Raw genomic sequence first — 57,671 nt, 5'->3', positions numbered from 1 at the left:
CCGGGTGATGCCGCAGGTCGGGCCGGCGATCCCGAATACGGCGTGGAACAGGCACCGGCCGGCGGGGTCGGCGATCGCTGGCCCGAGGCGGAGTTTCGCCTCGGCGACGCGTACGCGCTGCCCTTCGCGGACCGGTCGATGGCCGGGTACCGCGCCGACAAGGTCTTCCACGAGCTGGGACGATCCGGGCCGGGCGTTGGCCGAGGCTAGGCGGATCCTGGCCCCAGGTGGCCGGATCGTCCTGCTGGGCCAGGACTGGGACGCCGTCATGATCGACGCCGCCGACGTCGACCTGACCCGCCGGATCGTGCACGCCCGCGCCAACGCGGCGACCGACCCGTTCGCCGCCCGCCGCTTCCGCGCCGGGCTGCTCGACGACGGAGTGCCGGGACGGTCGACGACGCGGACGCCGAGGCATGGGCACAGGAGATGGCCGACCGCGCCCAATCCGCTCGGCTGTTCCTGGCGCTTCCGGTCATCGTCGCCCACGCCCGCGCATAGCCGGTCTAGAGCAGGGTGCGCCAGTAGTCCCAGAACCGCTCGCGGATCAACACGGTGAAGATCAGCAACCAGGCCAACGGGATAGCGGTGTGGAACCGCGCCGCGGACCGCAGCGACCGGGCCGCGGGCAGGTTTCCACGGTCGAGGTTCTACAACGTCACGTACGAGAAGGCCACGATCGTGATGTGCCTTTCAGTTGTAGTTGGCACTTGCCAGCGACATACGGCACCGCCCCTGCGGGCCGTGAGCAGCGAGCGATGTCACCGACATGCCTGTGGGTCCGGCCTGAGTTCGTCGGCGCGGGCCGGATGGCTATGGCCGCGGTCGTTGACCGTTGACACAGCCGGCCAGCGATCACTTGGCGATCCAGATCGATTCTGGCCAGCGCACCGAGCACCCGGTGTGGCTGGGATACGCACAGCCATGGTGGGGCCGGACGGGTTGACGCACACCAGTGATAGTGATCATGTCCGCCAAATTGGCTTGCTTCGCCACCTTTGACAGCTGTTAGCATCGCCCCCTGCTCACTTGAACGATCCAACCGGTGGTTCGTCCGGAGATTTGATCGTTCAAGTTTGGGGGAGCTCGCAAACTTCCCCCGGCGATGGCGCCGATGCGACTAAGGGAGACCCACCGGATGATCGTCGACTGCCCGACACAGCCGCTGCTGGACGACCTGGTGCCGCCTCGGGCCGCGCCGACCAGCGTGTTGTCCGACCGTGACGGCCAGGTCCGCGCGGCGATCCAGGGCCTGTTCCACGCTGAGGCCGGCCGGAGTGTCCACATCGCACACGTTGACGGCGACGCCGTCCCCGCCAGGCGTCTGCGCCTGGCACACCGACCGGGGCACCTCCTGGTGCCATTACTGCCAAGGGGCTGGCATCGCCGGGCAGCCCGTGGACGTCACCGTCGGATCTGGCGCCAAACCCGCTATTTCGGGACTACCCACCGTGATCTTCGCCTGATGGGAAGGAGTGAGCCGATGATGGTCACCGATGCATCGGTGGCACCCGAGGACGTCCGATTCGCTGTGGACAGCTATAAGCCGCGCATGCTCGTAAGCCCGCATGGGCGCAACGTCGGGCGTCGGCTCGCACGTCGGACTGGTCGGATCGGTGCGGGGAACATCGGTGTCAGTTGCGGGTCCGTCGATTCGGTCGTGCCGTGATCGAGGTGCGTGACTTGGCCAAGCACTTCCCGGTGCATCGGCGTGAGCCGGGGTTGCGCGCCGCGTTGCGTTCCTTCGTGCGACGGGAGTACCACACGGTCCGCGCGGTCGACGAGGTCAGCTTCACGATTCCGGAGGGGGAGGTTGTCGGCTTCCTCGGTCCCAACGGTGCCGGTAAGACGACCACGCTGAAGTGCCTGACCGGTCTGCTTCATCCCACCGCCGGCACCGTCCAGGTGCTCGGGCACGCCCCGCACCGTCGCGAACACGCCTTCCTGCGCCGGATCTCGCTGGTCATGGGTCAGCGCAACGCCCTGTTCTGGGACCTTCCGGCCGCCGACGCCTTCGAGGTCAACCGGGCGATCTACGGCCTCGCCGAGGCGCCCTACCGCTCGGCGCTCGACGAGATGGTCGCACTGCTGAACCTGGAACCGCTGCTGCGCAAGCAGGTGCGGGTTCTTAGCCTCGGCGAGCGGATGCGCTGCGAGCTCGCTGGAGCGTTGCTGCACCGTCCGGATGTGCTTTTCCTCGACGAGCCGACGCTCGGCCTGGACGTCAACGGTCAGGCGGCGGTGCGTACCTTCCTGCGTGACTACAACGGCCGATACGGCGCGACCATCCTGCTGACCAGCCACTACATGGCCGACGTGACCGCGCTGGCCCGCCGGGTGCTGGTCATCGACCACGGCACTCTGCGCTTCGACGGCGACCTCGCCGCACTGGTCGAGGCACATTCGCCGCACCGGCTGGTCCGGGTCACGCTGCGCGAGGCCGTACCGGCGCACACCTGGGCGGGCCTCGGTGAGGTGTCCGCCGTGGACGGCGCGGTGGTCACGCTACTGGTCCCGCGCGCCGAAACGGCCGCGATCGCCGCCCGCCTGCTGACCACCCTGCCGGTCGAGGACGTCGCGATCGAGGACCCGCCGGTGGAGGACATCATCCGGGCGGTGTTCGCCGATGCGTGAGCTGCTCGCCGCGTACCCGCCGCTGGTGCGCAGCGCGACACTGGCGGCCGTCACCTACCGGGGCCGGGCCGTCCTGGGCGTGATCACCGGCTTCTTCCCGCTGCTGACCATGGCGGTGTGGCTCACCGTGGTCGCCGAGGGCGGCCCACCGGCGGGCTGGACCACCGGTGACTTTCTGTCCTACTACGCGGCGGCGACGCTGCTGTGGAACCTTTCCGGCAACCACGTCGTGTGGCAGTGGGACGCGGACATGCGCAGCGGCGACCTGTCCGTGCGGCTGCTGCGCCCCGTGCACCCGTTCCACCAGTACACCAGCAGCGACCTCGGCCATCGGCTGGTGCTCCTGACGATGCTGGCACCGGCCCTGGCGGTCGCCGCGCTGCTGGTACCGGGCTTGGACTACCCGGCCAATCCGGTCCGGCTCGTCGCCGTCGCCGTCGCGCTGGCCCTGGCGTACGGGGTCAGCCTGCTCATGGCCTCGACCTTCGCCCTCATCGGGTTCTGGAGCACACAAACGACCAATATGTGGATGCTGTGGTGGGGCCTCGGCTCGTTCACCTCCGGCTGGGTCGCCCCTCTGGCGTTGATGCCGGACTGGGTGCGCACCGCAGCTTCCGTGTTGCCGTTCCGCACCACGATGGGCTTCCCCATCGAGTTGCTGATGGGCCGCCTCGACGTACGCCAGACCCTGTACGGTTTCGCCGTCGGGCTCGGCTGGCTCGCGGTGTTCGCCCTGCTGTACCGGATCACCTGGCGGCGCGGCGTCCGCCGCTACCAGGCGGTGGCCGGATGACCGGGTGGACCCGCCACGCCCGCATCCTTCTCATCTGCTGGCGGGCGGCCGTGGCCAGCGAGGTGGAATACCGGCTGAACTTCGTCTCCAACGTCGCGCTGAGCATGTTCTGGATGCTGTGGGCGGTCGCCGGGGCGTCGGTCTACTTCCGGTACACCGGCGCCGTGGCCGGCTGGACCAACGCCGAGGTCCTGGTCGTCATCGGCCTGTTCTTCACCCTCAACGGCCTACGCCAGATGCTGCTGCAGCCCAACCTGGAACGCATGACCGACTACGTGCGCCTCGGAACGCTCGACTTCCTGCTCATCAAGCCGTTCGACGCGCAACTCCTGGTCAGCCTGCGCCACCTGAACGTCAACACGCTGCTCGACCCGGTACTCGGCTTGGCCCTGACCACGACCGGGATCGTCCTCGCCGGCCGGGGCACGTCTGTGACCGCGCTCGCGTCGTTCGCCTGGATGTTGGCGTGCGCCGTGCTGCTGATGTACGCCCTGACCGTTTTGATGATGGCGCTAGCCGTGAAGCTGGTAGCGGCCGAGGAACTCGGCCGAGTCGGCTACGCCTTCGTCGAGCTGTCCCGTTTCCCGGTAGACCTGTACCGCAACCCCGTACAGACCATCCTTACCGTCGTACCGATCGCGTTCCTGACCACATACCCCGCCGCTGCGCTGCTCGGCCGCCTCAACCCCTCCATGCTGCTGCTCGCGCCAGCCGCGGCAGCCTGCGCCGTCATCTTCGCAACGCTCGCGTGGCGGCGCTCGCTACGCTCCTACGCCGGCGCCAGCGCCTAACCTCAATACCAGAAAACAGATGATCGGCGTCTGTCCTGGTAGGACGGTGGCTGGGGCGCGTACGTTGCCTGCGGTGTGGGGACGGGGATCGCGGCGTGGACGTCGACTGCCTCGTCGCGCTCGGCGCGACACGTGCTGCCCGGTCGTTGCGCGTCCGACGACGGCATGACCCGCTCACCTTCGGATCTGAGCTCCTCGCCGGGGGGAGCTTGACTTAAACCTTGGTTGATCTACCACCCTCGCCGTATGCGAAGAGCTGTTGGTGTGATTGCGGGATTGTTGCGACGTGTGGGTGCCGCCGGGTGGCAGGACAGTGTCGTTCAGATGGCGGCGGCTGATCCGTCTGTGCCTGCCCTGGCTCGTTTGGAGCTGCTCCGCTCGATTCGGCAGGACGATGCGCCAGTACGATGAGCGACTGCCTGTCGCCCGCGGCGACGAAGGCAGCCGGACGGTGTCGTTCGTCCGCTCAGGCGAGGTTTACGGCTCGGCTACTGCCTTCCAGGCCAGTCGCTCGATCGGGCTGGGCTCATCTTTCGACTGAAAGTCCGGCAGGTAGGCCGGTGAGGCGTGAGCCGGGGGTGACGTTGATCGGGTGGTCGGCGATCCGCAGGCCTCGTGCGGTCACCGGGCCGAACGGCGAGTCGGGCAGCGGGTTTAGCCGGACCCGGCCGTTCGGGACGTCCGGCTCTAGGCCGATTGTGGTCTGCAGGATCAGCACTGCGGCGGCGGCCGACCATGCCTGTGGGCGGCAGGCCGCCGGGTAGGGCATCGGCCGGTTCAGCGCCGAGCGCGGGTGTCCGGCGTGCAGTTCGGGTAGCCGGTAGTCGAAGGTCTCGGCGGCGGTCAGCAGCCCGTCGATGAGCGTGGTCGCCTCGGCGGGGAAACCGGCTTTGGCGAGTCCGGCGGCGACGATGGCGGTGTCGTGGGTCCACACCGAGCCGCAGTGGTAGGACAGCGGCGCGAAGCCGCCGTCGCGGTCGGACATGGTGCGCAGCCCGTAGCCGCCGGACATCGCCTCACTGCCGAGCGCGGTGGCGACCGCTCGCTCTTCCGCGGCGGTGAGCAGGCCGGTGCCGAGTAGGTGGCCGATGTTGCTGGTGAGCGCGTCGACGGGGCGTTTGTCGCGGTCCAGGGCCATGGCCGGGTAGCCGCCGTCAACCCAGAACTTCGCCCGGAACCGGTCGGCGAGGCCGGCGGCGTGCTCGCGCCACCGATCGCCGCCGGGCCGTTCGAAGGCGTCCAGCAGGTCGGCGCCGTCCAGGGCCGCGCGGTAGGCGTACCCCTGTACCTCGGCCAACGCGATTGGTGGCTCGGCGAGCCGGCCGTCGTGGTAGCGGACGGCGTCGCCGGAGTCTTTCCAGCCCTGGTTGGCCAGGCCGCGGCCGCTGGTGTCGAGGTATTCCAGGAATCCGTCGCCGTCCGGGTCGGCGTCGGTGGCCAGCCAGTCGAGCGCGGCCTGCAGATGTGGGAGCAGCTTGCTGACCTCGGCTGAGGCGAGGCCCCAGCGCCAGGCGTCGTGCAGCAGGCTGATCCACAGCGGGGTGGCGTCGATGGTGCCGTAGTAGGCCGCGGGTAGGTGCAGGTTGTGGCTTTCCATGACCATCTCCTGCCGGCGCAACTCGTGCAGGATCTTGCCGGGTGCCTCGCCGGAGTCGGGGTCGAGCTTGGTGCCCTGGCGGCGGGCGAGGACACGCAGCGTTCCGGCGGCGAGGTCGGTGCCCAGCGGCAGCAGCATTCGGGCGGCCCAGATGCTGTCACGGCCGAACAGGGTGAGGAACCACGGCACGCCGGCGCCGAGGAAGACGTCCTCGCCGTCGGTGAGCCGCAGCGACCGGAGGTCGTCGAGGGAACGCGTGACCAGTCGGCCCAGGCGTTGGTCGCCGGTCGTGACCTGGGCGGCACTCCAGTCGTGGGCCCGGGTGGGGGCGTGCACCACGGCGGCCGGGTCGTTCGCCCGGACGGTGAAGGTCACCGTTGTGGTTGTGCCCGGGGCGAGCGTGACCGGCCAGGTCAGCCGGCCGCGGTCATCGGCGCCGGCGTGCTCGGCGGTGGCCGTGACCGTGATGTCGTCGCGCTCCCAGGTCAGAACGCCGTCCGCGTAGCGACGGGCGGCCACCGGCGTCGCCGGGCCGCCGGTCTTGACCACCGCGATGGAGGCCAGGTCGGCCGCCAGGTCGACGGTGACCGTGGTGCTGACCGGCACGGAGGCGTCCGAGACGAGCGTGATGCGCTCGTCGATCCGGCCCGCGGTGACCATGCGGGTCCGTTCGATCCGCACCGTAGGGTCCGGGCCGGGGTCGCCGAGCCAGCGGGCGAGCGAGACGAAGTGGGTGGTGCCGGCGCCGTCGAAGGCGTGGCCGATCGGCTCGGTCTCCCGGTCATCGAGGTGCAGCACCGCCTCGGACAACACTCGCGCGTCGCCGTGGAAGACGCCCTGCACCCCGGCCGCGCGGATCTGCCCGTCCGGGCCGGCCAGCGCGGTGGTGGGCGCGGCGATGGTGGCGACGAGGTCGTGTAGCAGCGGCTGAAGACGGGTCATGGGATCCCCTCAACGGGTCTTGACAGGGTGCGGGGCCGTGAAGCAAAGTACGAAACATTCCAGCAACTTGAACGATCTAATGATGCCGGATGCGAATTCGATCGTTCAAGAGGATATAGGAGTTCAAAAGTTGTCGAAGGTCACGATAGCCACTGTTGCCGAGCGCGCCGGGGTCTCCCGGCAGACGGTCTCCAACGTGCTGAACACCCCCGAGGTGGTGCGCGAGGAGACACGCGAGCGGGTCCTGGAGGCGATCTCGGCCCTCGGCTACCGCGCCAACCAGGCCGCCCGGCAGATGCGTACCGGACGGTCCCGGCTCATCGCGGTGCGCATCGAGCCGTCCCGGGACGGGATCAACGGCTCGGTGCTGGACCGTTTCCTGCACGGGCTCACCGACGCCGCCGCGCCGGCCGGCTACCGGGTGATGCTCTATACCGCCACCGACGACACCGACGAGATCGCCACCTACGAAAGCCTGCTGACCTCCTACGACCTGGACGCCTTCGTCCTGACCAGCACGCACCACGGCGACGTGCGCACGTCCTGGCTGGCCGAGCACGAAGTGCCGTTCGTGACCTTCGGCCGGCCCTGGGGTGCCCCGGACACCCACTCCTGGGTCGACGTCGACAACGCCGCCGGCACCGCGGCGGCGACCCGGCACCTGCTCGACGCCGGCCACCGCCGGATCGGCTTCCTCGGCTGGCCGGCCGGCTCCGGTGTCGGCGACGCCCGCCGCGCCGGCTGGGCCACCACCCTCGCCGACTCCAGCCTGCCGGGCACCGGCCTCGACCGCGCCGTCGCCGACGGCATCGAGTCCGGCGCCGCCGCCGTCGCCGACCTGCTGCCGTCGGTGGACGCCCTGGTCTGCGCCTCCGACTCCCTCGCCCTCGGCGCCCTACGCGCCATCCGCGAGTCCGGCCACACCTGCGCCGTGATCGGCTTCGACGACACCCCGGTCGCCCAAGCGGTCGGGCTCACCAGCGTCAGCCAGCCCCTCACCGAGGCGGCGGCCCGCTGCATCGACCTGCTCGCCGACGTCCTGGACCACTCCGGGACACCTCGTCAACTCCTGCTTGCGCCCTCTCTCGTCCTACGCCAAACAACCCCCCAAGGAGCCACCACATGAGACACAGCAGATTCGCCACCGCGGTCGCGGCCGCGCTCCTGTTGACGACCACCGCCTGCGGCGGTGGCTTCGACGACGACCCGAGCGGCGCCGCCCAGCAGAGCACCGGACCCGCCGACCTGAAGATCCTGATCGCCTCGTCCGGCGAGGCCGAGACCAAGGCCGTCACCGACGCCACCGCCAGCTGGGCCGGCGCCACCGGCAACAAGGCCACGGTCACCCCCGCGCAGGACATCGCCCAACAGCTCGGACAGGCACTGGCCGGCAGCACCCCGCCGGACGTCTTCTACGTCGACGCCGCCCGGTTCGCCGACTACGCCAGCGTCGGAGCCCTCGAACCGTACGCGGACAAGGTCTCCAACGTCGACGACTTCTACCCGAACCTGCGCCAGGCGTTCACCTACGACAGCAAGCTGTACTGCATACCCAAGGACACCTCGACCCTCGCCCTGCAAATCAACGCCGACCTATGGACGAAGGCCGGGCTGACCGACGCGGACATCCCCACGAACTGGGACCAGCTCACCACCGCCGCGCAGAAGATCAAGGCCAAGGGCATCGTCCCGCTCGCGATCGGCGACACCCGCGACCGGATCGGCGCCTTCCTGGTGCAGAACGGCGGCTGGTGGACCAGCGCCGACGGCAAGCAGCCCACGGCCGACACCCCCGCGAACGAGACGGCGCTGGGCTACGTGCAGGGGCTGCTGAAGAACGGGCTGGCGCAGTATCCGAAGCAACTCGACACCGGCTGGGGCGGCGAGGCGTTCGGCAAGGCCAAGGTCGCCATGACGATCGAGGGCAACTGGATCAAGGGCGCGATGAAGGCCGACTTCCCGAACGTCAAGTACACGGTCAAGGAACTGCCCGCCGGCCCGACCGGCACCAAGGGAACCCTGTCGTTCACCCAATGCTGGGGAATCGCGGCCAAGAGCCAGTTCAAAGACCAGGCGATCAAGTTCGTCGAGGCGATGACCACAGCCGACCAGCAGATGCAGTTCGCGACCGCGTTCGGCGTCATGCCCTCGCGGCAGTCCGCCCAGGCGCAGTACACCGCCAAGTTCCCCGAGGACGCCGCGTTCATCGCTGGAGCCGCCTACGGACACGGCCCGGTGAACGCACCCAAGATGGACAGCGTCCTGGCCGACCTGGACACCGCACTGCAAGGCCTGACCACCGGCACCCCCAAGGCAGTACTGCAACGCTTCGACAAGAACGCCAAGACGGCACTCGGCGGCTGACCACCGTGGCCGACTCCAAGCGCGGCGGCATCCGCGGCAACGAACGGATAACCGGCTGGCTCTTCGTCTCCCCCGTGGTACTCCTGCTCGGACTGTTCCTGCTAGTGCCGATCCTCATGGCGCTCTGGGTCAGCTTCACCGACTGGAACGGGCAAGGCAGCCCGTTCCAGTCGGGCGTCCCCCTCGCCGGGCTGGACAACTACACCAACCTGTTCACGCAGGACGGCCTCGCCCGCGAAAACTTCATGACCAGCATCCGCAACAACGCCTACTACGTGCTCGCCGTCGTACCACTACAGACCGGGCTGGCCCTCACCCTCGCCCTCGTCGTCAACAACCGACTACTCAAGGGCAAAAGCTTCTTCCGGACCGCGTTCTACTTCCCATCAGTGACCAGCTCCGTCGCGATCAGCGTGGTCTTCCTGTTCATGTTCGCCAACAGCGGAGCGATCAACGCCATCCTGGGCTTCTTCGGAATCAACGGACCACAATGGTTCGTCGACCCGCGCGGCATCCTGCACCTCCTACTGGACCGCGTCGGACTCGTCGACACCAACGCGCCACCCGCCGCCCTGACCGAGCACGGCGTGCTCGGCCTGACCTGGTGGGACTGGACCTCCGGGCCAAGCGTGGCGATGTGCGCGATCATCGCCCTCGTCGTCTGGACCACCTCGGGCACGTTCATGCTGATGTTCCTGGCCGCCCTGCAGAACATCCCAGGCCAACTGGACGAGGCCGGGCTCATCGACGGCGCGAACCGCTGGCAGCGCCTGCGCTTCATCACCCTGCCACAGCTGCGGCCCACCATGTTCTTGGTGCTCACGTTGGGCCTGATCGGCACCTGGCAGGTCTTCGACCAAATCTACGTGATGAGCCAGGGAAACCCGGCCAAGACGACCCTCACGCCCGCCTACCTCTCCTACCGCACCGCATTCCGCGACTTCGACTACGGCTCCGGCGCGGCCATCTCGTTCGTCCTGTTCCTGATCATCGTGTTGCTCACCCTGCTGCAGCGGCGGGCCCTGCGGGAAAGGCCCTGACATGCGTACGCTCGCCGCCCGGTTCGCCGGCTACGCCATCCTGGTCTTCTTCTCCCTGGTCTTCCTCTACCCGTTCGTCATCCAGATCGCGAATTCGTTCAAAACCGAAGCGGACGCGGCAGCCAACCCACTCTCGCCCCTCGCGGACCCGTTCACCACCGAATCAATGACCCGGATCTTCGACGGCACTGGCTTCCCCACCTGGCTCAGCAACTCCCTGCTGGTCACCGTCATCGTCACGATCACCCGGGTACTACTCAACTCGATGGCCGGCTACGCCCTGTCCCGGCTCCGCTTCCCCGGCCGACGCCCGATCTTCGCCACCATCATCGCGCTCATGGCCGTACCCGGGGTGGTCCTGCTCATCCCCAAATTCCTGGTCCTCAACCAACTCGGCATCTACGACACCTACGCCGCACTGATCGTGCCGCTCATCGCCGACGCGGCCGGCGTCTTCATCATGAAACAATTCTTCGACTCGATACCGGTCAGCATCGAGGAAGCAGCCCGCATCGACGGCGCCAGCATCTTCCGAACCTTCTGGTCAGTCGTACTCCCCACCGCCCGGCCAGCCCTGATCACGCTGACCATCCTGTCCTTCCAAGGCTCCTGGAACGAATTCGGCCACACCCTGGTCGCAGTGCAGAACCCATCCCTGTTCACCCTGCCCCGCGGACTGGCCGACCTCGTCAGCGGCTCACTCGGATCCGGCACCCAGTACCCACTCAAACTCGGCGCCGCACTCCTCGCCACCATCCCAGTAGCGATCATCTTCGTGATATTCCAACGCTACTTCGTCCGCGACGCCAACCAAGGCGCCGAAAAAGGCTAACGTCCCTCCCACCACCTCGTTGACATGGCCCCGGCAACGCCTGGGCCATGTCAACGCTGACGGCGCCCCTCTGACTGACCGAGCCCGGCAACGGCGACCCACAGAAGCGATCACCTTCACGCCAGTTGGCCTCCCGCGCCGGCCCAGCGCGCAGCGCATCGAGCAACCGCCCAGAAAGTGCTAACCATCGGCACCTTGAACTTCATTCGGTACATCCACCAGCACGGCGTGGTCTCCGGTCTGGATGCCGCCTTCGACGCCGAGGTCGTCGTGACTGAGACGACGTTCCGCGCGGCGGACGCACCGGACAGCCAGGACAACGATGCACACCGCGGCAGCCAGCGTTGTAGCGCGGGGGCTGTCTTAGCACACGTAGGAACCGGCTGCATGCGCGATCACCTCGACGACTTTCGTCCAGCTCTGGGAGCGATCACCGCCAGAAGACCGCCACCGCCCCGTTGAGCAGCGTCATCAGCCCGATGCCGAGGAAGTGTCCCTTCGCGACGACTTTCCCGGCCTGCTCACGCGCCACGGCCACGCCGATCGCGGCGCCGATGAGGACCCCGATGCCGAGCTTCACGCCCAGCTTGACGTAGTTGAGGTCGACACCCTCCGGGAACGGGATCGCCAGCAACACCCCGAAAGTCAGCAGCGCGCCGATACCCACGCGCATGACCCAGGTAACCTGATAGCGCCCGCTGAAGTATTGCGTCGCGAAGCCACCGAGCAGCAGCGCGAAGCCGATGAGGTGCAGGTAGCGCAGCAGCAGCCGAAGGATTTCCAGTGCGTCCATCCGGCGATCATGCACCATGATCACCCGGGGGAGGCGAAACTGAGTGACCCTTATCTGGCGTTCCAGGTCCAGCAGCCCGGTGGAAGTCCTCGTCCAGCACGCCCGGGGTGCGTCGGACCAGGATCACCCAGGCCAGGCAGGTGAATAGATCCACCGTCTCGGGAACCTCGGTGCCGTTTCCCGCAACATTTCCCGGCCCGTCAGCACAGCGTGGTCAGCACTGGCACCCGGCCGATGAACCCGAGCCTGCTCCAGGCCGGCGGATCGAGATCGTCGGCCCAGTCGGCGATCACGGCGAACGTGCTCGCCCCGGCCATCACCGCGCACACCGCGACCGCGAACACGCTCGCCAGGGGGTGCGGATCCCTCCCGAGTCACGCGGGTCAGGAACCCGTGCCAGAGCCCTCAACAGGCCATACTCCTCCCGGCCAACGGGCCGGGAGTCGGTCGGGGCGGGGCGTGCTGACGGATCACGTCGATCAGCGATTTTGACATGCGCGGGGTGTGGTCCTTGTCGGTGTCATGTTGTCTCAGCAACTCCATGATTACCGACCGACCGCACCCGTCCTACGTCACCTTCCAAGAAGGCCAGCGACACCGCCCAGGTCAGATACACCCGCAGGCGACTACGCAAAGCCCCTGCCCCTTGACCCCCCAGTAGTCAGGAGGGTCAGCGGCATGCTCACCAACGCGTGCTGTCCACGGACGGCGGCTTACCAGTAGAGGTGAATGTGGCCGCGTTCCCAGGCGGCGTGCCCGGGGGCCTAGTGACGGCCGGGCCAGTGTCGCCGGTCAGGCGTCGGCGGGCTCGTCGTGGATGGTCTCGTGGGTGACTGGCTGGCCGCAGTGGTGGCAGACCAGGTCGACCTGGACCGGCTGGCCGCAGGAGTGCCGGCGGGTGAGGGCCGGGGTGTCCACCGCCCATTTGTCGCCCCATTGGTAGAGGGCGAGCATGACCGGGAACAGCTCCCGGCCGGCCTCGGTGAGGTGGTACTCGTGGCGCGGCGGGCGTTCGCTGTACTGCCGGCGCTCGACGACCCCGGCCGCCTCCAGCTTGCGTAGACGGTCGGCGAGGATGTCGCGGGACGCGCCGGTGTAACCGGCGATGCGGGCGAAGCGGTGCACGCCGTAGCCGATCTCGCGCAGGGCCAGGAGCGACCACCGCTCGCCGAGGACGTCCAGAGCGGCCGCGAGCGAGCAGGGACGGACCTCCAGGGGCAGGTCGGCCAGGCGGATGGCGGCCCGTGGCTCGGGGTCGGTCATCATCCCAGCCTAACCCAGTGTGTTGCCATTTCCAACTCACTCGTCTAGCCTGGTCACAGGTCAGTAGGAAATCACAACACACTCCCTACTCGGGGGATTCGGGAGTCCACTTCATGTCGAGGAGACGAACATGGCGATCATGACCAACACCGAGTCGAGCATCAGAATCCCTGGAACCAGCAGGCACTTCCTCGACCCGGCCGCCGGGTCGCGCGACCAAGGGCAGGGCCGACTGCGATACCTCGCCGGCGGCAGCGGCGCGCCGCTAGTGCTGCTGCACACCGTGCGCACCCAGGCCGAGCATTTCCGCCACCTCATCCCGCTGGTCCAGCAGCGATACACCGTGTACGCGCTCGACCTACCAGGAATGGGCTACTCGCAGATCGTGCCCGGCGCCTCCTACGAGGAGCCCGCCATGCGCGCCGCCGTCAAACGACTCCTCACACAACTCGATCTGCGCGACGTGACCCTGCTCGGCGAGTCGATGGGAGCCACGCTGGCCCTCACCACAGCGGCCGACCTCCCCGACCGCGTCCGACGCGTCGTGGCCGTCAACGCCTACGACTACCCCGGCGGAATCGCCAGGTCCAGCCTGCTGGCCCGACTGATCGTCACCGGCGTCATCGCGCCCGGCGTAGGCCCGATACTCGCCGGGCTGGAACCCAAAACCGTCATGCGCACCATCCTGACCGGCGGCCTCGTCGACCCGGCCGCACTGCGCGAGGACTACCTGGACGAGCTGCTCAACGTCGGCCGCCGCCCGGGCTACCCGACCGTCGCCCGCGCCGTGTACCGCAACCTCCCCAGCCTCGCCGCGGCCCGCGCCCGCTATCCCGAGGTCACCGCGCCGGTCCACCTCGTCTACGGGGAGAAAGACTGGTCCCGACCCTCAGACCGCCAGGCCACCAGGCGACAGCTCCCCCGCGCCGAGTTCACCCAGGTCCCGAACGCCGGCCACTTCATCACCCTGGAACGGCCTGACGTGCCAGCCAGCCTACTGAACGCGGTCGCATGACCTACCACGCCAAGACGGGCGTTGGTTCCCACACGACCGGCTGAGCTGCGGGGCTGACCGCCTGTTAACGGTGCCGTCGAGTATCAGCGACGCCGCCGAAACGGTCCGTGCCTACGTTCACCGGCATGTTGGTCACGACGGGATCCGGGCCGTCTGCCCAAGACGACGAACCATGAAGCCGATCCATCCTTGATCAACATGCCGGGAACCGTATGTGCCGGCGGTTTCCGGCACCGTCGCTGACCGCCGACACTCGTGATAACTGCCCAGCTCAACATGGCCCACACCGCGCCAGACCCGACCCGTCGCGATCCCCAGCCACACATGGGGTGCCCACCTCCTTCACGGCCTACACGGCGACGCCGACCCCCATCCGGGCTCTCGACCTGGCGAACGGCTCGGCCGACCGGAACGTGGCCACCTTTGAGAACATGTCGTAGGTGCCCGGTTCTGTTTGCCGGTGCTGGCCGGACCCCCCTCGTGTGCACGAGTGCCCAGCGGACCGCGCCTGCTATGGCCGGGAGGCCGGCGCAGGGCCGAGCGGCTGGCCACCGGGGCCGTCCTGGTAGGTCAGCCAGGGCACCGACGGCACTCGGTCTGCTCCGGGCTTGCGGTAGTCGCACACTCCGCGCGGGAATGCCTGCCGCAATCTGGTCCACTGCTGTGCGGTGAAGGCGACGTTGTAGTCACGCGGGTTGACGGGTTTGAGCTGGCATTTGAGGACGTCGTTGGACAGCGGTGCACCGGCGGCGATCCGCGGGTCACCGGCGAACGGGAACGTCGCCCGGCAGGTGTTGGGGTCGGTCACCTTGACCCCGTCGACGAAGCAGGCGTCGACCGCCTCGGCTGGTTTGTGCCGGAGGATCTTGGCGCTGCGTGGTGCGTTGCTGCGATCGGCCTCCACGGCGGCCAGCCACCGGTCCATGAGCAGGAACGCCTGGTCCGCGATGGACGCTGGCGGCGCGAGGCCGGGTCCGGGGAACGTCCAGATGATCTGGTTGTTGGCGTGTCCGTTGGCGTTGCGTAGCCGTTCTCGCGTGGCGTGACTGTGGAACGCGGTGTGGATGTCGTTGAGGTTGTTGTTGGCGCGCAGGTCAATGATGGCGACGTTGTCCAGTTGCGCGGCGTCCTGGGTGATGCTGCTACGGTAGGCGGTCTGGACCGCGCCCGGGTCGGCGACGTTGCGGCGTGGCACGAAGTTGTGGTCGATGTCGACGCCGCCGACGTTTTCGTTGAGGTTGACGAACTGCTCCGGGGTGATTGTTCCGGCCTGCAGCGCCCGCAGTCCGTACTGCACGCCGACGTTGTCGAAGGGCAGTTTGGCGAAGCCGAATCCGGCGGCCCGTTCGGCGGGGGTCCACAGTCGTTGCGGTCGTTGGCCGAAGACCGCGACCAGGAAGTCCTGGTAGGTGCTGCGGCAGCCGGCGGGGTTGGTCGCCGGGTGGTAGAGCTGCGCCTGTTGTTCGGGCGTGAGTGGCGTGGGGAAGCAGGATTGCAGGAACGGCGGAAGCGGTACCCCGGGCGGCGGCTGGGTGTAGGCAGGGTCCTGGAAGTTGCCGAAAGACGAGTCCCAGGCTTCGCAGGCTGTCCGGTCGGTCGGGGCGACGGGCACCGCGTTGCCCTGCGCCGCAGCCCGCTGCGCTGGGTCGGTCCATAGGTTGGGTGACACCGTGCTGAAGACCCGGCGCATGAGGTGGCAGTCTTCGACCTCGACCAGGGCGCCGGACCACATGTCCTCGTAGCTGGCGTTCGGCTGGATGCCGTCGAGTAGGCCGGGGTAGGCGTTGGCGATCTCGTGTTGCTGGATCGACCCGCCGGACAGTCCCTGCGCGAACGTGTACCGGATCTCTCCGTAGCGTTCGGTGATGTGTTCCTTGAGCATCATCACCGATTCCGCGGAGACGATTGAGTTGCAGTTGCCGCCGAGGACGTTCAACGACGAGGTCGCCACCATGAAACCGCGTGAGAGCGCCCGGTCGATCTGTACATTCTGCGCGAGGCCTTGGGTGTGGTAGGTGTTGCAGTTGGCGCCGAACGGATAGAACAGCTTATGGTTCCAGCCGTTCTGTGCGTCCCAGGCGGTCCACGGTCGGACGGGGTCGGACAGGACCGCTATCCGGTAGATGCCGCGGTTCTGGGTTCCGGTTTCCTCGCGGAAGACGTACGGGACGGTGACTCCCTGGTCGGTGGTTGTCGTGGCGATGTCGGCCGGTGGTGCGGCCGGGTCGTAGCGGGCGAACTCGCCGCTGGTTCGCCGGTAGAAGAACTGGTGGCTGGGTTGGGCGTTGCATTGTGGGTCCTGCGCGGGCCCGAGGCCGTTGGCCTGTGTAGTGCAGATCCACGGTGCCACCTGCGGGCCGGAGAAGACGGGGCCGCCGTTGGGGTGGTTGGTGATCGTGATCCGGGTGGCGTCGTGGCCGTGCGGCGTGCCGGCGAGGACGGCGATCAGGTGGCTCTGACCGACCGGTAGCCGTTCCAGTAGGCCCAAGACGCGGCCGTTGGCGCGGCGTGCGAACGCCTCGCTCACGTTTCGTAGGCCGTCGTCGGTGGCGAGTAGCACCCGAAGCCGCGACGCGTCCGCACCGGGCGGCAGCTGCGCCTCGACCAGCGCATCGCCGCCAGAGATCAGGTCGGCGCGGTTGGAGAGCACCAGCATTTGGAGGTTGCGGGAACCACCGGCCGACGGGCCGGGTGCGGCCGCGGCGACGGTTGGCGTGAAGGTGATGACCGCGCACGTCGCAGCGGCCATCGCGGCGGTGAGGGGGGACTTCATCGGTTTGTCCTCCTCGAAAATTCAGTACCCGCCCGGGTGGGGTCCAGCGGGGGTTAGGACCAGTCGCGTTGGTCGTGGATCGTCGGGCCGTCCGGCAGGTTCGGCACGCAGACCACGTCCGCTGCCAACCGCAAGTGCGCGCGGATCAGTTCGTGTACGCGCTGTGACAGGTGTGGATCTGCGGTGGGGGCGGCGACGATTTCGCATCGCAGGCTGTCTCGGTGGTCGGCGCGCTCGATGACGAAACGGTGTGCGGTCACACCGGGTTCGCCGGCCAGCGCCGCGGCCGCCTGTCTCGGGTGCAGGAACACGCCGCGCACCTTGACGGCTTCGCCGACCCGGCCGAGGACGCCGGCAAGCCGCAACGAGCCGTCGACGCCGAGCGTCCAGGCGGATAGGTCACCGGTGCCGAAGCGCACAAGTGGTTGATCCGGTCGTAGCAGGGTCACCACGACCTGCCCGATGGTGTCGTCGAAGTAGGGTTGCCCGGTGCCCAGGTCGCAGACCTGGATCAGGACGCCGCCTGGCAGGGCCAGCCCGGAACCGGGCCCGGTTTCGTAGCCGAGCAGGCCTGCCTCGGCGGTCCCGTACGCCTGGTGGACGATGGGAACGTGTTCGGTCAGCCACGATCGCAACGAGTCGGGCAGAGGTTCGGCGGTGACCAGCGCACGGCGTACCGGGAACCGTACGTCGAGCGCTTCGGCGGTGTTCACCAGCGCCTTGAGGTAGGAGGGCAGGCCGACGTAGCCGCGGGCCTGGACCGCGGCGGCGACCTGCACCTGCAGTTCCATGTTGCCGACCCCGGCCGGTACGACCGTGGCTCCGACGGCGAGGGCAGCCTCCTCGAACATCGCGCCCGCGGGCGTCAGGTGGTAGCTGAAGCAGTTGAGCACGGTGTCGCCGTCCCCGATGCCGGCCGCCCGCAACGCGGGTGCCCACCGCCACGGATCGGTACCCGCCAGCTGTGGTTCGTACAGCGGTCCGGGTGAGGCGAACACCTTGCGCACCAGCGTCTGTGGCGCGACGGCACCGCCGAACGGCGGGTTCGCGTCTTGCGCGGCGATCAGGTCGTCCTTGGTCAGGATCGGCACCCGGTTCAGGTCGGCCACCGAGGTCACCGAGGGCACGTGGGCCTTGGCAATCCGCCCGGCCAACGCCGGCACCCGGGCGGCTGCCTGCTCGACCGCCGCGACGACCGCTGCGTCCAGTCCGTGGGTGTAGGCGTGGATCCTGTCGGCCAGCACCGAAACCTCCTATAGCCAGCGCTTGCGGCGCTTGTAGTGCTTGACGTCGCGGTAGCTGCGCCGTCCCCCGGCCTCGCCCAGGCCGAGGTAGAACTCCTTGACGTCGGGGTTGTCGGCGAGTTCGGCGGCGGTTCCGGCCAGGACGATCCGGCCGGATTCCATGACGTAGCCGCGGTGGGCGACGGCCAGGGCGCGCCGGGCGTTCTGCTCGACCAGCAGGGCGGTAAGCCCGAGGTCGGTGTTGAGCCGCCGGACGATGTCGAACATCTCGTCCACCAGCAGTGGGGCCAGGCCCAGCGACGGTTCGTCGAGCAGCAGCAGCCGCGGGTCGGACATGAGTGCCCGGCCGATGGCGAGCATCTGCTGCTCGCCGCCGGACAGGTAGCCAGCCACCCGACCTCGTAGGCCAGCTAGCCGGGGCAGGAACCCGTACACCCGGTCGAAGTCCGCCGCGGCGCCGCGGGTGTATGCACCGGCGACCAGGTTCTCGTGCACGGTGAGATGCTCGAAGACCCGCCGGCCCTCCATCACCAGGGCGATGCCGCGGCGTACCCGCTCGGCCGGCTCGGCCCGGGTGATGTCGGCACCGTCAAAGGTCACGGTGCCTTCGGTGACCGCGCCGTGCTCGGTGGGCAGCAGCCCGGTGATCGCCTTGAGCGTCGTCGACTTGCCCGCGCCGTTGGACCCGAGCAGGGCGACCACTTCACCGCGCGGCACCACGAGCGACATACCGCGCAGCACGAGTATCACCTCGTCGTAGATCACCTCGACGTTGTCGACCGACAGGAGCGTGTCCGCGCCGGCCGCCGGTTGGCGGTCGCGCATCGGCGTGCCCCGGCCGCTCGTCATGCCTTCGGTGCCACGGCCGCGGTCACCTCGGTGAACGTGCCGCCCGAGACCCGGTAGATACTGGATGCGGTGGCGCCGCGGTGGCTGTCGGCGGAGAACTTGATCGGGGCGAGGACGCCGCCGGTGTCCACGGCCGGCATCGTCTCCAACCCGGCGCGGATGTTCGGGCCGGTCAGTTCCTTGCCGTCGGCGAGGGTCTTCTCGATGCCCTTGACCATCGCGTGCATGGTGTACCAGCCCTGGACGAAGTGCAGACCCTTGGCGTCGAGGTCGATGCCCTTGCCCTGGCAGTAGTCGCGGACAGCCTGGTGACCGGGCTTGGCGATGCCGGGCGGCGCGAACGGCTGGATCATCAGGTGCCCCTCCGCGGCCGGACCCGCAACCTTGATGAACAGTTCGTCGGCGCACCAGTTCAGGCAGACGATCTTCATGTCGAGCTTCTGGGCGGCGATGTCCTTGGCCACCACCGCGGCGGGACTGGACACGTTCTGGATCACCACATACTTGGCGCCCTGCGAGTTGGCCTGCTGGAGAATGCCGACGTGGTCGGTGGCGCCGGCCTTCATGGGATACGCCTTGAACCCGAGCCGGTAGCCCTTATCCTTGATCCACTTTTCGGCGTCGGCGAGCGGTGCGGTGCCGAACGGCGAGTCATGGTGCAGTACGGCCAGTTGAGCCGCCGGATCCTGGGCGGCGATGTAGTCAATCGCGACCCGCAACTGGTCGGAGTAGGTCGGCGCCACCACGAAGTTGTACGGTGACTGCTTCGGGTCGGTCAGGACCTCGGCGTACGACGCCGACATGAACGGAAGCTCGTCGTCTTTGACCTTGCTCCGCAGCGCCTCGCTGTCGCCGGTGCCCCAGCCCTGGATGGCCACGGCGCCCTCGGCGACGAACTTCTTGTACTTCTCCTCGGCGGTGGGGACCTTGTACTGGTAGTCCTCGCTGAGTGCCTTGATCTTGTGGCCGTCGACCCCGCCCTTGGCGTTGAGGTTGTCGACATAGGCGAGCATGCCCTCGTTGTAGGGTTTGCCGACGTCTGCGGTGGCACCGGTCAGGTCGGCGATGACGCCGATGACGATGTCTTCCTTGCCTTCGCCGCCACCGTCGTCGGCGGTGGGTCCGCCGCACCCGGCGAGCAGCACGGTAGCCGCCGCGGCAAGCGTGAGTTTGCGCATTGCGGTACTCCTTCGTGGGCTTGTTGGTGGGGCTAGTAGCGGAACGGCCAGAACCGCACGTAGTCCTTGACCCGGCGCCAGATCCGATCCAGACCGCGCGGCTCGAACAGCAGGAACAGAACAATGACCAGACCGAACGCGGCCGCCTGCACGGCGGGCAACTGGTCTGCCAGCAGGGGAACCCGGGTGCGGAGGGCATCGGCGAGCTCGGCGAGCAACGGGGGCAGCAGCATGATGAAGGCCGCCCCGTAGACGGCGCCCGCGACGCTGCCGAGCCCGCCAACGATGATCATGGCGAGGTACTGGATCGAGACGTCGATGGTGAACCGTTCCCAGGTGACGGTCTGGGTGTAGTGGGCGGTGAGGGCACCGGCCAACCCGACGTAGCCGGACGACACGGCGAAGGCCATCAACTTTGTCCGGGTCAGGTCAACGCCGATGGCCGACGCCGCGATGTCGTGGTCGCGCACGGCCATGAACGAGCGACCGAGCGCGGTGCGGAACAGGTTCCGGGCGGTGACGACGGCCAGCACCGCGAGGCCGGCGATGATCCAGTACCAGACGAACTCGAAACTGGTCCGGGGCACCCGCCAACCGAAAAGGGTCAACCGGTCGACGTCGAGAAAGCCCTGCCCGCCGGTGAGCCAGCCCCACCGGCGGACCACGAAGATGATGATTTCCTGGCTGGCGATGGTCGCGATGGCCAGATAGAGGCCCTTGAGGCGCAACGCCGGCAGGCCGAAGAACGCACCAACCGCCGCCGTCACCAGCACGGCGGCGAGCATGGCCAGCGGCACCGGCAGTCCGGCGCGCTGCGCCAGCAGCCCGGAGGTGAACGCGCCGACGGCGAGGAATCCACCCTGGCCCAGCGAGATCTGACCGGTGAACCCGACCAGGATGTTCAGGCCCACGGCGCCGATCGCGGCGATGCCGATGGTGTTGACGATGCCGAGCCAGTAAGGGTCGACCAGCCACGGCAACGTGAGCAGGCCGGCGAAGACGAGCACCAGCCGCAGGCGCTCGGCCGACGTGTGTCGAAGCCGCAGTTCGGAGGCGTAGCTGGTGTGGAACACGCCGGCGGCGGTGGCGGCCATGTCAGACCCTCTCGATGCGTGGCTGGCCGAACAGCCCGTACGGGCGCAGCAGCAGGATGAGCACCAGCACGACGTACGGCGCCACCTGTGAGGCGCCAGCCGACATGCCCTCGGCATACTGGCTGACCAAACCGATGACGGCGCCGCCGATGATGGTGCCCGGCACCGAGTCGAGCCCGCCGAGAATGACCACCGGGAAGACGACCAGGCCGAATGTGCCCAGGTTCTGGCTCAGTTCGGCGATGTCGGCCAGCAGAAGGCCCGCGATCAACGCGCTGACAGCGGCGAACGCCCACGCCAGCGCGAAGATCCTGCGCACCGAGATGCCCTGGACCAGGGCGGCCTGCTGGTCGTCGGCGACCGCACGCATCGCGACGCCGTGCCGCGACCACCGGAAGAACACCGTGAACGCGGCGAGGACGACCACCGCGACCGCGACCGCGACGAGCCGGTCCAGCGGCACCGTGGCCCCCGCGACGGTGGTGGTCCCGGCGGGCAGCACCTTCGGCATCTCGCGTGGGGTGGTGCCGAAGAACATCGTCACCACGGCCTTGAGGACAGCGGCCAGGCCGATCGTCACCATGATCACCGCTATCGGGTCCTCACCGATCAGCGGCCGCAGGATCACGCGTTCAATCCCGACGCCCAGAATGGCCGCCGCTGCCACACCGACGAGCACGGCAACGGCGAACGGCAGTCGCAACAGGACGAACGCGGCGTAGAACAGGTAGGCGCCGACGAGCAGCAGCTCGCCCTGCGCGAAGTTGATGACGCTCGTCGCCTTGTAGATGAGCACGAAGCCGAGCGCCGCCAGCGCCAGCACCGCACCGTTGGCCAGACCGTAGACCGTCAACTGCACAAACTGACTCATGCGATCGCCCCGCTCATGTTCGTCCACTCCAGACCGGGCGTCGCGGCTGGCCGGCAAGCCTCTCGCTGTCGATGGGCTGGTGGATCGTCAGCGTGATGGTCCGTTCGGCGGTGGTGCCGTCCTGATAGGCGACGGTGGTGTCCACGTCGACAGTGGGCTCGTCACCGTCGAGGGCGGCGATGATGTCCGCGTAGCGGGTCGCGATGACGTTGCGGCGGACCTTTCGGGTGCGGGTGATCTCGTCGTCGTCCGGGTCGAGCTGCTTGTGCAGCAGCACGAAGCGCCGGACCCACATCGAGGCCGGCAGGTCGGCGTTGGCGCGGGCGATCTCGGCGGCCAGGAGGTCGGCGACGGCCCGCTGGGTGGCAAGGTCGGTGTAGGTGGTGTAGCCGATCCGGGCCCGCTCGGCCCAGGCTCCGACGGTGGCGGGATCGAGGCAGAGGATGGCGGTGATGCCGTGTCTGCCGAGGAATGCGACGGCCTCTTCGACGTATGGCGAGAACTTCAGCTTGTTTTCGATGAAGGCGTTGGAGAACCGGCTGCCGTCGGCCGGGTGGTGGAGCACGTCGGCCTGCCGGTCGATCACGACGAGATGGCCGTTGTCGAGGTACCCGGCGTCGCCGGTGTGCAGCCAGCCGTCGGGATCGGTGGCGGCGGCGGTGGCCTGTGGGTCGTGCAGGTAGCCGCGGAACACGCTCGGCGAGCGCAGCAGGATCTCGCCGTCGTCGCTGATGCGTAGCTCGGTGCCGGGGATTGCGGCGCCCACGGTGTGGAACCGCAGGTCGCCGTCGTGGTGGGCGACCGCGATGCCGCAGATCTCGGTCTGTCCGTAGATCTGTTTGAGATTGACGCCGAGGGCGTGGAAGAACCGGAACACGTCCGGCGACAGCGGCGCACCCCCGGTGTAGCACCGTTTGATCCGCAGCAGGCCGAGCTGGTCGCGTATCGGGCGTAACCCGATCGCGTCCGCGACCGCGTGGGCCATGCGCAGCAGTACGCCCGCCGCCCGGCCCGTAGTGCGGTGGGTGGCAACCCGGTCGCCCACCTCGTAGGCCCAGCCGAAGACGTGGCGCTTGAGCCATCCCGCCTCGTCGATGCGTACCTGGACGTCGGAGAGCATCGACTCCCAGATCCGGGGTGGACTGAACATCACGTCGGGTGCGATCTCCCGCAGGTCGGTGCGCTGGGTTGCGGCGTCCTCCGGAAACGACAGTGTCAAGCCGTGGCGCAACCCGCACGCGACGGCGAGCATCTGCTCACCGATCCACGCCAGCGGCAGGAACGAGACGTACCGGTATCCGGGCCGCAGCGGGTCGATCTCGACGAGATGCTCGGCCATCGCTATCAGATTGGCGTGCGACAGCTCGGCCAACTTGGGACGCGCGGTGGTGCCCGAGGTGGTACAGATGATCGCCGTGTCGTCCGGGCCGACCATGGCGACGCGTTCGTCGAGCCACGCCGGCTGGGTCTTCGCTTTTTCTGCGCCGGCGGCTTCGATGTCGGTGAACCGCTCCAGGTATGGCTGCGGGTAGCCGGCCATGCCGCGCGGGTCGTAGTAGATGACCGTGGCGAGCTTCGGCAGTTGGTCTTTGAGCCGGATCAGCTTGTCGACCTGCTCCTGATCCTCGGCCACCACGACCCGAACCTCGGCCAGGGAGAGCACATGCAAGATCTCCTCGCCGACACTGGTGGGATAGACACCCACGACCGCGCCGCCCAGGCACTGCACGGCCAACTCCGTGATCAGCCACTCCGGGCGGTTGTCGCCGAGCACGGCGACCACATCACCACGGCTGATCCCGAGCCCAGCCAGGCCGCGGGCGAAATCGCGTACCCGCCGCGCGTACTGCGCCCAGGTCAGCGGCTGCCATACGCCATAACGCTTCTCCTGCGCGGCGATGGCCTGCGGATGCTCGGCGGCCCGCGCGAAGAGCAGCTCGGGAAACGTGCTCATCGGGCCGCTTCACCGAGGTAGGCGTTGATCACCGCGGGGTCGCTGCGGACCTGCTCCGGCGGACCGTCGGCGATCAGCCGGCCGAAGTCGAGCACGGTCACGGCGTGGGAGATGTCCATGACCACGTCCATGTCGTGCTCGATGAGGACCACACTGACCCCGGCGAGCTCGTTGACGTCGAGCACGTAGCGGGCCAGGGACTCCTTCTCCTCGGCGTTCATGCCCGCCATCGGCTCGTCGAGCAGGAGCACGGCCGGCTGCATGCACAGCGCCCGGCCCAGTTCCACCCGCTTGGCGTAGCCGTACGACAGGGCACCGACCGGCTGGTGGCGCACCACCTGGAGCTCCAGCAGGTCGATGACTTCCTCGACCAGCGCCCGGTGCTCTATCTCCTGCCGGCGGGCCGAACCGAACCAGACCAGTGCGGGCAGCAGAGCGTGACTCATCCGGTGGTGCCGGCCGAGCATCAGATTTTCCAGCACCGTCAGGTGCTTGAAGAGCTCGATGTTCTGGAAGGAACGGGCCAGCCCCAGCCGGGCGATCTGATGTGGCCGGCGCCCGACCAGGTCCACCACACCGTCGGCCCGGGACAGCCTGATCGTCCCGCGCTGCGGCCGGTACAGCCCGGACACGCAGTTGAGCAGGCTGGATTTGCCGGCTCCGTTCGGCCCGATCACCGCGTGGATCTGACCCTGCCGCACGGTCAGCCCGACGCCGTCCAGGGCCTGCACGCCGCCGAATCTCAACCCCACGTCGGACACCGTCAAAACCGGTTCACCCGCGGGCACGGTGCTGCTGTTGAGCGGGAACCGGTACTCCCGAGTGATCATGGCGCCTCCAGACGGCCTGTGATGGACGTTACGTTTCCGCTATGTGAAAGTCAATCGCCATATACGGAACCTGTTTCCTGCTGGTATCGTGCGATCGTGACGGAAGCGGAAACGCGGTCGGGGACGCAGACCGACTCACGCGGCACGCTCGGCACGCTGCGAAACGCCGCTCTCCTGCTGGACCTGCTGTCCGACGGCCCAGCACACCAGCAGCTCACCGAGCTTGCTGAGCGGTCCGGCCTCTCGCTGCCCACGGTGCACCGCCTGCTCCGGTCCCTGACCGTCGCCGGCCTGGTCGAGCAGGACCCCCGGTCGGCCCGGTACGGCCTGGGTCCCGAACTGGTGCGGCTGTCCCAGCGATACCTGGCCCGGCTGCCCGTTCTCACCGCGCTATCGCCATATCTGCTGCCGGTACGCGACGCATTGCACACCTCCGTCCACATTGTCCTGTACACCCGCGGATCGGTGGCCTACGTCGACCGCGCGGACGCCGCCGACATCGGGCCCTACCGGGAGCCACACCGGGTCGAACCGGCGCTGCGCACCGCACCCGGCCGCATCCTGGCCGCGCACGCCGACGATCCCGGCTGGGACGCGGCGCTCGCCCTCGTCGACTCGGCCGAGCGGGCGTTGGCCGCTGATGAGCGCAGCCACTGGCGCAGCGCCACCCACCTCACCATCGCCGCGGCCGAACGCGGCGGCACGGAGGTCGCCGTCCCGGTGCCGGACGGATACGGCCACCCAGCGGCCGCCCTCGCCGCGACCGTCGCGGACGGGGCCGTGCCCCAGGCCGCCGCTCACCTGATCCGAGCCGCTCAAGCGGCGAGCAGGACGCTGGGCCATGGCTGAGCCCGACCTGCCGCGCTGGGCGGCCGTCGCGGACCAGCTCACCTGGTCCCGGCACCCGGACGCGATCTTCCAGCCGCACGGCAGGTACGGCAGCTGGTTCCCCGGCGGCACCCTCAACGTCGTCACCAACTGCGTCGACCGGCACCTGCCGGCCAGCGCCGACCAGCCGGCCATCCACTGGGAAGGCGAACCCGGCGACCGCCGAACCATCACCTACCACGACCTCGCCCGCGAGGTCGAAATGATGGCGGCCGCACTACGCGGTCTCGGCGTCGGCGCAGGCGATCGGGTCGCCCTGCACCTGGGCTGGCTACCCGAAGCCGTCGTCGCGATGCTCGCGTGCGCCCGCATCGGGGCCGTGTTCGCCGTACTCCCGGTGCCGCTACCCGTAGAGGCGCTCGCCGAACGCCTCGACGACCTCGCGCCGCGCGTCCTGATCACCCAGGACGGCGCCTGGCGCCACGGCACCATCATCCCGACCAAGGCCCGCGTCGACGACGCCCTGACCGCCGTCGCCGGCGTCGAGCACACCATCGTGATCCGCCGGACCGGCCAGGACGTCGCCTGGTACGAAGGCGACCGCTGGCTGCACCACCTGCTCGACCCGTTCCGCGACACCGCCGGGCCAGCCGACCAAGCCACGCAGGCCGAGCCGCCCAGCGGGATCCGGGGCACCGCACCGGTAGCGGCAGCGCCACCGGCGGCGCTGCCCGCCGAGCATCCACTGCTCATCACCTGGCTGGCCAACCGACGCGGCCGGCCGGTCACCGCAGTCCACGGCACCGCCAACCTGCTCGCCTCCGCGGTGGCCGTCCACCGATACGGGCTCAGCCCCGGCGGTGTCTTCTGGTGCGCCGGCGACCTCGCCTGGATAGCCGCGCCCGTACACGGCGTCCTCGGCCCACTCGCCTGGGGCGACACCACGGTCATGTTCGAAGGAACCCTCGACGTGCCCACCCGGCGCCGGCTCTGGGACATCATCGACCGGTACCGTGTCGCAACCCTGCTCACCGTCCCATCCGTACTCGCCCGGCTACGCGGCTGGCCGGATGCCGCTCCTCCCGAGCCGGACAAACGCACCCTCCGCCGGGTGATCGCCATGGCCGAGCCGTTCCAGCCGGCGCTGCGCACCTGGATAGCCGACCAGTTCACCGGCGACCCCGACGCGGTCGCCGATGCCTGGGGCCAGATCGAGCTCGGCGGCATCGTCACCGTCGACCACCCGGTCCACCCCGGGCGCATGCCGGACACATCGCCAGAGATCATCGACGCCACCGGCCGCAGCGCGCGCCCCGGAACACCCGGCGAACTGGTACTGCGTCGCCCCTGGGCCGGCACACTGCGCGCCCTGCGCGGCGCGGGCGCCGGCGACGCCTACGAACACTGGGGCCACCCCGACCAGCAGTACGCGACCGGGGACCGCGTTGTCCGGCACCGGGACCCGGCCAACCCCGGCGACCGGCTGGAATTCCTCGGCCGCATCGACCCGGTGGTCTCGATCTCCGGGCAACTGGTCTCCCTCGCCGAGGTGCGCGACGTCCTGTTGGACCACCCGTTCCTGGCCGCGGCCGAGGTCGTCACCCGCCCCGACGCCAAACTCGGCCGCCGGCTCGTCGCGTACGTCGTGCCGGCCACCGACACCATCCCCGGCGCGGCGCTGGCCCACGAACTCGTCGAAGCCGTCCAGGAGACCCTTGGCGGGCTCGCCCGCCCCTCCGCGATCCACTTCCTCGACCGCATCGGCGACGACCTCGCCCCCGACGCCCGACGCCGCGCCCTTGAGGTCATCGCCGCGTCGATCACGACGCCAACGCCGGCCCACATCACCTGGGCGCGGGTCCATGCCGCGGCCGAGATCAAATCCGGTCACCTCAACGACGGCTCGAGCGCCTCGTGACCGTGTGGCTCTGCGACGGGTCCGGTCCATCAGGAGGTGATCTCCACCCAGTCGGTGCGGTGGGCGGCGGCGTGTAGCACGAGGTCCACCTCGGGCAGGTGTTCGGCCGCGACGGCAAGCTGTGGGACGACTTCCTGCCCCGCTACCGCCGCCTCCCCGACGCCACGCTGACCAGCCCAGCCAAGCACTGACCAACACGTCACGCGGAGCGAGGGCACCCTCCTCATGCCGGGACGGTGCCCTCGCTTATCCGCCTGGGCTGGGTCGGCGTCCCAGCCCAGGCGCCACTACGGCGTGCGGACGCAGCTGACCGTGGGTGGGTTGTTGGCTCCGTTCCAGTTGCCCAGGAACCCGAAGGTCGCCGTCTGGCCGGGTGACAGGGCGCCGTTCCAGCCCTCGTTGCGCACGGTGTACGGGCTACTGCCGGGGATCGTGGTCCGGGCGCCCCAGATCTGGGACAGGGTCTGGCCGTTGGCGAAGGTCATGGTCACCGTCCAGCCCGTGGTGCCGGTCGTTGCGGTGTTGGCGACCCGGACCTCGCCCTGGAAGCCGCCGCTACCGGTGCCCCACTGGCCGATCCGTACAAACGTGGCCGAGCAGCCATCCGCGCCCGTCGGCGGCGGCGAGGTCGGCGTGGGCGGCTGCGAGGTCGGCGTGGGCGGCTGCGAGGTTGCGGTGGGCGGTTGGGACGTGGTGGTCGGCGGAGGCGGTGTCGTGGTGCTCGTCGGCGGACCGGTGGGGTCGGCGACGAGGACGCCGCGCCCGTCAGTGCCCAGATACACCCGGCCGTAGACGTTCGGGTCGCCGGTGATGGCCTGGCCGGCGTTGCCGTACTGGTGCTGGTCGTCGTTGATCCGCACCCAGCTGACGCCCGCGTCGTCGGACCGGTGCACGCCCCGGACGCCGTCGATCGTGGCCATCGTGTACAGCGCCCGGTTGGTGCGGCCGGGAGCCGGCGCGCCGAATCCGATGCTCACCGCGCTCGAGCTCACCGCGATCTTGCTGAACGTCGAGCCGGAGTTGGTCGAGTGGTGGATGCCGGTGTCGCTGGCGAGCCAGATGTCGCCCTCGATGCCGGGCATCGTCTTGAACTGGCCGGTCGAGCCGAGGCCGGTCGCGGCCGCGGTGAAGCTCTGCCCGCCGTTGGTGCTGACGTAGAACGTGCCGCCCGAGAATCCGTAGAACTTGTTGGGGTTGACCCGGTCTGCCTCGACCCGGGCCTGGTTCGGCAGGCCGCTGGATGGGCTGAACGAGCCGCCGACGCTGGTGGAGAAGAACACGCCCGCGTTCTCGCTGCTCCACACGACGCGGCTGGCGTTGGCGTTCATGGCCACGTGGCCGCGCTGGGCGCCGTCGGGCACGCTGCCGGTGAACCAGTTCGCGCCGGCGTCCGTGGAGTACGCGATGTTCGCCGAGTTCGTCCGGTCGGTCTGGCCGACGCGGACCATCCACATCGGATTGCCCTCGGCGTAGTCGAGGCTGGTGACCGCGGACATGAACGGCGTGTACATCAGGGCCGGGACGGCGTTGAGGTTCGTGTGCCGGAACCCTCCGATGTCCAGCAGGCCGGAGAACAGCGGTCCGCTCGGATGGCTCACCAGATCCGAGACGACGCTCGACTCCATGGCTCGCACCATCGGCGCGAGGTTGACCGTGCCGCCGGTGTCCAGCGCGGTCAGGTTCGTCGTGCCATAGACGGAGGCGCCGCCGTACATCATCCGGTTGGAGTTGAACGGGTCGATCTCCAGCGCCTCGGTCATCCAGCCGAGCTTGGGCGCCTGCTCCGGCGGCGAGGGTTGGGCGGCGTAGGTCAGCCACGGCACCGAGCTGATGTCGAGGTTGTAGTGGTTGGTGCGGTTCCCGTTCGTGTAGTCCCAGAAGGACCGCCACGTCGCGCCGGCATCGGTGCTACGGAAGATGAACGTGTCCGGCCACCACGAGCTGTAACCGGTGACCATCACGGTGTTGGGGGCCTGCTTGTCGATGGACAGGCCGGAGAAGCCGTACCAGTTCTCGCCGCCACCCGGCGTGGGCGGGGTGATGTCGGTCCAGGTGCCGGTGGAAATCTGGTACCTAGAGACCGCGCCGGTGCCGCCGTCGTACGGGCCGCCCTTGTCGCTGGTCGCGATGTACAGCGCGCCGCCGGCGACCTCGCCCTGGTGGGCGAACGCGCCGGTCGGCTGGCCGGCGACCCGCTCCCATGTGGACCCACCGTTCGTGGAGCGGTACACGGTGTTCTGCAGGTCCGCCACGCCCACGTAGATGCCGGGCGTCGTGCTGCCCGGGGTCCCGCTAGCCTTGTCGAACGCGACCCACACCACGCCCTGGTTGAACGACAGGTACTGGTTGGCGTCGGCCGGGTCCTGCACGTAGTTGCCGGCGTTGGGGAAGTTCGCCACCTGCGACCAGGTCACGCCCGCGTCGGTGCTGCGCCACAGGCCCTGACCGGCCTCGGCGCCGAAGTACAGCACGTTGTTGTTGTTCGGGTCGACCGCCAGGCGTTCGCCCATCCCCCGTCCGGGCATGTTGCCGCCCACCTTGAACGGCAGCTCGGTGACCTGCCACGTATTGCCCCGGTCGGCGGAGCGCAGGATCGCGCCGTTGTTGGGATCCCAGCTGTTGAGGTATATCCCCACGGCCGCGTACACCCGGGCCGGGTTGACCGGGTCGCTGGCCAGGCTCAGCACGCCGTTCCAGCCCCAGCGGTCCCAACCCACCCAGTCCAGCAGGGGCGTCCAGCTGCTCGTGCTCTGGTTCCAACGGTACGCGCCGCCGACGTCGGTGCGTGCGTAGATGAGGTTCCGCTCGGTCGGGTTGAAGACGATGCCGGAGACGAATCCGCCCGCGTCGAGGCGGACGTTTCTCCAGGAATACGGCACGGACGGGGCGGCGCTGGCGCTCGGGACGTTCACCGTGACCAGAGCGACCGCCGCCGCGCCCGCGGCCAGCGCGACGGACAGCGCGCCGGCGAGCTTCTTGCGCATGTGCGGGGTCCTTCCTCGGAACGAGCGGGGTCCGCCTCGACGGAACGGCCCTGAAGCGGCGGCGCCATCCATCGGCATCACTGGAAGTGCCACCTAACATCCTTAGTTAGGGTAGTTACGAAAGTCAATACGCGGCTGCGGCCGTCTACACGGCGAGGCACGGGTCCGGCGGTCTTCGAGGCTGCTAACGGGGTAATTTCGGTAAGCCGTCGATGGGTGAGGTACGGCAGGTGCCAGCCCGGCGTGTGTTGCCAGGTCACAGACCCGAACGACGGGCAGCACCGCCCCGCGAGGGCTTCACCTGGTCCCACGGGAGTAGGCCTCGCCGGGATCCACATTCTCGTCACCGAAGATCAGTCGACGCGCGGCGACGGTCTCGGGTCGTTGGGCCTTGGTTCTTTCGGTCGCCGTGCGGTGATCTCCGGCGAAAGCACTCGCTGGCACGCCTGAGACGCCAGCGGTCGCGGCGATGCCTGCGACCGCTGCGCCCGAGGTGATGACTGCTCGACGTTTCACCCAGCCACTCCTTTGATCGTTCGAGACTCCGTTGCATCTGCTCCGGTACGCGTCTGCCTCCAGACCGGGGCGCGAGCACGCCGTGAAGAGCCGTGCCGCGCCCGCCATCCGGCGCGGGCAGTGTTCGTTGCGAGGGCATTGCCGCTTGTTCACAGATAGGGCTATGGTCTGCCTAGCAGAACAATGGGTCCATCAGATGGACGAAAGAAGTGGGCGGCGGATCGGAGGGCGAGCCGCCGGGCAGGCAGGCGTGGCCACCATCGACGCCTACGAAGAGTGCAAAACGACTTCGACGAACAGCCCGGACGCGCGCCAGACGCGCGGGGCCGTCGCGCGACAACTTTGACGCACCACGGAAGGGCCTCCCTCTATGGGCACGATCGATCGACGCCAACTGATTCAGGGAACGGCCGCGCTCGCCGTGACGGCGACGTTGGTGACGGAGACACTCACGGTGCCGCCGGCCGCGGCTCACACGTCAGGTCGCGAAGCGGGCGGGCTCGGCGAGGCGCGGCCGCTGGACGGGCGCCCGTTCCCCGCCTACGACTACACGCGCGCCAACAAGCTGCCGAGGGAGATGAGCGGGTACTGGACGAAGTCGTTCGACGTCGGCGGCCAGACCCGCACCGCGAAGGTCTACATCTCGCCGGAGACGCCCATCCGTTCCTATTACACGGTTGTCGCGGTTCCCGATGGGGTGGACACGGCTGAGTTCCTCCAAAGGTCGTCGTGGGTCGACATCGGGGACCGGCGGGAGGAAGGGTTGTTCATCCTGGAGCCTGGGGAGGCCGGCTGGGGTGATCACCAGGCCGAGGCGGCCTACGTCGAGGCGGCGATGGCTTTCTACCAGAGCAACCGATACTTCTCGATCTTTGGGCTGCACTACCTCGTCGGCTACGGTGCTGGTGCCCCGGCGTTGGAGGCGTGGGCGGTCGCGCATCCGCTGCGGGTCATCAGCCAGGTGTACGTCGACTCTCCCGGCCTGAGCGCTGAGTACCTGAACTCGTACGCGGCGCGCAAGTTCGACGGCGACACCGAGGGCACCTACACCGACGTCTTGTTCCCGGAGGGTTTCGACCTCATCAGGTATGACGAGACCGTGCTGCCGACCTGGTTCGTCCACCCCGAGCCGCGTTCGGTCAGCGCAAGCCTGTCCTACTGGAAGCGCGCCAACGACACCGTGGACGTCGGCTCCTCCGACCGGACACTGGGTACGGTCTTCCGGCAGCGACGCCGGTCCGGCCGGTGGATGACGTCGTACGCCGGGCCGATCGCCCAGGTCGCGGTCCAGAAGCGACCGATCAGCAGCCGGAACGGGCTGAGCACGAGCCAGATCGTGGACTTCCTGACGGGCTACACCCGGTACGAGAACTTCTTCGCCTATGGCAACCAGCTCTTCGAACGCGCCGACTACGCCAAGCTCGGTGTGCGGGTGCGGACGATGACAGTAGAAGGGTTTGTCCGGGAGTACCTGGTCCACGTACCGCGGTCTGCCCGCCGCTTGTGGCGGGACAAGGCGCCGGTCGTGTTCGTGTGGCCCGGCAACAGCCAAACCGACAAGGTGTTCTTCGATGCCGCGCAATGGTGGAAGGTCGCCGAACGCGAGGGGTGCGTTCTCGTCGTCATCTGCGAGCAGTACAGCAACACGTCCGTCTCCGTCAGCCACCGCGACTCCATCGCCTTCTTCCGGCAGCTGCGGGACGTCATGGTCCGCGAGTACCCCGTCGACCCGACACGGTTTTACTCGACCGGGCAGTCCGCGGGGAGCCAGGTAACCCAGAACTTCGCGATCGCATTCCCGGAGTACTTCGCCGCGGTCGCGTCCACGTCGTTCACCGCCGCCCCGAACGCTGCCGGAGCCGTCAGCATGGACGGCGTGCAGTACCCGGCCAGCGGCCAGATGATCCCCAATTACCAGATCTACGGGTACGGCGACCTCGGGTTCCTCGCCGGCGGGCTATGGGACGACACGCAAAACAGCCTCGACGCGTGGGCGCGCTACCACCTGGGCGCCAACGGCCTGGAACTGTCCGACGTGGACAGCCTCGACGGCGAACGAAGCGGATGGCACGACCGGTTCCAGACCTGGACATGGCGCGACCGCGACACCGCGATCCCGGTACTGAAGCTGACCAAGAACGTCTACCGCTCGCACAACACCATGCCCGAGGAGTCGCCTCTGATGTGGGACTTCCTCAAGCACTACCGCCGGGTGGTCGATCGCCACGGAAACGTGACCCGCTACTTCAGCGAGTCGGGCTTTCGCCGTCCCCGGGACAGCAAGCGGCTCTGACCCCTGGCGGCAAGGCGTACGGCGGCACCAGGAAGCCTTTCCACGTCCGGCACGCTAGGCGTATAAGTAACTATCTAGTACGTTCATATCCGCCGGAGGTGCCGATGTCGACCAGCCTGGCGAACCGGGCCGCCGCGAATTATCGCCTGGCCATCGCGACCGTGTGTCTCTCGGGAACTCTCGAAGACAAGCTCTCGGCCGCCGCGGCGGCGCGCTTCCAGAGCATCGAACTGTTCGACAGCGACCTCATCGGGTCGTCGTGGTCGCCGCGCCGGGTGCGCCAGGAGTGTGCCCGGCGTGGGCTGTCGATCGACCTGTACCAGCCGTTCCGTGACTTCGAGGCGGTCCCTCCCGACGTTTTTGCCGCGAATCTGCGGCGGGCGGAGCGCACGTTCGACGTACTCGAGGAGCTGGGCGCCGGCACCCTGCTGGTCTGTTCATCGGTATCGGCGGACGCCGTGGACGACGACGACCTCGCCGCCGAGCAGCTGCACGCGTTGGCCAGCCGGGCCGAGGAGCGCGGCCTGCGGATCGCTTACGAAGCTCTCGCTTGGGGCCGTTTCGTCAAGACCTACGCACACGCGTGGCGCATCGTCCGGCGCGCCGGCCACCCGGCGCTGGGCCTGTGCCTGGACAGCTTCCACGTGCTCTCGCGCGGCGACGATGCGGCCGGCATCCGGGTCGTGCCCGGGGCGAAGGTGTTCCATGTGCAGTTGGCGGACGCACCGCGCCTGAGCATGGACGTGGTGGAGTGGAGCCGGCACCACCGCTTGTTTCCAGGGCTCGGCTCGTTCGACCTCACCACCTTCCTCGGCCACGTGCTTTCCACCGGCTACGACGGTCCGCTGTCGCTGGAGGTGTTCAACGACGTCTACCGGCAGGCAGATCCCCGGTACGCGGCGATCGACGGCATGCGCTCGCTGCTCGCTTTGCAGGAGGCGGCCGGTGCCTCCGCCGCGCCGGCGGTCCGGGAGCGGCTTCGGCTGGGTGGTTTGCCGGCAGCGCCTTCGCTCGCCGGGCATGTGTTCACCGAGCTTGCCGTCGACGCCGTCTCCGGCCCGGTCACGGCACGCGCCCTGACCGGGCTCGGGTTCGCCCACACCGGGCAGCACCGTTCCAAGCCGGTGCAGCTCTGGGAGCAGGGCAGGGCCCGCATTCTGTTGAACTTCGCGCCGCAGCGGACGGTCGTCCCGGGTACGACTTCCATCTGCGCGCTGGCGGTGGAGAGCGAGGATCCGGTCGGGTCGACGCGGCGGGCGGAGCGGTTGCTCGCCCCGGTGCTGCCCCGCCTGCGCGAGCCGGAGGAGGCGGAGCTCACGTCGGTCGCGGCCCCGGACGGGACGGCGGTCTTCCTGGTCCACACCGGCGCGAACGGCGACAGCTGGCTGCAGGACTTCGTCCCGACCGAGGCGCCGGCGTCCGTCACGGGCGGCATAACCGACACTGACCACGTTTCGCTGACCGACGCCGTCGACGACTTCGACGAGACCACGCTGTTCTACCACGCCGTGCTCGGCCTGCGCGCGGGCCATACCACCGAGATCGCCGCACCCTTCGGCCTGATGCGCAGCCGGGCCGCCACGGATCCAGCCGGGCGGGTCAGGATCGCCCTCCACACGGCGCCGCTGCGCCGTGGCGACTGGGCGCCGGCCATTCCGAACCCACAGCATGTCGCGTTTCGCACCGATGACGCGATCGCCAGCGCGAAGGCCATGCGCGCCCTCGGCGCGCCGATTCTGAAGATCGCGGACAACTACTACGCCGATCTCGACGCCCGCTTGGATCTGCCACCGGACCTGCTGGGGGCGCTGCGTGCGTACTCGATCCTCTACGACCGTGATGAGCATGGCGCGTACCTGCACTTCTACACCGAGATGCTCGGCTCACGCGTCTTCTTCGCTGTGGTGCAACGCGTCGACGGGTACACCGGCTACGGCGAGCCGAGCGCCCCGGTCCGGATGGCGGCTCATCGGGAGCGCCGGTTGTTCACGCTGCGGGACACGCCCGTGTCGCGTCGGGACGAGCGGCACGAGTATTCGCTGGCCCACTTGACGGCGCTGAGCCTGTCCCCGCCGGAGCTGGTCGACGCCGCGGCGGACGCCGGCTACCGGTACGTCGGGCTGCGACTGACCCGGGTGACGCCCCAGGAGCCGCACTACCCCCTGGCCACCGACCCGGCCCTAATGCGCACCACAAAGGTCCGTCTCGCGGCGACCGGCGTCGAGGTCCTCGACATCGAGTTGGCCCGGATCAGCCCGGACGAGGACCCGAAGGACTTCCTGCGCTTCCTGGAGGCGGGCGCGGAGCTCGGCGCACGGCACGTCATCACACAGCTCCCCGATCCCGACCGGGTGCGCAAGGTCGACCGGTTCGCGCGGCTGTGTGAGATGGCGCGACCGCTCGGCCTCACGATCGACCTGGAGTTTCCATCATGGACGGAGACACCGGACCTCCGCGAGGCGATACGCGTCCTGCGCGGCGCCGACCAGCCCAACGCCGGGCTCCTCGTGGATCTGCTGCACTTCGCCCGCTCCGGCTCGAGCGTCGCGGACCTTCGCCAGCTGCCGGCCGAGTGGTTCCATTTCGTGCACGTCTGCGACGCGCCACCCGGGGTTCCCACCACGAACGAAGGGCTCATCCACACCGCACGGTTCGAGCGCCTCTTTCCCGGCGAAGGGGGCATCGACGTACGCGGTATCCTGGCGGCGTTGCCGCCCGGACTGCCCTACGCCTTGGAGATCCCGAAGGCGACGTCGGTGGCGCAGGTAGGCGGGAAGGAACACGCTCGCATGGCGATCGTAGCCGCGCGAGAACACCTCGACCGGGTACCGGAATCGGCCGGATCAGCGTCCTGAGCTCAGCAGCTCGGCTGAGTGGGCGCGCATGGCCTCGGCGTCCGCAGCCCGCCCGGTGAACAGTTCGAACGCGACGGCGGCCTGGTAGGCGTTCATCCCGCCGCCGTGCAGTGTCGGCGCGCCGACGGCGCGGGCGGCGCGGAGCAGGGCGGTGTCGAACGGCCGGTAGACGATGTCGGCGACCCACAGATCCTTGCGGAGGTCTGCCTCTGGAACAGGTGATCCGGGATGGTGTGCCATCCCGACCGGTGTGGTGTTGACGACGCCGTCGGCCTCCGCGAGCGCGGCGGTCAGCTCGCCCGTTAGCGCCGCTGTGACACGCCCCTCGCCGAACGTGACCGTGAGGGCCTCGGCCAGCCATGTCGACTTGGCGATGTCGAGGTCCACCAGGGTGATGGTGCCGACGCCGAGTGTCAGCAGCGCGTGCGCGACCGCGCAGCCGGCCCCGCCGGCGCCGAGCTGCACGACGCGGTCCCGCGGGGCGTCGGAGAAGTCCCGGGCGAAGCTGCGGGCGAATCCGGGTGCGTCGGTGTTGTAGCCGCGGCTGATGTCGCCGTCGAAAACGATGGTGTTGACCGCACCGAGCACCTGGGCGACATCCGACAGTTCGTCGAGGTACCGCACGACCTCCTGCTTGAACGGGTGCGTGACGTTCAGCCCCCGGTATCCGAGCGTGCGGGCCCAGCGCAGCAGGTCTGGAATGTCACCGGCCGCCAGGCCGCGTTCGGCCGAGTCGATGGTCGTGTAGTGGAGCCGGATTCCCTGGCGATCGGCCTCCGCCTGGTGCAGCAGGGGCGCGTGTGATCGTTGGATGCCCTCGCCGATCAGTCCGATCAGGACCATGGACACCTCCCGGTCGGGCCCGTTGGGAAGAAACGTGGAGGGCCGGGCATCCGGCCCTCCACGTTGGACACGGCGTAGTTGATCACGCGGACGCGCGGACATTCTTGTACAGCTCCAGATCCGCACCCTTGAAGTAGGTGTTGAAGTACGCTTCAGCCTTGCTGATGAACGCCTGTCGATCGACCTGGTCGATATCCACCACGGTCCGGCTCGGGTCGCCACGCCACCCTTCGAGCACCTTCTCGGTCTCGTCGTCGACACACTTGCGGTTCTCGGCGCGGATGTCGCGAACCGCCTTGAACAGTGCGTCCTTCTGAGCCTGGCTCATCTTGTCCAGCGTCTTGTCCGACATGACGACGTAGTGGGTGCCGACCTGGTGGTTGGTCAGGCTGGCCACCTTGAGGATCTCGTCGAACTTCTGCGCGTGGGTCGCCACGACCGGGTTCTCCTGCCCTTGCGCCACGCCCTGCTGCAGCGCCAGGTAAAGCTCCTCGACGGCGATCGCGACCGCGTTAGCGCCGAGGGCCTTGGCGTTGGCCAGGAACTGCGGCGTGTTCGGGAAACGGATCTTCAGCCCGGCGAGATCCTCTGGCTTGCGGATCGGCTTGGTCGCGGTGAAGGTTCGCATCCCGAAGTACCACGCATCCACAATGGTCGTGTCGGTGGCGGCGTTGAATTCCTTGAAGAAGTCCTGTCCGTTCTGGTCGACCCACTTGAAGAAGTGGTCGACGTCGTTGAACACGTAGGCCGCATCGAGCACGCCGATCTTCGGGAAGGCGGTGGACATCGCCGACCCGCCTTGCAGGTCGATGTCGATGTCGCCGGCCTGCACGCTCGCGAACCGTTCGGCGTCGGGACCGAGCTGGCTGTTCGGGAACAGGTCGAGGGTGAGGTTGAGGTTCTGCCCTTCGACCCGCTCCTTGAGCAGCTTCATTCCACAGTAGAAGTTGGGCTGCGTCTCGGGCTGGGAACTGCCGATCTTCAGTGTGAGACGGGGGTTCTCGCCTTCGGCGGCGGGTGCGTTGTTCTCCGTGGAGCAGCCGGTGGCGAGAACCAGCGGCATGGTGAGGGCGAGCGCGGCAACGAGCCGAAGCCGGCTGATCGGTTTTGGATACATGGGGCTCCCTCTCAGGTCAGGGATGGGGTGTGTTGCGTCAAGCCGCGGATGGAGTTGGAGTGGGGAGTCGGGAAGGGTCAGAATCCGAGCACGCCGGGAAGCCACAGGGAGACCGCCGGGAAGGCGGAGATCAGCACGAGCACGCCGACCAATGGGATCAGGAAGGGCGCGACCCCCCGGAACACCACGTCGACCGGCCTGCCGGTGACCGAGCTCGTGATGTAGAGCACGCTTCCTACCGGCGGGGTCAGCAGGCCGATCATCAGATTGATGATCATCACCACGCCGAAGTAGACCGGGTCGATTCCGAGATCGACGGCTATCGGCAGCAGCACCGGCACGGTGACGAGGATGACGGCGGTGGCGTCGACCAGCGCGCCGAGGATGAGCAGGACGATGTTGACCAGGATGATGAAGACCCAGGGACTGTCCGATATCGCGGTGAGGAACTCGGCGACGTCCCGTGACACGTGGGCGCGGGTCAGGATCAGACCCAGCAGCGCGGCGGCACCGAGGATGAGCGCGATGCCCCCGGTGATGGTGGCGGTCTCGCGCAACGCCTGCAGCAGCAGGCGTGGCCTCAGGCTGCGGTAGATGACGCCGAGCACGAGCATGTAGAGCACGGCTACCGACGCGGCCTCGGTCGGCGTGAAGTAGCCGGAGAGGATGCCGCCGAGCAGGATCACCGGCGTCAGGCCCGGGCCGGTCGCCCGCATCGCCGCCTTCGCGAACCGTTGACGATCGAACGGCACCGAGACGTACTGAGGTCGGCGTGCCGTCCAGAGGAAGATGTAGACGCACAGGCCCACCGCCATGAGCAACGCCGGGACGACCGACGCGGCGAACAGGGCGCCGGTCGAGACCGTCGCGGTGGCGGCGTAGATGACGGCGGGAATGCTCGGTGGCATCACCGGGCTGATGAGCGACGACGACGCCGTCAGGCCGGAGGCGAACCCGTACGGATAGCCGGCCCGCACCATCTGCGGTATCTGCATCTTGCCGAGCCCTGCCACGTCGGCTAGGGCGGACCCGCTCATCCACGAGAAACCGACCGCGGAACCGACGTTGACATACGCCAGATTGCCCCGCACTCTGCCCAGTGCCGCCAGGCAGAAGTCGTAGAGCCGATCCGCGATTCCGAGCCGATTGGCCAGGACACCGACGAGGATGAACAGCGGGACCGCCAGCAACGGAAAGCTGTTGAGACCGTCGAAGGTGGTCTTCAGCGCGAACCCGCTGGAGTTTCCGTCGGCCAGCGCGTACCACATGCTCGGGCCGATGAACGCGAGACCGACCGGCACCCGGATCAGCAGCAGGAAGGCGATGACGAGACCGACCATCCAGAGCTCGAGGATCATCGGGCCTCCGCCGCGTTGAAGACGCCCTCCCGCTGGTTGGCCAGGAAGATACGCACCACCGCCCGTACGGCGCCGGACACGAACCCGACCAGCGGAAATCCGTACATGATCCAGATGGGTATCCCCAGGGCGGCGGTCCGCCGGCTGTGATACATCACGATCAGCTCGTACGCCTCCCACACCAGCACCGCGCAGATCACCGCCGTGCACGCCGCCGACACGGCTTTGACGACCACCATGGCCCGGCCTTTGACGAGGTAGTCGATGATCTGGATGGAGATGTGGCCGTTGTTGCCGATGAGGTAGCCGACCATGATGAACGTCAGCGCGATCAGGGAGTAGTTGGCCAACTCCCCCACGCCGGGCCAGTTGAGTGCCGGCACATACCTGCTGACCACCTGCCAGAGCACGCTGACGAAGATGACCACGACCGCGGCACAGGCGATCGCCAGTTCGACCGAGGCCCAGGCCCGCAGGATTCCTGGCTCGCGCCGCGCACCGCCCTGGCCAGCGGTCTCAACCGGCGCCGGATCATTCGTGCCTGATGTCGTCACGGTCGTGCCTCGCTCTCCACTCCGGTCGGCCGGCTGGTCCGGCATGCCCAACAGCGTGCGGAGGCCGATAACCATCCGGTCGCTTTCAAGGACGACGACTCGCACGGAACCATCCGAGGAGAGACCGACAGCCGGACCTCTTAGTCCATCACGCGGACCTACTGCTAAATTAGGGGCGCCTGCCGCTGCTGGCAATACCTCGAGTCCGGACCGTTACGGATGCGTGAAAGGAGCGGCCGGGTAGGAGAATCGCGGTGACGCGTGGTTCGATGGTTCGCTCGACACCATCCACCGGTTCGCGAGGAGAGTGGGAGAGCGTGGAGGCGCCTATCAGGCGAGGTGTTCCGGCAGCGCAGGCCCCGGCCGCAGAGCCCGCGGACACGCAGGGGGTGCGGAGTGTGCAACGCGCGCTGGACATCCTCGGCCTGCTCACCGAGGATCGACCGACCATCTCGGTGCGGGAAATCGTGGACGCGACCGGGCTGGCCAAGACGACCGTGCTCCGGATGCTGTCGACATTGGAGCAAAGTGGCCTGCTCTGGGCCACCCCCAATGGATACATGGCAGGTCCCGGGCTCTGGCGGTGGGCGCACCTGGTCCAGCGCTCGTGGGAGCTGCCGCCCGACACCCAGCGCAGCATGCGCGAACTCGCCACGCGCCAGCGCGAAACCGTCAACGTCTATGTCGTGCGCGACATGTACCGGGTGTGCATCGCTCAGCAGGAGGGCCCACAGCCCTTGCGGCACGTCGTCCACGTCGGCGACGAGCTGCCCATGTGGGCGGGCGCCTCGTCGAAGATCCTCCTGCGCGATGCCAGCCCCGCCCTGCTGGACCGGATCGCGCGGAGCTCGCCCTACGGGCCCAAGCATGCCAAACGGCTGCGCGAGTGGATCGACGAAGCCGCGGCCAAGGGATACGCGGAGAGCCACGGCGAGCGCGAGGAGGGCCTGTCCGCCGTGGCCGCCCCTATCATCGGCGGGTCCGGGCGGGTCATCGCGGCACTGGGCCTCAGCGGCCCGACGGTCCGTTTCACCGAGACCCGGGTCGCCGAGTTCGCCGCCGACCTCATGCAGATGGCCCGCCGGATGTCCGAGCGCGGATTCACCCACCCGTTCGACGCCGCCGGCTAACGCGCCGCCCGCTTTGGAAAACACAAGTCCTGTCACCTCCGGCCGTGGGGACCGGTGAGCCCGCGGCCGTCGAGGCGGCCGCGGTGGGTGCCTGTCGCTGATCCTGCCCGCCGGGACACCACCGCCGGCGGGTTGTTATACGAACTGGTACGTTAGTTAGCCACTCGGTGGCTTGAAAGTCAAGGACCGTGGCAAGCTCGTTCACGGCGCACCGGCCGGACATCGGAGGACGTGATGGCAGGAACGCGGGTGACGGCCGCTGATGGACGCGTGCGGGACAGCGCGCGGACGCGTGAGGAGATCCTCGACGTCGCCACGTCGCAGTTCGCCGCGCATGGCTACCACGGCTCGCGGGTGGACGAGATCGCCGCCGTGACCCGCACGACCAAGCGGATGATCTACTACCACTTCGGTGGCAAGAAACAGCTCTACATCGCCGTGCTTGAGCGGGCCTACGCCCGGATCCGGGCGGTCGAGCGCGAGGTCAGCGTGGACAACCTCGATCCGGTCACGGCGTTGCGAAGGGTCGCGGAAGTGACGTTCGACCACCACGGCGCCCATCCGGAGTTCATCCGGCTCGTCAGCATCGAAAACATCCATAACGCGGAGCACGTCAAAGAACTGGTGAAGCTCGTGGACCTCAGCGGGCCGGTGATTTCGATGCTCGACGGCATCCTGCGCCGTGGACGGTCGGAGGGCATCTTCCGCGCGGACGTCGACGCGGTCGACGTACACATGATGATCAGCGCGTTCTGCGTGTTCCACGTCGCGAACCGGCACACGTTCGGCGCCATCTTCGGGCGCGATCTGCTCGACCCGTCGCGCCGTGCTCACTACCGGACCATGTGCGGTGACATGGTCGTGCGGTACCTCGCCGCCGGCGAGGGCTACGCCTGAGTGAGGTTCACGGGTACGCCAGACCGTGACGACGCGTAGATCGCCTCGATGATCTGAAGAGAACGGACGGCGTCGACGCCGGTCACCGCCGGCTCGCGGTCGTGGGCGATGGCGTCGAGGAAGTCCTCGATCTGCCGGGCATGGTAGGGCGCGAGATGGTCGTGTATCTCCGCCAGCGGCAGGTCGGGCGCGCCCGCACGCACGCGGCCGGTCTGCGATACCTCCTCACCGGGAACAGTCGAGATGTCGGTGAAGCCGACGCCTTCGGGAAACTCCATCACGCTGGCGGTGCGACCCCGTGCGTCACTTACCCAGACCTGCGCGCCCAGCCCGGGTTGGAACGTGGTGCCGGCCTGGATGGTGGCCAGCGCACCGGAGGCGAACTCGACCACCGCCGCCGCGGTGTCCTCGACCTCGATGAGGTCGCGGTGCACGAGCGTGGCGCAGCGCCCGGTCACCCGCCGGGCCGGACCCATGAACCATTGGAGGAGGTCGATGTGATGGATGGCTTGCGTCATGAGGACGCCGCCGCCCTCCGTGGCCAGGCGGCCGCGCCACGGCTCGGCGTAGTAGCCGGCGTCGCGGTTGAGCCGCGCCACTACGCCGCCGCAGATCGGTGTGCCCAGCCGGCGGTCGTCGATCGCTCGGCGGATCTGTGCCGCTGCCGGCCAGAAGCGGCGTTGGAACAGCACACCGAACCGGACACCGGCGGACGCGGCGGCGGTGACCATACGGTGGGCCTGGACGACGGTGAGAGCGATGGGCTTCTCGCATAGGACGTGCGTGCGGTGCCGGGCCGCCGCGAGCACGCCGGCCTCGTGAGCGGCGTGCGGCGTGCAGACTGTGACAGCGTCCAAGCCCGTGGCGAGCATCTGGTCCGCGTCCTGGTAGGCGTGCGGGATGCCGTGGGTCGCGGCGAACGCACGCGCGCGTCCGATGTCGACGTCGACGACCGCGACCACGTGGACGCCCGCGATGCCGCGCAGGGCGGTCACGTGGCTCCGCGCGATCTTTCCGCAACCGATGATCCCGACGCGCAACTCGGTTCACCCCGGGGCCATGGCCTGAAGCCCGCGCATGGCCAGCTCGTACACGTCCGCGCCGAACCCGGCCAGGAATCCGCCGGCCGCGCGGGCGGTGAGCAGCCCCTCGTGGTAGGTCGCCTCCCGGCTGAAGACGTTCGTGAGGTGCACCTCGATGACCGGTTGCTCGATCATCCGGAGCGCGTCGTGCAAGGCGACCGACCGGGCGGACAGCCCGGCAGGGTTGACGATGACCGACGCCGCCTCGTCGTAGGCCCGGTGCAGCCAGTCGATCAGCTGTCCCTCGGCATTGGACTGTCCAAAGAACAGGTCGAAGTCGAGCTCGGCGGCCAGCGTCCGGCACCGTTTCTCGATCTCGGCCAGTGTGACGGTCCCGTATACCCGCGGCTCGCGGCGCCCGAGCATGTCGAGGTTGGGACCGTTGAGGATGAACAGGCGGCGTGCCACTAGTAGACCTCGATCTTGCCGGTCGATCGAGGGCTGGCCGGGTCGTTGAAGAAGTACTCGCCGGTGCGGTCGAAGGTGTACTGGAAGGACGCGCCGGGTTCGAGGCGGACGTCGAACAGGCCCTCGAAGAACTGGGTCACGCCGCGCTCGCCGGCGTTGCCGGGATGGTTGGTGAACGTGACGGTGGTGCCGACGGGGACGCGCAGGTGGGTGGGGGCCATACCGGCGACGGCGAATGACTCGGTCGTCCCGATCTGCCCGGTGGCGACGTTGTAAGTGCGGCCGATGACGACGCTGTTGGCCACCGCGGCGCCTTCGACCGGGCCGCCGGAGACCGGCCGGCGGATCACCGGAGGCGGCGGGGTCGGCGCCGGTCCGACGGGTCCGTCGATCTCGAAGGCCCAGAGGAAGTCGCCGCGGGGTGCGGAGTTCCCATACGGGATGTTGGTCCCACCGGCGTACACGGCGAGGTATTCCTTGCCGCCGGCCCGGTACATGATCGGGCTGGAGCTGATCGCCGCGCCGGTCTGGAAGCGCCACAGCTCGCGACTGGTGCGGGCGTCCATGGCGATCAGGTTGCCGTCCGGCTGACCGATGAACAGCAGGTCGCTGTCGGTGGTGAGGATGCCGTTGCCGTGTGCCAGCGAGTAGGGCATCCGTCGCTTCCATTTCACGTGGTTGGTACTCACGTCCACGGCCACGATGCCGCCGGTCTGGTACTCCCCCGGCGGCCGCAGGCCGTTGCTGCTCTCGGTGAGCGAATGGGCGGCGGCGACGTACCCGAAGCCGGTGTAGACCAGGCCAGTGCGGTGGCTGAAGGACAGGTGCGACCAGTCCGCGCCGCCGCCGTGGCCGGGGATGGACAGGACCGGCACGTCCCAGTGCGGGTCGTACAGGGCGCCTTGTACATAGTTCGGCACGGCCCGGTTGGGGTCGCCCGGTATGGCGGTGCCCAGCGGCTGGTCCACGACGCGCTGCTCGGTCCAGCCGCCCTGCACCGGGAACGGCTGGGTCGGCCACGTCTTCTGGCGCGGTTCCTGCGGCACCGGCCGCTCGACAATGCCCAGCGGCGCCGTGCCGTCGACCCGGTCGAGGATGAAGAACATGCCGGACTTGCTGCCGTAGACGACCACCTTGCGCCGCCGGCCCCGGATCTTGACGTCGGCGAGCACCGGCGCCATCACGTTGTCCATGTCCCAGATGTCGTGGTGCACCGACTGGAAGTGCCAGCGATACTCGCCGGTGCGCATGTCCAGCGCCACCAGCGAATTCGCGAACAGGTTCTGCCCGCCGCGCGCCGAGCCGTCCTGCGAGGAGTTGTTGCCGCGGGCGTTGCCGAACGTCCAGTACGTCAGCCCCAGCTCAGGGTCGACGGCCGGGTGGATCCACGGCGTGGCGCCCCCCTCCAGGAAAGAGTCGCCCTCCCAGGTGTCGTTGCCGAACTCCCCCGGCCCCGGCGTGCCCCAGAAGTGCCACAGCAGGTCGCCGTTGCGCGCGTCGAGCGCCACCGCAGCACCGCGCGGACCGTCGTTGGTACCGCAGAACAGCATGCCGTCGCAGTACACGACCGCGACCTTCTCGATGTTGCCGAAGCCGTTGACCTGCCGCTCCCACACGACCTGGCCGGTTGCCTGGTCCAGTGCGATGACATAGTTCTCGTTCGACTTGGTGAACACCTTGCCGTCACCGACCGCCACGCCGCGGCGGACCAGCGTGCCGCGCGTCTGCTCGTAACGCCATTTCGTCTGGCCGGTGACGCCGTCGACGGCGACGACGTTGCCGGGCGCGGACTCGATGTAGATCGTCCCGTCGACCGCGACCGCCGTGCTCTCGTTGTTGCCTACGGTGATCCCGCCCTCGATGCGGTTGACCCACGCCCCGCGCAGCCGGCGCACGTTGCCGGGATTGATCCGCCGCAGCGAGGTGTAGTTCTGGTTGCCCAGGTTGCCACCGACCTTGGGGAAGTCCTTGTCACCCGGGGTGTCGAAACGGAGCAGGTCGGCGGCGCCGGGCGCGCGCCCGCCCGCGGCGGCGGGTGCCCCGGCGATCGCGGGGCCTGCTGCTGCGGCGACGGCCGCCGCCGCGGCGCCTTTGAGGACGTTTCTTCGGTCGATGTGTGCCATTGGGTCACCTCTTCCTGGCCGCGGCTACCGGTCCGGGGCGCGTGGGGGCGGCCCGGGACGGTCCGGTGCCGTCACGGCCGTGGCTTGGTTGGTCGGATCAGGCGGCGCTCAGTCGAAAAAGCCCTGGTAGATGTCCTTGATGTTCCAGTGACCGGGTGTCGGTACGGGTTCGTTGACCATGGGTACGTCCAGTACCGCCGGCCGGCGGGCCGCGATCGCGGCCCGCAGCGCCTCGCCGAGCGCGTCGGCGCTGTCCACTGCGTAGCCGTCGGCGCCGCAGGCTCGGCCGAAGGCGGCGAAGTCCGGGCTGTACGGCGCACCGTCCGGCCCGAGGAAGTCGCAGCCGTAACTGCGGCCGAAGTTCGCCGCCTGCAAGTCGGAGATGGTGCCGTGGGACCGGTTGTTCATCACGACGAAGATCACCGGCGCGCCCTGCTCGACGGCCATCGGCACCGCCGGTAGCTGCGCACCCATCCCGCCGTCGCCGATCAGGGCGACCACGGTGCGGTCGGGCTGGGCGATCTGGACGCCGACCGCCGCGGCCGGGCCGAAGCCCATCGTCGAGGCGCCCCCCGGGGTGATGAAGCGGCCCTGCTCGGGAAGTTCGTAGCACTGGGCCACGCCGTTCTTGTTCCACCCCACGTCGGTGACGAGGATCGCGTCCGGCGGCAGGATGGCCCGCAGGTCGGCGAGAATCCGTTCAGGCCGCAGCGGAAACCGCGCGCTGGTACCGCGTTCCCGGCTCTCGGTGAAGAGGGTCCGTCGGGTGGCGGTGATGGTTTCCCGCAAACCCGGCCGTCGGCTGGGTGCGGACTGCCGTTCGCGGACGGCCGCGTCGATCGCCCGCACCGCGTCGGCCACGTCGGCGACGGCGCCGATGGTGACCGGGAAGTTGCGGCCGATCTCGGCCGGGTCGATGTCGATCTGGATGAGCCGCCCGGGTGGGAACTGCCACGTGTACCGGCGGTCCCAGGAGCTGGCGTCGGTCTCCGCGAAGCGGGTAGCCAGCGCCAGCACGACGTCCGCCTCGCGGGTGTATCGGTTGGTCAACTCCAGGCCCCAGAAACCCGGCATGCCCAGCAGCAACGGATGGCTGTCCGGCAGCGTGCCCTTGGCCATCAGCGAATGTGCGACCGGGATGTCCAGGTGCTCGACCAGCGAACGCAGCGCGGGAAGGCCCGGCCCGCGGCGCAGGCCGCCGCCCAGGTAGACCAGCGGCCGCTCCGCGGCCACGAGCAGGTCGGCGATGCGTCCGGCGACGTCGGCGGGCAGGGCGGGCCGCTCCGGGGTCGCGAGCGGGAAGCTGGCCCCGGTGTCCCGCGGCACCGGCCGCGAGAAGTGGTCCATCGGCACGCTCAACAGCACCGCGCCGGGACGCCCGGAGGTCGCGGTCCAGAACGCCCGCTCCGTGAACCGGGCCAGGTCGCCGACCCGGTGCACCTGCCAGGCCCGCTTCACGAACGGCCGGTAGATGGCGGCCTGGTCACCGTCGGCGTGCAGGTTCACCTCCTGGTGCGGATGCCGCCCCCGGTAGTACGACGGGATGTCGCCGGTGATCGCCACCAGGGGCACCGAGTCGAGTGCGGCGGTCATGACACCGGTGACGGCGTTGGTCATCCCGGGACCGACATGCAGCAGTACGACGCCCGGCTTACCGGTGGCGCGGGCGTAGCCATCGGCGGCGTGCGCGGCCGCCTGCTCGTGCCGGGCGATGACGAACCGGATGCTGCTGCGCCCCATCGCGTCCAGCAGGGCGATGTTGGTGTGCCCGCAGGTGCCGAAGACGTGCTCGACGCCGTACGACTCGAGCTGGGCCACCATGGCCTCCGCCGCGGTGACCGTGTCGCTGTGGCTGCTGGTGTCCACCAGCTCGTCGAGGCTCATGACGTGCCTTCCTGATCGCCGAACAGAGACATGCCGCGCAGCATGAGCGTCTTGACAACCGTGTAGTCCTCGATCATCCAGCGGGGCGACTCACGGCCGAATCCCGAATCCTTGACGCCGCCGAATGGCACGTGGTCGAGCCGGAAGTTCGACGAACCGTTGACCACCAGGCCGCCGACCTCCAGCTCGCGCCAGGCGGTGACGATCCGGCGGACATCGTTGGTGAACAGGCCCGCCTGCAAGCCGTAGCGGCTGTCGTTGCAGGTGGCCACCACGCCGTCGAAGTCGTCGAAGGGCAGCACGCTCACGGCCGCGCCGAACACCTCGTCGCGCAGCAGCCGGGCGTCTTCGGGTGGTGACACCACGACCGTGGGGATCACGGTGGCGCCGTCGCGGCGACCGCCGGTCGTGACCGTCGCGCCAGCGGCGGCCGCCTCACCGACCCACGCGACAACGCGTTCGGCCGCGTCCTCGTCGACCATCGAACCGATGTCGGTGGCGGGATCGAGCGGGTCGCCGACCGTCAGCTTCTCCACCTGCCGGGTAAAGCTGTCCAGAAACTCCTCGTGGCGGCTGCGGTGGACGTAGACCCGCTGCACGGATATGCAGCTCTGGCCCGAGTTGCTGTATCCGGTGGCGGCACAGATCCGCGCCGCCAGACCGACATCCGCGTCGTCGCACACGATGGTGGCGGCGTTGCCGCCCAGTTCCAAGACGAGGCGTTTGGCGCCGGCGGCGCGGGCCACCGCCGCCCCGGTGGCCACGCTGCCGGTAAAGCTGATGACGCCGACCTCCGGCGCGGCGCACAGTGCCGCGCCGACGCGGCCGTCGCCGTGCAGCACCTGGACCGCCTCCGGCGGCATGCCCGCTTCCAGCAGCAGCGCCACGACCGCGGTCGAGGCGGCCGGGGCTTGCGGTGGCGGCTTGACGATCGTCGTGTTGCCGGCCGCGAACGCGGCCGCCAGCTTGTGCGCGAGCAGGTTGGCCGGTGCGTTGAACGGCGTGATCGCCAGCGCCACCCCCACCGGTGCACGGTGCGTGAACGCGGTGGTCCCGACACCCCGGGCCCAGCCGGCGACCGGAAGCACCTCGCCACCGATCCGGCGGGCCTCGGCCGCGCAGACCGCGAACGTGTCGGCCACCCGGTCGATCTCACCCAAGCCGTCCTTGAGCGGCTTGCCGAGCTCCAGCGCCAACAGGCGGGCCAGCGCCTGCCGCCGTTCGATGGCGGTGGCGGCGGCCCGCTCCAACACCTCGGCGCGTGCCGCCGGGGACATCCGGGCGACTGCCTTGGCCCCCCTTCGTGCGTACGTCAAGGCCGCCCGTACGTCGGCCTCGCCGGCCTGCCGTGCGGTGCTGACGACCCGGCGGACCCAGGGACCGACGCGGTCGAGCCGCGTCCCGTCGCTCACCCAGTCGCCGGCCACAAGGCAGCCGACCTCGACGACCTCGGGCGGTGGCGCGGTCCGGATGAGGTGGTCGAGCATCGCCGCTCCCTACGTCTGAACCACTAAGCGGCCCATCTGGACCGTTGTGCGGACTAGGTGTAACGTACGGGCGGCGAGGCCGCCCTGGCAATAGCTGGTTCCAAACCAACGACCGAGGGGCAACGCATGGAAGACCGACCGTTGCACGGCGTACGGGTCCTCGACCTGACCAACGTCCTGGCGGGCCCGTACTGCAGCTACCAGCTGATGCTCCTCGGCGCCGAGGTCGTCAAAATCGAGAAACCCGGTCACGGCGATCTCGCCCGCCGGCTCGGCCCTGAACCGGCGCTCAACAAGGCCGCCATCGGCGCGTCCTTCCTCGCCCAGAATGCCGGGAAGAAATCGGTCGAGCTCGACCTCAAGGACCCACACGACCGGGCCACCTTCGAGAGGCTGCTGGCCGGCGCGGACGTTCTACTGGAGAACTTCCGCGCGGGTGTCATGGAGCGCATGGGCTACGGCTGGGAGGCGCTGCACCGCATCAACCCGCGGCTGATCTACTGCGCGATCTCCGGTTTCGGCCAGGCCGGGCCGATGAGCCAGGCCCCGGCGTACGACCAGGTCATCCAGGGACTCTCGGGCATGATGAGCATCACCGGAACCCCCGAGACCGCCCCGCTGCGGGTCGGCTTCCCGGTCTGCGACTCGGTGGGCGGCCTGGCCGCCGCGATGTCGATCTGCGCCGCCCTGGCCGGCCGGGCACACACCGGCAAGGGCGTCTTCCTCGACGTGTCGATGCTGGAGGCTTCCCTGTCGGCCATGGGCTGGGCGGCCTCGAACTACCTCATCAGCGACGTGCGGCCGGAGCCGATGGGCGACCAGAACGCCACCGCCGCGCCTTCCGGCACCTTCGAGGCGGCCGACGGGCCTCTCAACATCGCCGCGAACCGGCAGGAACAGTTCGAGACCCTGTGCCATCTCATCGACCGGCGCGACCTGGTCACCGACGACCGCTTCTCCGACCGCGAGGCGCGCAAGGCTAACCGGACCGCACTCAACCACGAGATCAACGGGGCGTTGCGACGACGCCCAGCGCTGGAATGGGAGCAACTACTGTCCACGGCGGGCGTTCCGGCGGCCCGCATCCTCACCGTTGCACAGGCTGTCGAGCTGGAACAGCTGCGAGTTCGCGGCTACTTCACCGACCTTCCGTTTCCTGGCAACCCCGATCGCACATTGCGGGTCAGCGGCAACGGCGTACATCTCAACCAGGCCCCGCTGCGGCCAAGCTCCCCGCCACCCCTGCTGGGTGAACACAACGCCGAGTTCCAGATGGCCGACGTGGATCTGGCAGCCACGACGGAGCAGGTGACCACGCCATGACCGACGAACGCACGCCGACGGTCCAGGACGTGGCCGACTGGTGGTCCACAGCCGTCTCGCGCGTCGAACCCAACCTGATAGAGCTACGCGGCCGACCAGTACAGGAACTCATCGGAAGCATGAGCTTCGTCGGGGTGATCTGGTTGCTGCTGCGCGGGCAACCGCCCACCCCTGCCCAGGAGCGGCTCCTGGAGGCGGCTCTGGTGTCCTCTGTGGACCATGGTCCGCACGCGCCGTCGATCGCGGTCGCCCGCATCGCGGCAACCTGCGGCATCGGTTTGAACAACGCCATCGCCAGCGCCGTGAACACGCTGGGCGACGTACACGGCGGCGCCGGCGAGCAGTGCATGCGGATGCTCGCCGAGGTCACCGCCCGCGCCGAGGCCGGCGAAGCGATCGACCGCGCCGCGTCGTCGGTCGTCGCCGAATGGCGGGCACGTTCGCGGTACCTGCCGGGGTACGGGCACCGGTTCCACACCGTCGACCCGCGACGCGTCCCGCTGTTGCACCGCGTCGAAGAGGCGGTCGCGGATGGCACCGTTGCGGGTACCTACCTGCGCGCCGCAACGGCTGTCGAACAGCTCCTCGCGACCGGACGGGCCCGTCCCATACCGATCAATGTGGACGGTTGTACCGCCGTGATCTACGGCGAGCTCGGATTCGCCCCGCCGCTCGCCCGCGGCCTGTTCGTCCTGAGCCGCAGCGTCGGCATCCTCGCCCACGCCTGGGAGGAGACCGGCCAAGGCCGTCGCAACAAAGGCCCGATCCCACCGTCCATCACACCGACCTACCTGAAAGACGCCTGAACCACGCCGCACCTCGAGCAAGGAGCGCACATGCCGTTGAGACGTGACACGATCCTCAGCACCGGGTTCGGCGCCGCGATGGCGGCGACGGTCATGCTTCTGACCACGTCCATCCCGAGCGCGGCCGAGAAGCCGGCACACGATCCGAAGCAAAGCGGGGCACAGAACCTCGGAAACCCGGACTACGGCGTCTGCCGAGGTACCGATCCCGAGTGCTACCACGACTGGGGCAACTTCGACCCGGCCACCGATGGATACCGCGTGCTGGTCTACAGCCGCACCGCCGGTCCGCGCCACGCCCACCTCGGTCCGGCCCTCCCACCCGGGCTAAACCCGCCACTCACACCCGCCCACGCCGCGCAGAACGCACTGGTCAAGCTCGGCGCGGAGAACAACTTCGCCGTCGACTGGACCGAGGACGTCACCCAGCTCTCGTCACCGTCGCGGCTGTTCCGCTACAACGCGGTCATCTTCATGAGCACCACCCGCGACACCCTCGACGACCCCGCTCAGACCGCCCTGCGCCAGTACATCCGCGGCGGCGGCGGCTTCGTCGGCATCCACAACGCTTTTGGCACCGAGTACAACTGGGAGTGGTACGAGGGTCTGCTCGGCGGCGCCAACTACTACGACCATGGGCGCAACCAGTCCGGCACCGTCGTGACGATGAGCCGCCGCGACGCCTCGACCGCCGGGCTGCCGGCCCGCTGGGAGTTCACGGACGAGTGGTACAACCTCGTGCCCTTCCCCAGCCGGGTCCGGATTCTCGCCAGCGTCGACGAGGCCACACTGCCCGACGGGCCGACCGGCGGCAGCGGCCATCCCGGCCACGGCCGCAACCACCCCGTCTCGTGGTGCCAGTACTACGACGGCGGTCGCTCCTGGGTCACCACGCTCGGACACGCCGTCGAGGCGTGGACCGATACACCGACGACCGGCGACGAGTACTTCCTGCGCCACGTCCTCGGCGGGATCGAGTCGGCCATGGGACGCGAGCCGTTCTGCCGATGATCGTGAATGTCGCGGCGGTCGCGGACCGGGGCATCCGCGCCGCCCACCACGATCGGCCCCCGCGGCGCCGCCACCGATGGCGTGTCCAGGGTCACGACGCCAGCCACGGCGGCCGGATCAGCCGCCGACGTCTCGCTGGCGCCTGCAATTCCGAGACAGCGATACTCATCTTCGCCTCCAGAGGATTTGGTACGGATCAGAACATGGTGTTGTCGTTGGCGGAGGTCGCCGGCACGTCCTGTACCACGTCCCAGTGCTCGACGACCTTCCCGTCGCGGACGCGGAAGATGTCCACAACGGACTGGCCGCGGTCGTCGGGGTTGAGCCGGTAATGGGCGTGGATCGCGACGATGTCGCCTTCGGCGACGACGCGCTTGCGCTCCACGATCAGCTGCGGGAACTGCTGGAAGAACGCGGTGAACTGCTCGCGCAGGCCGGCCGAGCCGCTGGGGATGTTGGGGTTGTGCTGGTGGTACTCCGGAGCCAGGAAGCCGACCGCGTCGGGGTTCTTGTCGATCAGGAGCGTGTCGAAGTAGGCGACCGCCACCCACTGGCTGGCGGCCGCCTTCCAGCGAGGGCCGGGCTGGTTCGTCCTGGGGTGGCTGACCGTGGAGAACATGTCGTTGCCGCTGACCGTGGTCGCCGGCACGTCCTGGACCGTGTCCCAGTGCTCGGCGAGCATGCCGCGCTTGTCGAAGCGGAAGATGTCGACCACCGCCACGCCGCGTGTGCCGGGCTCGTAAACCGGGTTGGAGTGCACCAGGACCAGGTCGCCCTGGGCGAGGACCCGCTTGACGTTGTACCGGTGGTCCGGGTACATCGCGGTCCAGACGCGAATGAAGTTCTTGATCGCCTCCCGGCCGTCGGGAGCTGCCGGGTTGTGCTGGATGTAGTCACTGCGGATGTAGCGGTCAGCGACCGCGAGGTTGCCCTCCTCGAACAGTTGCCTGAGCACGTGGACGGCGACAGCCTTGTTGCGCTCCTGTGTGAAGGGACTCGTGTGCCCGCCGCCGGCGGTGGTCAGGCCGTATGCCGGCGCGGACGCGGTGGCGGCGGGCGCGAATCCGCTCACGCCTCCGACGGTGGCCGCGGCCAGCAGGGCGGCCATGGCCTTCTTGGACAGAAGAGTGGTGCTGCGCATGACGATCTTCTCCAATGCTCCGTGAAAACTGGTTGTGGATGCTTGCGGTGGCATCAGGCAGGGTTGACGTGATCGTCAACAACGCCGGCTACGGCTTGTTCGGCGCCGCGAACGAGGGAGATCGGTGTGAACCGGGCGGTGCTGCGCGGCCTCGGATTCGGCGCCGAAGACGGTCACCGGCACCTCGTCAGAGCGTCCGGCCTCATGTCCCGCCGCACGCAGCTTGGCCATGCGCTCGGCCAGCTCGGCCACGGGCATACCGGCGTGCGGCATCCATTCGTCGCCGAAGTCGAGCACCCGATCCGCCACGCGGGGGCCGGAACCGCCCACCAGAACCGGCGGGCCCGACGGCCGCTGCGGCTTAGGCCAGGACCACAGCGGTCCGAAACGCACGTGAGCTCCGTGAAACTCGGCGACCTCTTCCTGCCAGATCTGCCGCATGGCCTTCACACGCTCGGCCATGACGCTCCAACGGCGCGCGGGGTCGATGCCGTGATGGGCGATCTCCTCACTGATCCATCCGGCGCCCACCCCGAACAGCACCCGTCCGCCCGAAAGGGCGTCCAGGCTTGCCACCGCCTTCGCGGTGACGATCGGATCCCGCTGCGGCACCAGGCAGATACCGGTGCCCACCAGCAGATCCCGGGTTGCGGCCGCCGCATACGTAAGCGCGACGAACAGGTCATGGGTGTGGGAGAAGTGCGCGGGCAACTCCCCCACCTCCGCCAGGGTGCGTGCGGTGGCGGGCAGGTGGGTGTGCTCGGGAAGAAACAGCGACTCGAAACCGCGCTCCTCCACCGCACGCGCCAAGTCGTCAGGGCGGATGGCGAAGTCCGCGGGAAACATGGCGATGCCTAGCTTCATGACTTCCGTCCTCGGGTGGCCGGCGGCCGCCGTGCCATGCCGGGGCCTTCGTTGCCACCAACCGTAGGCACGGATACAGAGAGCACCCATGCCAGAAAAGCTCAAAATTTTGCCCCAGACTCTCACCCCCTGATCCTGTGAGTGAGTCGGCAGCTAGGCTGGGCGACATGGACGTGCTCGCCGACGTACTGGCCGCCACCGGCTTCAAGGGCGTACTGCTCGCACAGCTGCGCTCCTCCGGCTCCGGCTGGGGCTGCGCGGTGGACCAGCTCGACACGGCGGGCTTCCACCTCATCGCCGAAGGCGCTTGCTGGCTACGGACCGCCGACACGCCACCGATGCAACTGGTGTCCGGGGATGTCGTACTGCTGCCGCGCGGCACACCACACCAGCTCACCGGAGCGCCCCGGCAAGACGCCGTCCCTTACGCGGAACTGGAGGCCGCCCACCCGCCGGGCCGCGCCGGTGTGGTCGACCTCGGCGGTGACGGCCCTGTCGTGCGGGTGGTGTGCGGCAAGTTCAATTACGCGGGCAACACCACCGGACATCCGGTCCTGTCGGCGCTGCCTGAGGTCGTCCACGTTCCCGGCATGAGCGCCGATCCGCAGTTGCAGGGCATCATCCGAATCCTCGCCTCCGAGACAGCGGGCGGACTACCCGGATCGCGGGCCGTGGCCACCCGCCTGACCGAGGTGCTGTTCGTCCTGGCGGTCCGCGCCTGGATCGACCGGGCCGACGCCGCCACCGAGACCGGCCCGTCCTGGCTGACCGCCCTACGCGATCCGCGCATCGGAACCACCCTGTCGCTGATGCACGAAGAGCCACACCGCGACTGGACAGTCGAGAGCCTGGCCCGCACCGTCGCCATGTCCCGCCCCGCGTTCGCCCGCCAGTTCAAGACGGTGGTTGGCCTCACCCCGTTGGCCTACCTGTCCCGGATCCGGATCGACCTAGCCGCCCGCATGCTCCGCGACACCGACCAACCGGTCGGCAACATCGCCCAAGCCGTCGGATACACCTCCGAATTCGCGTTCTCCCGAGCCTTCTCGCGAGAACACCGCATCGCGCCCGGCCGCTACCGCCGCACCGCCACAACCCATCCATGATCACCGACGGGTCCGGCGAGCGCGCATTCTGCGGACCCCCGCCGAGCATGGCAGGCTCGGCGGGGTCTGGTGACGGCTTGGGCACAGGCGAGGGCCGCCGCGGCTGCTCGTCCCTGCACGCGGCTACCAGCGACGCGAGCCGACCGCGGCGAAGCAGTAACCCACGCGACGTGGGGCTGTCCGGACCGTTCTGGGGCCCGTGACGCCCCTCAAGCAACGACGGCATGGAACATCGAGATTGATCACGTCGGAGCGCGCGTGCCGACATTTCGCCGGGGCCGCCGAAGCGCCGAACGGGGAGGCGACCGGTGACCCGGTCGCCTCCCCGTTCTGGGGGTACGGCGAGTGTCAGCTTGCGGTGCAGGTCGGCGCGCCGGTTGGCGGCGTGCCGGTGCCCTGGAAGCCGAACTCGGTGCTGCCTCCGGCAGGGATCCTGCCGTTGTAGGAGGCGTTGGCGAAGCGGACCGTGCCGCTGGTGCCGGCGGCCTGCGAGTTCCAGGAGCTGGAGACCGCGGTGCCGGCCGGCAGAGTGACGGACACCGACCAACTGTTCAGTGCCGCGGCGCCGGCGGTCACCTTGACGGTGGCGACGAAGCCTCCGGTCCAGGCATTGTCGGAGATCGTCGCAGTACAGCCGGCGGTGCCCGGCGGCGGGCTATTCGGCGGCGGCGAGGTGGGCGGCGGGCTGGCGCCCATGATGGCATCAATGATGCCCTGTTGGGTTACCGTGGCAGAGCTTCGGTTGAAGATCCCTAACCCGTACTGCCCGTTGAAGCCGTTGTCCCAGTAAGCGGTGGCTGCTCCGTATTTCTTAGCAGTGGCAACCACGGTCCGCGCGAAGTCCGCACGATACCTGTTGTTCGATGAGTCAAACGATGTCTTGTCGACTGCACCGTATTCACCGACGAATACTGGGTATCCTCGTACGACGAAGGTGTCGTACATTTTCTTGAACTGTGCGTCCAGAAAGTCCTCCTGTCCCCAGGTCGACGTCTTTGACGGATTGGTCGCGGCCGGCCCCCATTGTGTGATAGTGCCGTCCTCCGTTCCCGCGAAGTCCCACGGGTCGTAATAGTGAACAGAAATCATGATCCGTTGTTCATTACCGGGAATGGAAGGAGACCGATATTGATCTGTTGGGAGCACGAAGCCGTAGTTGCCCGCAGTGTAGTCGATGTTCGTGTTCCAACCGGGGACAAGCAGCCACCTCGAACTGTTGTTTCCGCCAGCCCTTCTTACGGTGTCCACGAAGATCTGGTTGTAGGCGTTGATGTTCGAGTAGCACGGTTGGGTCGGACTTCCGAATTGCCCGTCGAAGTTTTCGTTCATGGATTCGAAGATCAGGCGCTCATTATAACTTTGGAACCTCGTCGCTACCTGTTGCCAGACCTTCTGATACTTGTCCCTGATTGTTGCCTGAGAGGATGAATCGCAGATCAGCCAGGAACCGGAGATGCCTTTGTAGCCATCTCCATGCATGTTGATGAGCACATACATGCCCCGATTGTAGGCATAGTTGACGACTTCTTGGATTCTGTTCAGCCAGGAAGAATTAACCGTGTAATTCGGGCCGGATCCTATATGTCCCAGATAGGCGACCGGGATGCGGATGGTCTTGAAGCCCGCCGCCTGCACTCTGTCGATCAGAGCTTGCGTTACGGTCGGGTTGTTCCATGCCGTCTCACTGGGAATTCCGTTGGCGTTGGCCTCCAGCGAGTTTCCCAAATTCCAGCCCGCCCCCATGGCAGCAACAAGCTGAGAAGCGTTCAGCTGGGCCACAACGTCGGCCGATGCCGGATTCGTCACGCCGGATACAGATCCGGCAAACGCCAACGCAACGGCCAGGAAAGCCAATCTAGCCTTCCTCACTTTTGAGCCCATAGGCATTTCTTCTCTCCCAGTCTGGAGGCGTTATACCAACTAGATTTACTTGCTGGCTGCGCAGCCATGCACGTGTGATGCCGTCCACCGCCCACTCCGCCGTCGCCGCACGAGACGGGCTAGTCGTTCGGTGACGAGGTTGAGCCCTCCCCGGTGGAAGTGCTGGCGATTCCGCAACCGACAGCGCGGCCGAAGGTCCACGACAGGACCGCCAAGATGTTGATGCTCGAGCTTGTGCCGCCGTTCCAGACGAACGAGAGCGAGCGGATCCTGGTAGGCCGGCTGGTCCTGGGCCGGCTGCGACTGCTGTTGGCTGACTAGATCGGCCGCTCCTGTCCGCGCGCTGCCGTCCAGGGTTTGCTGATATGTGTGCCGGTCCGCCGGCGTTGGTTGGCGGGCGGACCG

Annotated in this window: 45 protein-coding genes (1 of these 45 running past the window's edge); 18 read left to right on the top strand and 27 right to left on the bottom strand. The window is 68.5% G+C overall.

Translation table 11 applies throughout. The features are described 5' to 3' along the window. Positions 1-171: the 5' portion of a DUF2752 domain-containing protein gene (locus V6V89_RS22035; RefSeq protein ID WP_334621111.1), read on the bottom strand. 129 nt of this gene lie to the left of the window's left edge; 171 of the gene's 300 nt are visible here — the first part of the coding sequence; its start codon is at positions 169-171; its stop codon lies beyond the left edge, outside the window. 1,494 nt (positions 172-1,665) lie between these two features. Here V6V89_RS22035 and V6V89_RS22030 point away from each other — a divergent pair. The 3 genes from V6V89_RS22030 to V6V89_RS22020 are packed head-to-tail and all read left to right on the top strand — an operon-like array spanning position 1,666 to position 4,218. Continuing rightward, positions 1,666-2,634 (top strand): ABC transporter ATP-binding protein, encoded by a 969-nt coding sequence (locus tag V6V89_RS22030; RefSeq protein WP_334621110.1) that lies wholly within the window; start codon positions 1,666-1,668, stop codon positions 2,632-2,634. Then, positions 2,627-3,427 (top strand): ABC transporter permease, encoded by an 801-nt coding sequence (locus V6V89_RS22025; RefSeq protein ID WP_334621109.1) that lies wholly within the window; start codon positions 2,627-2,629, stop codon positions 3,425-3,427. Before V6V89_RS22030 ends, V6V89_RS22025 begins: the two co-directional genes overlap by 8 nt. Beyond that, on the top strand, positions 3,424-4,218 hold the full coding sequence (locus V6V89_RS22020; protein WP_334621108.1) for an ABC transporter permease: 795 nt from the start codon (positions 3,424-3,426) through the stop codon (positions 4,216-4,218). Before V6V89_RS22025 ends, V6V89_RS22020 begins: the two co-directional genes overlap by 4 nt. 526 nt (positions 4,219-4,744) lie before the next feature. Here V6V89_RS22020 and V6V89_RS22015 read toward each other — a convergent pair. After that, positions 4,745-6,757, bottom strand: a complete 2,013-nt coding sequence (locus V6V89_RS22015) for an amylo-alpha-1,6-glucosidase (RefSeq protein WP_334621107.1) — start codon at positions 6,755-6,757, stop codon at positions 4,745-4,747. Between the two features lie 130 nt (positions 6,758-6,887). Here V6V89_RS22015 and V6V89_RS22010 point away from each other — a divergent pair, with 130 nt between their 5' ends. Genes V6V89_RS22010 through V6V89_RS21995 form a run of 4 tightly spaced genes read left to right on the top strand, consistent with a single transcriptional unit; the run spans position 6,888 to position 10,993 of the window. Next, the gene (locus tag V6V89_RS22010) at positions 6,888-7,883 is read left to right on the top strand and encodes a LacI family DNA-binding transcriptional regulator (protein ID WP_334621106.1); all 996 of its coding nucleotides are present in this window, start codon (positions 6,888-6,890) and stop codon (positions 7,881-7,883) included. Beyond that, positions 7,880-9,121: a sugar ABC transporter substrate-binding protein gene (locus tag V6V89_RS22005; RefSeq protein WP_334621105.1), complete on the top strand. Its 1,242-nt coding sequence runs from the start codon at positions 7,880-7,882 to the stop codon at positions 9,119-9,121. The genes V6V89_RS22010 and V6V89_RS22005 overlap by 4 nt, the downstream gene beginning before the upstream one ends. 5 nt (positions 9,122-9,126) lie before the next feature. Then, positions 9,127-10,161: a carbohydrate ABC transporter permease gene (locus tag V6V89_RS22000; RefSeq protein ID WP_334621104.1), complete on the top strand. Its 1,035-nt coding sequence runs from the start codon at positions 9,127-9,129 to the stop codon at positions 10,159-10,161. Position 10,162: 1 nt separating this feature from the next. Beyond that, positions 10,163-10,993 carry a carbohydrate ABC transporter permease gene (locus V6V89_RS21995; RefSeq protein WP_334621103.1) on the top strand — a complete coding sequence of 277 codons (831 nt, stop codon included), beginning with the start codon at positions 10,163-10,165 and terminating at the stop codon, positions 10,991-10,993. Positions 10,994-11,423: 430 nt separating this feature from the next. On the opposite strand, the gene V6V89_RS21990 is transcribed toward V6V89_RS21995, so the two are convergent. The 3 genes from V6V89_RS21990 to V6V89_RS21980 form a co-directional block, all read right to left on the bottom strand. Then, the gene (locus tag V6V89_RS21990) at positions 11,424-11,786 is read right to left on the bottom strand and encodes a hypothetical protein (protein ID WP_334621102.1); all 363 of its coding nucleotides are present in this window, start codon (positions 11,784-11,786) and stop codon (positions 11,424-11,426) included. A 200-nt stretch (positions 11,787-11,986) separates the two neighbouring features. Next, on the bottom strand, positions 11,987-12,130 hold the full coding sequence (locus V6V89_RS21985; RefSeq protein ID WP_334621101.1) for a hypothetical protein: 144 nt from the start codon (positions 12,128-12,130) through the stop codon (positions 11,987-11,989). A gap of 448 nt (positions 12,131-12,578) precedes the next feature. Then, entirely contained in the window at positions 12,579-13,049 is a 471-nt protein-coding gene (locus V6V89_RS21980) for a winged helix-turn-helix transcriptional regulator (protein WP_334621100.1), read from the bottom strand. Between the two features lie 130 nt (positions 13,050-13,179). Here V6V89_RS21980 and V6V89_RS21975 point away from each other — a divergent pair, with 130 nt between their 5' ends. Continuing rightward, on the top strand, positions 13,180-14,064 hold the full coding sequence (locus V6V89_RS21975; protein ID WP_334621099.1) for an alpha/beta fold hydrolase: 885 nt from the start codon (positions 13,180-13,182) through the stop codon (positions 14,062-14,064). Positions 14,065-14,575: 511 nt separating this feature from the next. Here the strand turns inward: V6V89_RS21975 and V6V89_RS21970 are convergent. Genes V6V89_RS21970 through V6V89_RS21935 form a run of 8 tightly spaced genes read right to left on the bottom strand, consistent with a single transcriptional unit; the run spans position 14,576 to position 24,857 of the window. After that, the gene (locus tag V6V89_RS21970) at positions 14,576-16,837 is read right to left on the bottom strand and encodes a DUF6351 family protein (protein WP_334621098.1); all 2,262 of its coding nucleotides are present in this window, start codon (positions 16,835-16,837) and stop codon (positions 14,576-14,578) included. A gap of 53 nt (positions 16,838-16,890) precedes the next feature. Continuing rightward, positions 16,891-18,081 carry a phenylacetate--CoA ligase family protein gene (locus V6V89_RS21965; protein WP_334621097.1) on the bottom strand — a complete coding sequence of 397 codons (1,191 nt, stop codon included), beginning with the start codon at positions 18,079-18,081 and terminating at the stop codon, positions 16,891-16,893. Positions 18,082-18,090: 9 nt separating this feature from the next. Further along, positions 18,091-18,930: an ABC transporter ATP-binding protein gene (locus V6V89_RS21960; protein ID WP_334621095.1), complete on the bottom strand. Its 840-nt coding sequence runs from the start codon at positions 18,928-18,930 to the stop codon at positions 18,091-18,093. After that, positions 18,927-20,108 carry an ABC transporter substrate-binding protein gene (locus V6V89_RS21955; protein WP_334621094.1) on the bottom strand — a complete coding sequence of 394 codons (1,182 nt, stop codon included), beginning with the start codon at positions 20,106-20,108 and terminating at the stop codon, positions 18,927-18,929. The genes V6V89_RS21960 and V6V89_RS21955 overlap by 4 nt, the downstream gene beginning before the upstream one ends. A gap of 32 nt (positions 20,109-20,140) precedes the next feature. Beyond that, positions 20,141-21,202: a branched-chain amino acid ABC transporter permease gene (locus V6V89_RS21950; protein WP_334621093.1), complete on the bottom strand. Its 1,062-nt coding sequence runs from the start codon at positions 21,200-21,202 to the stop codon at positions 20,141-20,143. Between the two features lies 1 nt (position 21,203). Beyond that, positions 21,204-22,073, bottom strand: a complete 870-nt coding sequence (locus tag V6V89_RS21945; RefSeq protein WP_334621092.1) for a branched-chain amino acid ABC transporter permease — start codon at positions 22,071-22,073, stop codon at positions 21,204-21,206. Between the two features lie 13 nt (positions 22,074-22,086). Continuing rightward, positions 22,087-24,027, bottom strand: coding sequence for an AMP-binding protein (locus tag V6V89_RS21940; protein WP_334621091.1), 1,941 nt, complete (start codon positions 24,025-24,027; stop codon positions 22,087-22,089). Continuing rightward, on the bottom strand, positions 24,024-24,857 hold the full coding sequence (locus V6V89_RS21935) for an ABC transporter ATP-binding protein (protein WP_334621090.1): 834 nt from the start codon (positions 24,855-24,857) through the stop codon (positions 24,024-24,026). Before V6V89_RS21935 ends, V6V89_RS21940 begins: the two co-directional genes overlap by 4 nt. A 96-nt stretch (positions 24,858-24,953) precedes the next feature. Here V6V89_RS21935 and V6V89_RS21930 point away from each other — a divergent pair, with 96 nt between their 5' ends. Together V6V89_RS21930 and V6V89_RS21925 are read left to right on the top strand one after the other, a co-directional pair. Beyond that, the gene (locus V6V89_RS21930; RefSeq protein ID WP_334621089.1) at positions 24,954-25,706 is read left to right on the top strand and encodes an IclR family transcriptional regulator; all 753 of its coding nucleotides are present in this window, start codon (positions 24,954-24,956) and stop codon (positions 25,704-25,706) included. After that, the gene (locus V6V89_RS21925; protein ID WP_334621088.1) at positions 25,699-27,603 is read left to right on the top strand and encodes an AMP-binding protein; all 1,905 of its coding nucleotides are present in this window, start codon (positions 25,699-25,701) and stop codon (positions 27,601-27,603) included. The genes V6V89_RS21930 and V6V89_RS21925 overlap by 8 nt, the downstream gene beginning before the upstream one ends. Before the next feature lie 29 nt (positions 27,604-27,632). Here the strand turns inward: V6V89_RS21925 and V6V89_RS21920 are convergent, their stop codons facing one another. After that, on the bottom strand, positions 27,633-27,830 hold the full coding sequence (locus V6V89_RS21920) for a hypothetical protein (RefSeq protein WP_334621087.1): 198 nt from the start codon (positions 27,828-27,830) through the stop codon (positions 27,633-27,635). A gap of 60 nt (positions 27,831-27,890) precedes the next feature. Further along, the gene (locus tag V6V89_RS21915) at positions 27,891-30,587 is read right to left on the bottom strand and encodes a cellulose binding domain-containing protein (protein ID WP_334621085.1); all 2,697 of its coding nucleotides are present in this window, start codon (positions 30,585-30,587) and stop codon (positions 27,891-27,893) included. 952 nt (positions 30,588-31,539) lie between these two features. Between V6V89_RS21915 and V6V89_RS21910 the strand changes: the two genes are divergently transcribed. Continuing rightward, positions 31,540-33,396, top strand: coding sequence for a hypothetical protein (locus tag V6V89_RS21910; protein WP_334621084.1), 1,857 nt, complete (start codon positions 31,540-31,542; stop codon positions 33,394-33,396). Positions 33,397-33,500: 104 nt separating this feature from the next. Further along, the gene (locus V6V89_RS21905; RefSeq protein WP_334621083.1) at positions 33,501-36,251 is read left to right on the top strand and encodes a TIM barrel protein; all 2,751 of its coding nucleotides are present in this window, start codon (positions 33,501-33,503) and stop codon (positions 36,249-36,251) included. Here the strand turns inward: V6V89_RS21905 and V6V89_RS21900 are convergent. From V6V89_RS21900 to V6V89_RS21885, 4 genes are all read right to left on the bottom strand, one after another. Continuing rightward, positions 36,240-37,094: a shikimate dehydrogenase gene (locus V6V89_RS21900; protein ID WP_334621082.1), complete on the bottom strand. Its 855-nt coding sequence runs from the start codon at positions 37,092-37,094 to the stop codon at positions 36,240-36,242. The two genes, V6V89_RS21905 and V6V89_RS21900, sit on opposite strands and share 12 nt — an antisense overlap. 82 nt (positions 37,095-37,176) lie before the next feature. Then, entirely contained in the window at positions 37,177-38,211 is a 1,035-nt protein-coding gene (gene dctP, locus V6V89_RS21895) for a TRAP transporter substrate-binding protein DctP (protein WP_334621081.1), read from the bottom strand. 77 nt (positions 38,212-38,288) lie between these two features. Beyond that, the gene (locus V6V89_RS21890) at positions 38,289-39,569 is read right to left on the bottom strand and encodes a TRAP transporter large permease (protein WP_334621080.1); all 1,281 of its coding nucleotides are present in this window, start codon (positions 39,567-39,569) and stop codon (positions 38,289-38,291) included. Continuing rightward, a complete protein-coding gene (locus V6V89_RS21885) occupies positions 39,566-40,168 on the bottom strand; it encodes a TRAP transporter small permease (protein ID WP_334621079.1) in 603 nt (200 codons plus the stop codon). The genes V6V89_RS21890 and V6V89_RS21885 overlap by 4 nt, the downstream gene beginning before the upstream one ends. Before the next feature lie 353 nt (positions 40,169-40,521). Here V6V89_RS21885 and V6V89_RS21880 point away from each other — a divergent pair, with 353 nt between their 5' ends. After that, positions 40,522-41,253, top strand: coding sequence for an IclR family transcriptional regulator (locus V6V89_RS21880; RefSeq protein WP_334621078.1), 732 nt, complete (start codon positions 40,522-40,524; stop codon positions 41,251-41,253). Between the two features lie 234 nt (positions 41,254-41,487). Continuing rightward, positions 41,488-42,150 (top strand): TetR family transcriptional regulator, encoded by a 663-nt coding sequence (locus V6V89_RS21875; protein ID WP_334621077.1) that lies wholly within the window; start codon positions 41,488-41,490, stop codon positions 42,148-42,150. On the opposite strand, the gene V6V89_RS21870 is transcribed toward V6V89_RS21875, so the two are convergent. From V6V89_RS21870 to V6V89_RS21850, 5 genes are all read right to left on the bottom strand, one after another. Beyond that, positions 42,141-43,190 carry a Gfo/Idh/MocA family protein gene (locus V6V89_RS21870; RefSeq protein WP_334621076.1) on the bottom strand — a complete coding sequence of 350 codons (1,050 nt, stop codon included), beginning with the start codon at positions 43,188-43,190 and terminating at the stop codon, positions 42,141-42,143. The two genes, V6V89_RS21875 and V6V89_RS21870, sit on opposite strands and share 10 nt — an antisense overlap. A gap of 6 nt (positions 43,191-43,196) precedes the next feature. Next, the gene (locus V6V89_RS21865) at positions 43,197-43,640 is read right to left on the bottom strand and encodes a type II 3-dehydroquinate dehydratase (protein ID WP_334621075.1); all 444 of its coding nucleotides are present in this window, start codon (positions 43,638-43,640) and stop codon (positions 43,197-43,199) included. After that, positions 43,640-45,763 (bottom strand): outer membrane protein assembly factor BamB family protein, encoded by a 2,124-nt coding sequence (locus tag V6V89_RS21860; protein WP_334621074.1) that lies wholly within the window; start codon positions 45,761-45,763, stop codon positions 43,640-43,642. The genes V6V89_RS21865 and V6V89_RS21860 overlap by 1 nt, the downstream gene beginning before the upstream one ends. Positions 45,764-45,871: 108 nt before the next feature. After that, on the bottom strand, positions 45,872-47,647 hold the full coding sequence (locus V6V89_RS21855) for a thiamine pyrophosphate-binding protein (RefSeq protein ID WP_334621073.1): 1,776 nt from the start codon (positions 47,645-47,647) through the stop codon (positions 45,872-45,874). Next, a complete protein-coding gene (locus V6V89_RS21850; RefSeq protein ID WP_334621071.1) occupies positions 47,644-49,134 on the bottom strand; it encodes an aldehyde dehydrogenase family protein in 1,491 nt (496 codons plus the stop codon). The genes V6V89_RS21855 and V6V89_RS21850 overlap by 4 nt, the downstream gene beginning before the upstream one ends. A gap of 126 nt (positions 49,135-49,260) precedes the next feature. On the opposite strand from V6V89_RS21850, the gene V6V89_RS21845 reads away from it, so the two are divergent. The 3 genes from V6V89_RS21845 to V6V89_RS21835 are packed head-to-tail and all read left to right on the top strand — an operon-like array spanning position 49,261 to position 52,274. Further along, a complete protein-coding gene (locus V6V89_RS21845) occupies positions 49,261-50,457 on the top strand; it encodes a CaiB/BaiF CoA transferase family protein (RefSeq protein WP_334621069.1) in 1,197 nt (398 codons plus the stop codon). Further along, positions 50,454-51,263, top strand: coding sequence for a citryl-CoA lyase (locus V6V89_RS21840; protein WP_334621068.1), 810 nt, complete (start codon positions 50,454-50,456; stop codon positions 51,261-51,263). The genes V6V89_RS21845 and V6V89_RS21840 overlap by 4 nt, the downstream gene beginning before the upstream one ends. A gap of 30 nt (positions 51,264-51,293) precedes the next feature. Then, complete coding sequence (locus tag V6V89_RS21835; RefSeq protein WP_334621067.1) at positions 51,294-52,274, top strand: ThuA domain-containing protein; 981 nt, start codon at positions 51,294-51,296, stop codon at positions 52,272-52,274. 196 nt (positions 52,275-52,470) lie between these two features. Here the strand turns inward: V6V89_RS21835 and V6V89_RS21830 are convergent, their stop codons facing one another. Beyond that, positions 52,471-53,415 (bottom strand): nuclear transport factor 2 family protein, encoded by a 945-nt coding sequence (locus V6V89_RS21830; protein WP_334621064.1) that lies wholly within the window; start codon positions 53,413-53,415, stop codon positions 52,471-52,473. A 75-nt stretch (positions 53,416-53,490) separates the two neighbouring features. Further along, positions 53,491-54,279, bottom strand: coding sequence for an LLM class F420-dependent oxidoreductase (locus V6V89_RS21825; RefSeq protein ID WP_334621062.1), 789 nt, complete (start codon positions 54,277-54,279; stop codon positions 53,491-53,493). A 167-nt stretch (positions 54,280-54,446) separates the two neighbouring features. On the opposite strand from V6V89_RS21825, the gene V6V89_RS21820 reads away from it, so the two are divergent. After that, the gene (locus tag V6V89_RS21820; protein ID WP_334621061.1) at positions 54,447-55,385 is read left to right on the top strand and encodes an AraC family transcriptional regulator; all 939 of its coding nucleotides are present in this window, start codon (positions 54,447-54,449) and stop codon (positions 55,383-55,385) included. 348 nt (positions 55,386-55,733) lie between these two features. Here V6V89_RS21820 and V6V89_RS21815 read toward each other — a convergent pair whose 3' ends face one another. Beyond that, positions 55,734-57,266: a cellulase family glycosylhydrolase gene (locus V6V89_RS21815; RefSeq protein ID WP_334621059.1), complete on the bottom strand. Its 1,533-nt coding sequence runs from the start codon at positions 57,264-57,266 to the stop codon at positions 55,734-55,736. Positions 57,267-57,671 lie beyond the last annotated feature (405 nt).

The sequence above is a fragment of the Micromonospora sp. CPCC 206061 genome (genome assembly GCF_036906915.1).
Classification (GTDB): Bacteria; Actinomycetota; Actinomycetes; order Mycobacteriales; family Micromonosporaceae; genus Phytohabitans.
Note: the sequence above shows the minus strand (reverse complement) of the source record. Positions and strands in the feature narration are given on the sequence as shown.

What these genes read in the sequence shown, in the direction of transcription:
- V6V89_RS21890 (WP_334621080.1), bottom strand. Translation starts at nt 39,569, where the DNA reads ATGATCCTCGAGCTCTGGATGGTCGGTCTCGTCATCGCCTTCCTGCTG.
- V6V89_RS21885 (WP_334621079.1), bottom strand. Translation starts at nt 40,168, where the DNA reads ATGCCGGACCAGCCGGCCGACCGGAGTGGAGAGCGAGGCACGACCGTG.
- V6V89_RS21980 (WP_334621100.1), bottom strand. Translation starts at nt 13,049, where the DNA reads ATGACCGACCCCGAGCCACGGGCCGCCATCCGCCTGGCCGACCTGCCC.
- V6V89_RS21915 (WP_334621085.1), bottom strand. Translation starts at nt 30,587, where the DNA reads ATGCGCAAGAAGCTCGCCGGCGCGCTGTCCGTCGCGCTGGCCGCGGGC.
- V6V89_RS21935 (WP_334621090.1), bottom strand. Translation starts at nt 24,857, where the DNA reads ATGATCACTCGGGAGTACCGGTTCCCGCTCAACAGCAGCACCGTGCCC.
- V6V89_RS21835 (WP_334621067.1), top strand. Translation starts at nt 51,294, where the DNA reads ATGCCGTTGAGACGTGACACGATCCTCAGCACCGGGTTCGGCGCCGCG.
- V6V89_RS21995 (WP_334621103.1), top strand. Translation starts at nt 10,163, where the DNA reads ATGCGTACGCTCGCCGCCCGGTTCGCCGGCTACGCCATCCTGGTCTTC.
- V6V89_RS21875 (WP_334621077.1), top strand. Translation starts at nt 41,488, where the DNA reads ATGGCAGGAACGCGGGTGACGGCCGCTGATGGACGCGTGCGGGACAGC.
- V6V89_RS21820 (WP_334621061.1), top strand. Translation starts at nt 54,447, where the DNA reads ATGGACGTGCTCGCCGACGTACTGGCCGCCACCGGCTTCAAGGGCGTA.
- V6V89_RS21860 (WP_334621074.1), bottom strand. Translation starts at nt 45,763, where the DNA reads ATGGCACACATCGACCGAAGAAACGTCCTCAAAGGCGCCGCGGCGGCG.
- V6V89_RS21920 (WP_334621087.1), bottom strand. Translation starts at nt 27,830, where the DNA reads ATGAGGAGGGTGCCCTCGCTCCGCGTGACGTGTTGGTCAGTGCTTGGC.
- V6V89_RS21940 (WP_334621091.1), bottom strand. Translation starts at nt 24,027, where the DNA reads ATGAGCACGTTTCCCGAGCTGCTCTTCGCGCGGGCCGCCGAGCATCCG.
- V6V89_RS21990 (WP_334621102.1), bottom strand. Translation starts at nt 11,786, where the DNA reads ATGGACGCACTGGAAATCCTTCGGCTGCTGCTGCGCTACCTGCACCTC.
- V6V89_RS21840 (WP_334621068.1), top strand. Translation starts at nt 50,454, where the DNA reads ATGACCGACGAACGCACGCCGACGGTCCAGGACGTGGCCGACTGGTGG.
- V6V89_RS21900 (WP_334621082.1), bottom strand. Translation starts at nt 37,094, where the DNA reads ATGGTCCTGATCGGACTGATCGGCGAGGGCATCCAACGATCACACGCG.
- V6V89_RS21825 (WP_334621062.1), bottom strand. Translation starts at nt 54,279, where the DNA reads ATGAAGCTAGGCATCGCCATGTTTCCCGCGGACTTCGCCATCCGCCCT.
- V6V89_RS21975 (WP_334621099.1), top strand. Translation starts at nt 13,180, where the DNA reads ATGGCGATCATGACCAACACCGAGTCGAGCATCAGAATCCCTGGAACC.
- dctP (WP_334621081.1), bottom strand. Translation starts at nt 38,211, where the DNA reads ATGTATCCAAAACCGATCAGCCGGCTTCGGCTCGTTGCCGCGCTCGCC.
- V6V89_RS21970 (WP_334621098.1), bottom strand. Translation starts at nt 16,837, where the DNA reads ATGAAGTCCCCCCTCACCGCCGCGATGGCCGCTGCGACGTGCGCGGTC.
- V6V89_RS21905 (WP_334621083.1), top strand. Translation starts at nt 33,501, where the DNA reads ATGTCGACCAGCCTGGCGAACCGGGCCGCCGCGAATTATCGCCTGGCC.
- V6V89_RS21830 (WP_334621064.1), bottom strand. Translation starts at nt 53,415, where the DNA reads ATGCGCAGCACCACTCTTCTGTCCAAGAAGGCCATGGCCGCCCTGCTG.
- V6V89_RS21815 (WP_334621059.1), bottom strand. Translation starts at nt 57,266, where the DNA reads ATGGGCTCAAAAGTGAGGAAGGCTAGATTGGCTTTCCTGGCCGTTGCG.
- V6V89_RS21845 (WP_334621069.1), top strand. Translation starts at nt 49,261, where the DNA reads ATGGAAGACCGACCGTTGCACGGCGTACGGGTCCTCGACCTGACCAAC.
- V6V89_RS22015 (WP_334621107.1), bottom strand. Translation starts at nt 6,757, where the DNA reads ATGACCCGTCTTCAGCCGCTGCTACACGACCTCGTCGCCACCATCGCC.
- V6V89_RS22005 (WP_334621105.1), top strand. Translation starts at nt 7,880, where the DNA reads ATGAGACACAGCAGATTCGCCACCGCGGTCGCGGCCGCGCTCCTGTTG.
- V6V89_RS21950 (WP_334621093.1), bottom strand. Translation starts at nt 21,202, where the DNA reads ATGGCCGCCACCGCCGCCGGCGTGTTCCACACCAGCTACGCCTCCGAA.
- V6V89_RS22025 (WP_334621109.1), top strand. Translation starts at nt 2,627, where the DNA reads ATGCGTGAGCTGCTCGCCGCGTACCCGCCGCTGGTGCGCAGCGCGACA.
- V6V89_RS21925 (WP_334621088.1), top strand. Translation starts at nt 25,699, where the DNA reads ATGGCTGAGCCCGACCTGCCGCGCTGGGCGGCCGTCGCGGACCAGCTC.
- V6V89_RS21960 (WP_334621095.1), bottom strand. Translation starts at nt 18,930, where the DNA reads ATGACGAGCGGCCGGGGCACGCCGATGCGCGACCGCCAACCGGCGGCC.
- V6V89_RS21955 (WP_334621094.1), bottom strand. Translation starts at nt 20,108, where the DNA reads ATGCGCAAACTCACGCTTGCCGCGGCGGCTACCGTGCTGCTCGCCGGG.
- V6V89_RS22020 (WP_334621108.1), top strand. Translation starts at nt 3,424, where the DNA reads ATGACCGGGTGGACCCGCCACGCCCGCATCCTTCTCATCTGCTGGCGG.
- V6V89_RS21855 (WP_334621073.1), bottom strand. Translation starts at nt 47,647, where the DNA reads ATGAGCCTCGACGAGCTGGTGGACACCAGCAGCCACAGCGACACGGTC.
- V6V89_RS21945 (WP_334621092.1), bottom strand. Translation starts at nt 22,073, where the DNA reads ATGAGTCAGTTTGTGCAGTTGACGGTCTACGGTCTGGCCAACGGTGCG.
- V6V89_RS21850 (WP_334621071.1), bottom strand. Translation starts at nt 49,134, where the DNA reads ATGCTCGACCACCTCATCCGGACCGCGCCACCGCCCGAGGTCGTCGAG.